The sequence below is a fragment of the Streptomyces sp. NPDC092369 genome (assembly GCF_044755245.1).
GTDB lineage: Bacteria > Actinomycetota > Actinomycetes > Streptomycetales > Streptomycetaceae > Streptomyces.
In genome coordinates this window covers 664240-717620 of record NZ_JBIVQP010000001.1, presented here as the reverse complement: position 1 = coordinate 717620, position 53381 = coordinate 664240, and the positions used below count along the sequence as shown (strand labels likewise).

General features: G+C 71.1%; 58 protein-coding genes (1 of these 58 running past the window's edge). 31 read left to right on the top strand and 27 right to left on the bottom strand.

All coding sequences use genetic code 11. From position 1 onward, the window contains the following. Window positions 1-67: 67 nt before the first annotated feature. Window positions 68-598 (top strand): 2'-5' RNA ligase family protein, encoded by a 531-nt coding sequence (locus tag ACIQI8_RS03205; protein ID WP_402344229.1) that lies wholly within the window; start codon window positions 68-70, stop codon window positions 596-598. A 42-nt stretch (window positions 599-640) separates the two neighbouring features. Here ACIQI8_RS03205 and ACIQI8_RS03200 read toward each other — a convergent pair whose 3' ends face one another. Together ACIQI8_RS03200 and ACIQI8_RS03195 are read right to left on the bottom strand one after the other, a co-directional pair. Next, entirely contained in the window at window positions 641-1642 is a 1002-nt protein-coding gene (locus ACIQI8_RS03200) for a helix-turn-helix domain-containing protein (RefSeq protein ID WP_402344226.1), read from the bottom strand. 112 nt (window positions 1643-1754) lie between these two features. Continuing rightward, the gene (locus tag ACIQI8_RS03195) at window positions 1755-2729 is read right to left on the bottom strand and encodes an alpha/beta hydrolase (protein ID WP_402344224.1); all 975 of its coding nucleotides are present in this window, start codon (window positions 2727-2729) and stop codon (window positions 1755-1757) included. 216 nt (window positions 2730-2945) lie between these two features. On the opposite strand from ACIQI8_RS03195, the gene ACIQI8_RS03190 reads away from it, so the two are divergent. Then, the gene (locus ACIQI8_RS03190; protein WP_402344221.1) at window positions 2946-3902 is read left to right on the top strand and encodes a TerC family protein; all 957 of its coding nucleotides are present in this window, start codon (window positions 2946-2948) and stop codon (window positions 3900-3902) included. A gap of 66 nt (window positions 3903-3968) precedes the next feature. Then, window positions 3969-4850 carry an LLM class F420-dependent oxidoreductase gene (locus tag ACIQI8_RS03185; RefSeq protein WP_402344218.1) on the top strand — a complete coding sequence of 294 codons (882 nt, stop codon included), beginning with the start codon at window positions 3969-3971 and terminating at the stop codon, window positions 4848-4850. Here ACIQI8_RS03185 and ACIQI8_RS03180 read toward each other — a convergent pair. After that, window positions 4826-5044, bottom strand: a complete 219-nt coding sequence (locus tag ACIQI8_RS03180) for a hypothetical protein (RefSeq protein ID WP_402344215.1) — start codon at window positions 5042-5044, stop codon at window positions 4826-4828. The two genes, ACIQI8_RS03185 and ACIQI8_RS03180, sit on opposite strands and share 25 nt — an antisense overlap. 114 nt (window positions 5045-5158) lie before the next feature. Here ACIQI8_RS03180 and ACIQI8_RS03175 point away from each other — a divergent pair, with 114 nt between their 5' ends. Further along, a complete protein-coding gene (locus ACIQI8_RS03175; RefSeq protein ID WP_402344213.1) occupies window positions 5159-6064 on the top strand; it encodes a LysR family transcriptional regulator in 906 nt (301 codons plus the stop codon). Window positions 6065-6197: 133 nt separating this feature from the next. After that, complete coding sequence (locus tag ACIQI8_RS03170; protein ID WP_402344211.1) at window positions 6198-6980, top strand: DUF899 family protein; 783 nt, start codon at window positions 6198-6200, stop codon at window positions 6978-6980. Window positions 6981-7032: 52 nt separating this feature from the next. Here the strand turns inward: ACIQI8_RS03170 and ACIQI8_RS03165 are convergent, their stop codons facing one another. Then, the gene (locus tag ACIQI8_RS03165; RefSeq protein ID WP_280874765.1) at window positions 7033-7596 is read right to left on the bottom strand and encodes an NAD(P)H-dependent oxidoreductase; all 564 of its coding nucleotides are present in this window, start codon (window positions 7594-7596) and stop codon (window positions 7033-7035) included. 102 nt (window positions 7597-7698) lie between these two features. Between ACIQI8_RS03165 and ACIQI8_RS03160 the strand changes: the two genes are divergently transcribed. Beyond that, a complete protein-coding gene (locus ACIQI8_RS03160; protein ID WP_402344208.1) occupies window positions 7699-8379 on the top strand; it encodes a TetR/AcrR family transcriptional regulator in 681 nt (226 codons plus the stop codon). Window positions 8380-8470: 91 nt separating this feature from the next. On the opposite strand, the gene ACIQI8_RS03155 is transcribed toward ACIQI8_RS03160, so the two are convergent. After that, complete coding sequence (locus ACIQI8_RS03155; RefSeq protein WP_402344205.1) at window positions 8471-9613, bottom strand: FAD-dependent oxidoreductase; 1143 nt, start codon at window positions 9611-9613, stop codon at window positions 8471-8473. Window positions 9614-9659: 46 nt separating this feature from the next. Next, window positions 9660-10331, bottom strand: a complete 672-nt coding sequence (locus ACIQI8_RS03150; RefSeq protein WP_402344203.1) for a TetR/AcrR family transcriptional regulator — start codon at window positions 10329-10331, stop codon at window positions 9660-9662. Window positions 10332-10438: 107 nt separating this feature from the next. Here ACIQI8_RS03150 and ACIQI8_RS03145 point away from each other — a divergent pair, with 107 nt between their 5' ends. Further along, entirely contained in the window at window positions 10439-11473 is a 1035-nt protein-coding gene (locus tag ACIQI8_RS03145; protein WP_402344201.1) for a LacI family DNA-binding transcriptional regulator, read from the top strand. A gap of 17 nt (window positions 11474-11490) precedes the next feature. Next, window positions 11491-12669, top strand: a complete 1179-nt coding sequence (locus ACIQI8_RS03140) for a 4-hydroxybenzoate 3-monooxygenase (RefSeq protein ID WP_402344198.1) — start codon at window positions 11491-11493, stop codon at window positions 12667-12669. A 3-nt stretch (window positions 12670-12672) separates the two neighbouring features. Here the strand turns inward: ACIQI8_RS03140 and trxA are convergent, their stop codons facing one another. Continuing rightward, window positions 12673-13059, bottom strand: a complete 387-nt coding sequence (gene trxA / locus ACIQI8_RS03135; RefSeq protein ID WP_402344195.1) for a thioredoxin — start codon at window positions 13057-13059, stop codon at window positions 12673-12675. Window positions 13060-13180: 121 nt separating this feature from the next. On the opposite strand from trxA, the gene ACIQI8_RS03130 reads away from it, so the two are divergent. Next, window positions 13181-14614, top strand: coding sequence for a dihydrolipoyl dehydrogenase family protein (locus ACIQI8_RS03130; protein ID WP_402344193.1), 1434 nt, complete (start codon window positions 13181-13183; stop codon window positions 14612-14614). Window positions 14615-14740: 126 nt separating this feature from the next. On the opposite strand, the gene ACIQI8_RS03125 is transcribed toward ACIQI8_RS03130, so the two are convergent. Then, a complete protein-coding gene (locus tag ACIQI8_RS03125) occupies window positions 14741-15385 on the bottom strand; it encodes a peptide deformylase (protein WP_402344190.1) in 645 nt (214 codons plus the stop codon). A gap of 145 nt (window positions 15386-15530) precedes the next feature. Here ACIQI8_RS03125 and ACIQI8_RS03120 point away from each other — a divergent pair, with 145 nt between their 5' ends. After that, window positions 15531-16925 carry a PepSY-associated TM helix domain-containing protein gene (locus ACIQI8_RS03120; RefSeq protein ID WP_402344187.1) on the top strand — a complete coding sequence of 465 codons (1395 nt, stop codon included), beginning with the start codon at window positions 15531-15533 and terminating at the stop codon, window positions 16923-16925. A 74-nt stretch (window positions 16926-16999) separates the two neighbouring features. Here ACIQI8_RS03120 and ACIQI8_RS03115 read toward each other — a convergent pair whose 3' ends face one another. The 3 genes from ACIQI8_RS03115 to ACIQI8_RS03105 all read right to left on the bottom strand — a co-directional run bounded on the left by ACIQI8_RS03115 (window position 17000) and on the right by ACIQI8_RS03105 (window position 18409). Next, window positions 17000-17347, bottom strand: a complete 348-nt coding sequence (locus ACIQI8_RS03115) for a tetratricopeptide repeat protein (protein WP_402344184.1) — start codon at window positions 17345-17347, stop codon at window positions 17000-17002. Window positions 17348-17420: 73 nt separating this feature from the next. Next, a complete protein-coding gene (locus ACIQI8_RS03110; RefSeq protein WP_402344181.1) occupies window positions 17421-17858 on the bottom strand; it encodes a MarR family transcriptional regulator in 438 nt (145 codons plus the stop codon). Next, a complete protein-coding gene (locus ACIQI8_RS03105; RefSeq protein WP_402344179.1) occupies window positions 17855-18409 on the bottom strand; it encodes a MarR family winged helix-turn-helix transcriptional regulator in 555 nt (184 codons plus the stop codon). Before ACIQI8_RS03105 ends, ACIQI8_RS03110 begins: the two co-directional genes overlap by 4 nt. 88 nt (window positions 18410-18497) lie before the next feature. Between ACIQI8_RS03105 and ACIQI8_RS03100 the strand changes: the two genes are divergently transcribed. Continuing rightward, window positions 18498-19463 carry a pirin family protein gene (locus ACIQI8_RS03100; protein ID WP_402344176.1) on the top strand — a complete coding sequence of 322 codons (966 nt, stop codon included), beginning with the start codon at window positions 18498-18500 and terminating at the stop codon, window positions 19461-19463. Between the two features lie 127 nt (window positions 19464-19590). Here the strand turns inward: ACIQI8_RS03100 and ACIQI8_RS03095 are convergent, their stop codons facing one another. The 3 genes from ACIQI8_RS03095 to ACIQI8_RS03085 all read right to left on the bottom strand — a co-directional run bounded on the left by ACIQI8_RS03095 (window position 19591) and on the right by ACIQI8_RS03085 (window position 22489). Continuing rightward, on the bottom strand, window positions 19591-20061 hold the full coding sequence (locus tag ACIQI8_RS03095) for a DUF3618 domain-containing protein (RefSeq protein ID WP_402344173.1): 471 nt from the start codon (window positions 20059-20061) through the stop codon (window positions 19591-19593). Beyond that, window positions 20058-20477 (bottom strand): phage holin family protein, encoded by a 420-nt coding sequence (locus ACIQI8_RS03090; RefSeq protein ID WP_402344170.1) that lies wholly within the window; start codon window positions 20475-20477, stop codon window positions 20058-20060. The genes ACIQI8_RS03095 and ACIQI8_RS03090 overlap by 4 nt, the downstream gene beginning before the upstream one ends. A gap of 443 nt (window positions 20478-20920) precedes the next feature. After that, complete coding sequence (locus ACIQI8_RS03085) at window positions 20921-22489, bottom strand: FMN-binding glutamate synthase family protein (RefSeq protein WP_402346652.1); 1569 nt, start codon at window positions 22487-22489, stop codon at window positions 20921-20923. Window positions 22490-22758: 269 nt separating this feature from the next. On the opposite strand from ACIQI8_RS03085, the gene ACIQI8_RS03080 reads away from it, so the two are divergent. Continuing rightward, window positions 22759-23109 (top strand): PRC-barrel domain containing protein, encoded by a 351-nt coding sequence (locus ACIQI8_RS03080; RefSeq protein WP_402344167.1) that lies wholly within the window; start codon window positions 22759-22761, stop codon window positions 23107-23109. Window positions 23110-23267: 158 nt separating this feature from the next. Here the strand turns inward: ACIQI8_RS03080 and ACIQI8_RS03075 are convergent, their stop codons facing one another. Beyond that, window positions 23268-23498 carry a DUF5133 domain-containing protein gene (locus tag ACIQI8_RS03075; RefSeq protein ID WP_402344165.1) on the bottom strand — a complete coding sequence of 77 codons (231 nt, stop codon included), beginning with the start codon at window positions 23496-23498 and terminating at the stop codon, window positions 23268-23270. Between the two features lie 156 nt (window positions 23499-23654). Between ACIQI8_RS03075 and ACIQI8_RS03070 the strand changes: the two genes are divergently transcribed. Beyond that, window positions 23655-25106 (top strand): condensation domain-containing protein, encoded by a 1452-nt coding sequence (locus ACIQI8_RS03070; protein ID WP_402344161.1) that lies wholly within the window; start codon window positions 23655-23657, stop codon window positions 25104-25106. A gap of 41 nt (window positions 25107-25147) precedes the next feature. Here ACIQI8_RS03070 and ACIQI8_RS03065 read toward each other — a convergent pair whose 3' ends face one another. After that, window positions 25148-25690 carry a GNAT family N-acetyltransferase gene (locus ACIQI8_RS03065; RefSeq protein WP_402344158.1) on the bottom strand — a complete coding sequence of 181 codons (543 nt, stop codon included), beginning with the start codon at window positions 25688-25690 and terminating at the stop codon, window positions 25148-25150. A 202-nt stretch (window positions 25691-25892) separates the two neighbouring features. Between ACIQI8_RS03065 and ACIQI8_RS03060 the strand changes: the two genes are divergently transcribed. From ACIQI8_RS03060 to ACIQI8_RS03030, 7 genes are all read left to right on the top strand, one after another. Beyond that, on the top strand, window positions 25893-26921 hold the full coding sequence (locus tag ACIQI8_RS03060; RefSeq protein WP_402344155.1) for a LacI family DNA-binding transcriptional regulator: 1029 nt from the start codon (window positions 25893-25895) through the stop codon (window positions 26919-26921). A 106-nt stretch (window positions 26922-27027) separates the two neighbouring features. Next, entirely contained in the window at window positions 27028-28257 is a 1230-nt protein-coding gene (locus ACIQI8_RS03055; RefSeq protein WP_402344152.1) for an extracellular solute-binding protein, read from the top strand. Next, the gene (locus ACIQI8_RS03050; protein ID WP_402344149.1) at window positions 28250-29230 is read left to right on the top strand and encodes a carbohydrate ABC transporter permease; all 981 of its coding nucleotides are present in this window, start codon (window positions 28250-28252) and stop codon (window positions 29228-29230) included. Before ACIQI8_RS03055 ends, ACIQI8_RS03050 begins: the two co-directional genes overlap by 8 nt. Window positions 29231-29237: 7 nt before the next feature. Then, on the top strand, window positions 29238-30104 hold the full coding sequence (locus tag ACIQI8_RS03045) for a carbohydrate ABC transporter permease (protein WP_402344146.1): 867 nt from the start codon (window positions 29238-29240) through the stop codon (window positions 30102-30104). Window positions 30105-30145: 41 nt separating this feature from the next. Next, window positions 30146-30934, top strand: coding sequence for a ThuA domain-containing protein (locus tag ACIQI8_RS03040; protein ID WP_402344144.1), 789 nt, complete (start codon window positions 30146-30148; stop codon window positions 30932-30934). Beyond that, window positions 30931-32073, top strand: coding sequence for a Gfo/Idh/MocA family protein (locus tag ACIQI8_RS03035; protein ID WP_402344141.1), 1143 nt, complete (start codon window positions 30931-30933; stop codon window positions 32071-32073). Before ACIQI8_RS03040 ends, ACIQI8_RS03035 begins: the two co-directional genes overlap by 4 nt. 23 nt (window positions 32074-32096) lie before the next feature. Then, window positions 32097-33296: a Gfo/Idh/MocA family protein gene (locus ACIQI8_RS03030; protein WP_402344138.1), complete on the top strand. Its 1200-nt coding sequence runs from the start codon at window positions 32097-32099 to the stop codon at window positions 33294-33296. A gap of 51 nt (window positions 33297-33347) precedes the next feature. Here ACIQI8_RS03030 and ACIQI8_RS03025 read toward each other — a convergent pair whose 3' ends face one another. Then, the gene (locus ACIQI8_RS03025) at window positions 33348-34352 is read right to left on the bottom strand and encodes an ArsR/SmtB family transcription factor (RefSeq protein WP_402344135.1); all 1005 of its coding nucleotides are present in this window, start codon (window positions 34350-34352) and stop codon (window positions 33348-33350) included. A gap of 124 nt (window positions 34353-34476) precedes the next feature. On the opposite strand from ACIQI8_RS03025, the gene ACIQI8_RS03020 reads away from it, so the two are divergent. From ACIQI8_RS03020 to ACIQI8_RS03005, 4 genes are all read left to right on the top strand, one after another. Beyond that, window positions 34477-35808 carry a hypothetical protein gene (locus ACIQI8_RS03020; protein WP_402344133.1) on the top strand — a complete coding sequence of 444 codons (1332 nt, stop codon included), beginning with the start codon at window positions 34477-34479 and terminating at the stop codon, window positions 35806-35808. A 152-nt stretch (window positions 35809-35960) separates the two neighbouring features. Further along, on the top strand, window positions 35961-36680 hold the full coding sequence (locus ACIQI8_RS03015; protein WP_402344130.1) for a transcriptional regulator: 720 nt from the start codon (window positions 35961-35963) through the stop codon (window positions 36678-36680). Then, a complete protein-coding gene (locus tag ACIQI8_RS03010; RefSeq protein ID WP_402344126.1) occupies window positions 36677-37648 on the top strand; it encodes a pyridoxal-phosphate dependent enzyme in 972 nt (323 codons plus the stop codon). The genes ACIQI8_RS03015 and ACIQI8_RS03010 overlap by 4 nt, the downstream gene beginning before the upstream one ends. 101 nt (window positions 37649-37749) lie before the next feature. After that, entirely contained in the window at window positions 37750-38112 is a 363-nt protein-coding gene (locus ACIQI8_RS03005) for a cupin domain-containing protein (RefSeq protein ID WP_402344124.1), read from the top strand. Between the two features lie 70 nt (window positions 38113-38182). On the opposite strand, the gene ACIQI8_RS03000 is transcribed toward ACIQI8_RS03005, so the two are convergent. Further along, window positions 38183-39157: an NAD(P)-dependent alcohol dehydrogenase gene (locus ACIQI8_RS03000; RefSeq protein WP_402344121.1), complete on the bottom strand. Its 975-nt coding sequence runs from the start codon at window positions 39155-39157 to the stop codon at window positions 38183-38185. Between the two features lie 196 nt (window positions 39158-39353). Here ACIQI8_RS03000 and ACIQI8_RS02995 point away from each other — a divergent pair, with 196 nt between their 5' ends. Next, the gene (locus ACIQI8_RS02995; RefSeq protein WP_402344118.1) at window positions 39354-40055 is read left to right on the top strand and encodes an SDR family oxidoreductase; all 702 of its coding nucleotides are present in this window, start codon (window positions 39354-39356) and stop codon (window positions 40053-40055) included. Between the two features lie 22 nt (window positions 40056-40077). On the opposite strand, the gene ACIQI8_RS02990 is transcribed toward ACIQI8_RS02995, so the two are convergent. Further along, the gene (locus tag ACIQI8_RS02990) at window positions 40078-41370 is read right to left on the bottom strand and encodes a VWA domain-containing protein (protein WP_402346650.1); all 1293 of its coding nucleotides are present in this window, start codon (window positions 41368-41370) and stop codon (window positions 40078-40080) included. Window positions 41371-41429: 59 nt separating this feature from the next. Beyond that, the gene (locus ACIQI8_RS02985; protein ID WP_402346648.1) at window positions 41430-42287 is read right to left on the bottom strand and encodes an AAA family ATPase; all 858 of its coding nucleotides are present in this window, start codon (window positions 42285-42287) and stop codon (window positions 41430-41432) included. A 140-nt stretch (window positions 42288-42427) separates the two neighbouring features. Between ACIQI8_RS02985 and ACIQI8_RS02980 the strand changes: the two genes are divergently transcribed. After that, on the top strand, window positions 42428-42997 hold the full coding sequence (locus tag ACIQI8_RS02980; protein ID WP_402344115.1) for a TetR/AcrR family transcriptional regulator: 570 nt from the start codon (window positions 42428-42430) through the stop codon (window positions 42995-42997). Between the two features lie 87 nt (window positions 42998-43084). On the opposite strand, the gene ACIQI8_RS02975 is transcribed toward ACIQI8_RS02980, so the two are convergent. Both ACIQI8_RS02975 and ACIQI8_RS02970 read right to left on the bottom strand, forming a co-directional pair. Further along, window positions 43085-44395, bottom strand: a complete 1311-nt coding sequence (locus tag ACIQI8_RS02975) for an FtsX-like permease family protein (protein ID WP_402344112.1) — start codon at window positions 44393-44395, stop codon at window positions 43085-43087. Window positions 44396-44398: 3 nt separating this feature from the next. Further along, window positions 44399-45184 carry an ABC transporter ATP-binding protein gene (locus ACIQI8_RS02970; RefSeq protein ID WP_402346646.1) on the bottom strand — a complete coding sequence of 262 codons (786 nt, stop codon included), beginning with the start codon at window positions 45182-45184 and terminating at the stop codon, window positions 44399-44401. 215 nt (window positions 45185-45399) lie between these two features. On the opposite strand from ACIQI8_RS02970, the gene ACIQI8_RS02965 reads away from it, so the two are divergent. The 5 genes from ACIQI8_RS02965 (at window position 45400) to ACIQI8_RS02945 (ending at window position 48685) form a co-directional block, all read left to right on the top strand. Next, on the top strand, window positions 45400-45978 hold the full coding sequence (locus tag ACIQI8_RS02965) for a DUF4232 domain-containing protein (protein ID WP_402344109.1): 579 nt from the start codon (window positions 45400-45402) through the stop codon (window positions 45976-45978). Further along, window positions 45975-46343: a hypothetical protein gene (locus ACIQI8_RS02960; RefSeq protein WP_402344106.1), complete on the top strand. Its 369-nt coding sequence runs from the start codon at window positions 45975-45977 to the stop codon at window positions 46341-46343. The genes ACIQI8_RS02965 and ACIQI8_RS02960 overlap by 4 nt, the downstream gene beginning before the upstream one ends. Before the next feature lie 61 nt (window positions 46344-46404). Further along, window positions 46405-47085 (top strand): ABC transporter permease, encoded by a 681-nt coding sequence (locus ACIQI8_RS02955; protein ID WP_402344102.1) that lies wholly within the window; start codon window positions 46405-46407, stop codon window positions 47083-47085. Continuing rightward, entirely contained in the window at window positions 47082-47753 is a 672-nt protein-coding gene (locus ACIQI8_RS02950; protein WP_402344099.1) for an ABC transporter permease, read from the top strand. The genes ACIQI8_RS02955 and ACIQI8_RS02950 overlap by 4 nt, the downstream gene beginning before the upstream one ends. After that, the gene (locus tag ACIQI8_RS02945) at window positions 47750-48685 is read left to right on the top strand and encodes an ABC transporter substrate-binding protein (RefSeq protein WP_402344096.1); all 936 of its coding nucleotides are present in this window, start codon (window positions 47750-47752) and stop codon (window positions 48683-48685) included. Before ACIQI8_RS02950 ends, ACIQI8_RS02945 begins: the two co-directional genes overlap by 4 nt. Window positions 48686-48760: 75 nt before the next feature. Here ACIQI8_RS02945 and ACIQI8_RS02940 read toward each other — a convergent pair whose 3' ends face one another. The 5 genes from ACIQI8_RS02940 to ACIQI8_RS02920 form a co-directional block, all read right to left on the bottom strand. Continuing rightward, window positions 48761-49915, bottom strand: coding sequence for an ABC transporter ATP-binding protein (locus ACIQI8_RS02940; protein WP_402344093.1), 1155 nt, complete (start codon window positions 49913-49915; stop codon window positions 48761-48763). Between the two features lie 88 nt (window positions 49916-50003). After that, a complete protein-coding gene (locus ACIQI8_RS02935) occupies window positions 50004-50672 on the bottom strand; it encodes a lactate utilization protein C (protein ID WP_402344090.1) in 669 nt (222 codons plus the stop codon). Further along, complete coding sequence (locus ACIQI8_RS02930) at window positions 50669-52147, bottom strand: LutB/LldF family L-lactate oxidation iron-sulfur protein (RefSeq protein ID WP_402344087.1); 1479 nt, start codon at window positions 52145-52147, stop codon at window positions 50669-50671. The genes ACIQI8_RS02935 and ACIQI8_RS02930 overlap by 4 nt, the downstream gene beginning before the upstream one ends. Beyond that, window positions 52144-52899: a (Fe-S)-binding protein gene (locus tag ACIQI8_RS02925; protein WP_402344085.1), complete on the bottom strand. Its 756-nt coding sequence runs from the start codon at window positions 52897-52899 to the stop codon at window positions 52144-52146. The genes ACIQI8_RS02930 and ACIQI8_RS02925 overlap by 4 nt, the downstream gene beginning before the upstream one ends. Before the next feature lie 70 nt (window positions 52900-52969). Continuing rightward, on the bottom strand, window positions 52970-53381 hold the 3' portion of the coding sequence (locus ACIQI8_RS02920; protein WP_402344082.1) for a rhamnulokinase family protein. The gene runs 1058 nt beyond the window's last position; 412 of the gene's 1470 nt are visible here — the last part of the coding sequence; its start codon lies beyond the right edge, outside the window; it ends in the stop codon at window positions 52970-52972.

Genomic DNA, 53381 nt, shown 5'->3' with positions numbered 1-53381 from the left:
GCGCGCATGCAACGAGTGGCTGCCGGTGCGGGTCCGTGCCCGTCGGTGCGGCTGATATACACGTCGGATGGCGGACGACGCGCGTGGATTCCAGGCAGGACAGACAGGCCTCGTGGTGCTGATCCCCGAGGCCGAGCCGGTGGTCGGGACCTGGCGCGAGCGCCTCGATCCCGCCGCCCGCGCGGGCGTCCCGGCCCATGTCACCGTCCTCTTCCCGTTCCTGCACGCGGACGCCGTCGACGACGCAGCCCGCGCCGCCCTCGGCGAACTGGCCGCCCGGCGCCCGGCCTTCGACCTCCGCTTCGAGCGCTGCGGCCGCTTCCCCGGCGTCCTGTACCTCGCGCCGGACCCGGACACCCCGTTCCGCCGGCTCACCGAGGCCGTCGTCGAACGCTGGCCGGAAGCCCCACCGTACGGGGGCAAGTACGAGCCCGTGCCCCATCTGACCGTCGGCCAGGTCAAGGACGAGGCGGCCCTGGACGAGGCGGCGGCGGACATCGGTCCGAAGCTCCCCGTCACGGCGCGGGTGTCGTCGGTCGACCTGGTGGTGTTCAGCGGCACGGAGTGGCGGCTGGAGGAGTCGTTCCCCCTCGGGTGAGCGGGCGGCAGCGGGCGTGTGCGCCGTACCGCTCGCGGACCGTCACGGCCGCGCCAAGTGCCGCATCGCCAGCGCCAGTTGGAGCCTGAGCCGACCCTGCGGTGTGCGTACCGGCCAGCCCAGCAGGTGCTCCGCCTGGGTCAGCCGGTCCTGGAGCGTGGAGTGGTGGACGTTGATCTCGGCGGCCGCCGCCCGCTGACTAGCCGTCGCGGCCACGGCGTTGAGCGTGGCCAGCAGCCCGGGTACGGCAGCGGCGGCCGCCTCGATGGCGTGCACGTCGGCCGGTGGCTCGGCACCCGGTGCGATCAGCCCGGCGAGCAGGGCGATGCCGCCCAGCTCATCGGCGTACACCACGCGCGGGCCGGGGTCCTGCGCGGTGCCGTCGGCCGTGAACCGCAGGGCCGTGCGGGCCTCGGCCCAGGAGCGCGGCAGGTCGAGGACGGGGACCGCGGGGCCGACGCCGACGCGGCCGGCGGGGAGTTCCGCGACGGCGGTCAGCAGACGGGGTCTGCCGTCGGCCGGGGCGAGGGCGCGTACGCGGAGGGTCGGGTCGGCGGGGTCGACGCCGATGAGACGGGCCGCGTGCAGTCGGGCGTCCTGCGGCACCGTCGCGTCCAGCAGCGTCTCCACCAGCGCCGGGTCGTCGGCGAGCGAGGCCGGGGCGCGGCCCCGGGTGCGGTCGAGGACGAGCCGCACGGCACCCGCGGCCCGCTCCACGATCACCGCGTCGACGACACTGGGCTGCCCGGCCGGACGCTCCAGCCACAGCGCCGGAACACCGCCCGGCTCCAGCGCGGCGGACGGCCAGGCGGGGTCCGGCGGCGTGTCGACGTCCTTGCGGGTGCCGTCGGGCTCGACCCGCACCCGTACGCGCCGACCGCCGTCGACGAGCCGCGCCGGGCAGCCGGCCAGTACGGCGGCGCCGCGCACGAGGGTCTCCAGACCGGCCCTGGCCTCGGCCAGGTGATCGAAGTAGGAGATGACCTGCACCGCGGCCCCGGCGTCCGGGTCCAGCGCGGTCAGTCGTCCGGCCAGCTCTTTCATACGTTCATGGTCCTCCATGGCGAGGATGCGGGGGAGGCCGCGGCGGGGCGGGATGTCGGCCCTTCGCCCGCGGTGGGGGCTGCCGGCCCTTCGCCCCGCCCCCCGGACGCCTTTACTCGCCGACGAGCCGCCGCAGCCAGTCCAGCCGTGCCGCCGCCGTCGACCGGGACACCGCCGCCTGCGGGGCGAAGGCGTCGTAGCCGTGGAAGCCGCCCGGCCATACGTGCAGTTCGGCCACCCCGCCGGCCTGCCAGATCCGGGTCGCGTAGGCGACCGCCTCGTCGCGGAAGGTCTCCGCCGAGCCGACGTCGATGAACGTGGGCGGCAGGTCGGTGAGATCGTCGGCGCGCGCGGGGGAGGCGTAGGGGGAGACGTCCGGGCCGCCGCGCCGTTCGCCGAGCAGCGCCGTCCAGCCGGTCTCGTTGGCCGTGTGGTCCCAGACGCCGAGGCCCGCCATCTGATGGGAGGAGACGGTGTCGTTGCGGTCGTCGAGCATCGGGCACATCAGCACCTGGCCGATCGGCCGCGGACCCTTGCGGTCCCGGGTGAGCAGGCCGAGCGCCGCGGTCAGTCCGCCGCCGGCGCTGGCGCCCGCGATCACGATCCGGTCCGCGTCGGCGCCGAGTTCGGCCGCGTGCTCCGCCGTCCAGACCAGCCCGGCGTAGACGTCCTCGATCGGCGCCGGATGAGGATGTTCCGGTGCCAGCCGGTACTCCACGGAGACGACGACCGCGTCCAGTTCCCTCGCCCAGTCGAGGGCCGCGGTCACGCCGATCCGGTTGTCGCCGATCACCATGCCGCCGCCGTGCACGTGGTAGAAGACGGGCCGCGGGCCGACTGTCGTAGGGGCCGCGGGACGGCAGATGAGCAGCGAGATGTCCGGCTCGCCCTCGGGCCCCGGCACTGTCCGGTCCTCGACCGCGAAGTACCCGTCGAGGGTCAGGTCGAGCGCGCCGAGGAAGTCGACCCCCGTTCCCTCGCGCATCGCGGCGATGTCGTCCAGCGTGAGGCTGGGCGAGATCACATCCCTGACCAGTTCGAGCGCGGCGGCGAGCTCGGGGTCGAACGGCGGCGGTACCTGGGTCATGACGTCTCCTCACGCGGGGCGCGGCGGCTCTCGACTGCCATCGTCCGCGCGCCGCTGTCACCGGACCCGCCGCCGTCCGGCGGAAGCTGCCCGCCGAATGGCGGGTGGACGCCGGGAAACCGCCTCATTGCCCGTTGTTCACCTGTACGTGGTGGAAGGGAGCACACGTCACGACAACGCTGACCAGACCCCCCACCGCACCAGGAGTACCCACCCGTGAACGTCTCCCTCACCGTCTGGCTGCTGACCGTACTCGCCCTGTGCGTGCTCGTCGCCGCGGACTTCTTCATCGGCCGCAAACCTCATGACGTGTCGGTCAGGGAAGCCGGTGTGTGGACGGTCGTCTGGGTCGTGCTGGCCTGTCTCTTCGGAGTGGGCCTGCTCGTCTTCGGCGGGGCGGGACCGACCGGGGAGTTCTTCGCCGGGTACGTCACCGAGAAATCGCTGAGCGTCGACAACCTTTTCGTCTTCGTCCTGATCATGGCGAAGTTCGCGGTGCCCTCGCAGTACCAGCAGCGGGTGCTGATGGTCGGCGTACTCGTGGCCCTGGTGCTGCGCGCCGGCTTCATCGCGGCCGGTGCGGCGATCATCTCCACCTTCTCCTGGGTGTTCTACCTCTTCGGCGCCTTCCTGATCTGGACCGCCTGGAAGCTCATCCAGGACGCGCGCAAGGAGGGGCACGAGGAGGACTACGAGGAGAGCAAGCTGCTGAAGGCGGTGGAGAAGCGGTTCGGCGTGGCCGACCGGTACCACGGCACCAGGCTGTGGGTCGAGCAGAACGGCAAGCGGGTCATGACCCCGATGCTGGTCGTGATGCTCGCGATCGGGTCCACGGACGTGCTGTTCGCGCTCGACTCGATCCCGGCCATCTACGGGCTGACCCAGGACCCGTACATCGTCTTCACCGCGAACGCCTTCGCGCTGATGGGTCTGCGCCAGCTGTACTTCCTGATCGGCGGTTTGCTCAAGAAGCTGGTGCACCTCAGCTACGGCCTGTCGATCATCCTGGGATTCATCGGCGTCAAGCTGGTGCTGCACGCCCTGCACGAGTCCGGCGTGCACGTCCCGGAGATCTCCATCCCCTTCTCGCTCGGCTTCATCGTCCTGGTCCTGGCGGTCACGACGTTCACGAGCCTGCGGGCGTCAAAGAAACAGGAGGCGGCGCGTCCTTGACTTCGAGAGCGCTCGAAGATCTAACGTCACCGGGGTCGGCACGGGCCGGGGCGAACGGAGACGGACATGCGTGTGGGTGTGCACATCAACCGGTTCGACCACAGCGGGGGCGGTTCCGCGCTGGGTGCCGAGCTCGCCGCCACCGGTCGGGCGGCCGAGGCGGCCGGGGTCAGCTGGCTGTCGGTCATGGACCACTACTTCCAGATGGAGTTCAACGGCGGGGCCGAGGCGCCGATGCTGGAGGCCTACACGACCCTCGGCTACCTGGCGGGCCAGACCTCCACGGTCCAACTGGGCGCGCTGGTCACGGGTGTGACGTACCGTCACCCCGGTCTGCTCGCCAAGATCGCCACCTCGCTCGACGTGCTGTCCGGCGGCCGGGCCACCCTCGGTATCGGCGCGGCCTGGTACGGCCGTGAGCACGAGGGTCTCGGCGTGCCCTTCCCGCCGCTCGCGGAGCGCTTCGAGCGTCTGGAGGAGGCCCTGCGCGTCTGCCTGCAGATGTGGGACCCGCAGAACGACGGCCCGTTCGAGGGCAAGCACTACCGGCTGGCGGAGACCCTGTGCGTACCCGCCCCGGTCAGCAGCCCCCGTCCCGAGATCATGATCGGCGGTGGCGGCGAGAAGAAGACGCTGCGCCTGGTCGCCCGCTACGGCGACGCGTGCAACCTCTTCACGACCTCGCCGGACGAGGTCCGGCACAAGCTCGACGTGCTGCGCGCCCACTGCGAGACCGAGGGGCGCGACTACGACACGATCCGCAAGACCGTCGCCCACAGCGGAGAGGCGGTCAACGAAGGCGACCTCGACGCCCTCACGCGGGAGATCGAGGGCTACACCGGGCTCGGCATCGACACGGTCATCCTCTCGCCGCGCCTCGGTGAGACCTCCGGCTGGATGGAGAGCTTCGTGGCACCGGCCGTTCAGCGGCTGGCCGGGCTCGACTGAGCGGCGGCGGGGCGGCCCCGCGAGACGATCCGCACACCGCGCTCGTCGACGCTCCTGACCTGGAGCGAACCGCAGCCGCAGCGCGTCCAGAGGGTGAGGCCGGCGGCGGTGGCGTGCCGGGAGAGCACCTGGAAGGGGTCGGCGGCGTCGGGCCATCCGCAGTGCGGGCAGGCGGCGCCGGTCGGGCTGGGCATGGCAACTCCCCGTACCTCGTGGCTGGTTGACCGTCGCGACACATCCAGAGTGCGGCCCGACCTCCGTGCACGTCCAGGTTGACTTTGCGGACCCGACCTTGAAGCGTGGGCTTCATGATTGATCTGCGCCGGCTCCACGTCCTGCGCGCGGTCGCGCACTACGGCACGGTCACCGCGGCCGCCCGCGCCCTGCACTTCACCCCGTCCGCCGCCTCCCAGCAGATCCGCCAGCTCGCCCGCGACCTCGACGTCGACCTGCTGGAGCCGCAGGGCCGCGGGGTACGTCTCACCCCGGCCGCCGAGAGCCTGCTCGCGCACGCCGACGCCATCCAGACCCGATGGGAACAGGCCGAGCTGGAGTTGCGCGCGGATCACGGTTCTCCCGGCGGTCCGTTGCGGCTGAGCGGTTTCCCGACGGCCGTGTCGGTGCTGCTGGCCCCGATGGCGGCCCGGCTGCGGGAGCGGCATCCGCGGCTGGTGGTGCGCATCCGGGAGGCGGGCGTGCCGGACAGCTTCGACCAGCTCTTCGAGGGCGAGGCCGATCTGGCGGTGGTGGAGGCAACCCCGTACAACCCGCCGCTGAGCGACGCTCGTTTCGACCAACAGCCTTTGCTGGAGGACCCGTTCGACCTCGTCGTGCCCGCGGACCACCCGCTGGCGGGGCGCGAGCGCGTCGACCTCTCCGAGGCGGCGCACGAGGACTGGATCGCCCCGATGCCGGACAGCCCCTGCAGCCCGCACGTGCTGTCGGCGTGCGGTGAGGCCGGGTTCAGCCCCGGCGTCGTCCATCACACGGTGGAGTGGAACGTCACCGCCCACCTGGTCGCCCACCGGCTCGGCGTGGCGCTGATCCCGAGGCTCTCCCAGCTCACCCCGCACCTGCCGATCACCCGGATCCGCTGCACGGGCAACCCGCACCGCACGCTCCTCACCTGCACCCGCACGGGCGCCCGGGAGCGCCCCGCGGTCGCCGCCGCGCTGCGCGAACTGCGGGAGCTGGCCCCGACGGCGGTGGCCTGAGGACGCAGAGTCGGGCTGATCCCAACCGCGTCCCGTGGCCGCGATGAGTTCCGGCCGCTGCGCGAGTCTGTTCCGATGAGCGTCGTAGCGCGTGATGCGACGCTGCCCGGCATCGGACTCCACGGAGGACACCATGACGACCACGCCCGGCAACGCGAGCGGCGACCTTCCCGGCAGGCCGCCGGTCGTCGACCTGGCCACCTGGCAGGCGGCGCGCGAAGAGCTGCTGGTCCGGGAGAAGGCGCACACCCATGAGGGCGACGCGATCGCCGCGGCCCGGCGGCGGCTGCCGATGGTCGAGTTCGACGGCAAGGTCGAGGTCACCGGCGCCGACGGACCGGTGCCGTTCCTGGACCTGTTCCAGGGCCGCGACGAGCTCGTGGTCTACAAGCACATGTGGTACGACGGCGCGCCCCACCAGGGACAGTGCGAGGGCTGCACCACCACGGCCTGGCACCTTCAGGACACCGTCTATCTCCACGCCCGCGGCGTCTCGTTCGCCGTGCTGGCCACGGGTCCGTGGGACGAGATCGCCTCGTACGTCGAGTTCATGGGCTACACCCAGCCCTGGTACTCGGTGCGCGGTGTGGAGGGTCCGGCCGGCGGCCCCATGGGGTATCTCACCAGCTACCTGCGCGACGGCGACCGCGTGTTCCTCACCTACTCCACGACGGGTCGCGGCAACGAGCGGGTCAACGGATCGCTCGGCCTGCTCGACATGACCCCCTACGGCCGCGGTGAGGCGTGGGAGGACAACCCCGAGGGCTGGCCGGAGGGCGCGCACGCGTGCTGGTCCTGGCGTACGGACGCGGAGGGCAACTCCACCTGGGGCGGCACCAGCCGGCCGGTGCCGCAGTGGACCCGCCCCGGTGCGGGCCCTGTGGAGACCCTGGGCCGGAAGGGCCACCACCACTGAAAAGGGGCCGGAGCTCAGAGCTCCGGCCCTCTTCGGGATGCGCGTGCGCGGATCAGGCGGCGACCGTCTCGCCCGCGTGGCCGTGCAGACGGGCGATCACCTCGGTCACCTGCGCGGCGACCTCGGCGTCGTCGGCCGGGTGGGTCTCGGCGAAGCGGACCACGGAACCGGGGATGGAGAGCTTGAGGTCCTCGATCACCTTGCCGCCGGCGATGCCGACGGCCTTGCGGGCCTCGTCCTGCGCCCACACGCCGCCGAACTGGCCGTAGGCGGTACCGACCACCGCGACGGGCTTGCCGCCGAAGCCGCTGGCACCGTACGGGCGGGACAGCCAGTCGATGGCGTTCTTCAGGACGGCCGGGATGGTGCCGTTGTACTCGGGGGAGAAGAGCAGGAAGGCGTCGGCGGCCTGGGCGGCGGCGCGCAGCTTGGCGGCGGCGGGCGGCACGTCGCCCTCGACGTCGATGTCCTCGTTGTAGAAGGGGATCTCGGCCAGGCCCTCGAACAGCTCGACGTCCGCGCCCTCCGGGGCCAGCTTCACAGCGGCCTCGGCGAGCTGGCGGTTGTGCGAACCGGCGCGAAGGCTGCCGACGAGCGCGAGGATGCGAACAGACATGGGGGACTCCAGAGGGGGTGCTGAAACATTGCCGTTACGATCCGGACCGAGGTCCGTTTAATTTCTAGCATCCTAAGCGGACTGCGGTCCAGTTTTGTTCCCATGCTTTACGCTGTCTTCATGTCCGCCACCCTGCCGCCCATACCGGCGCCTCAGGAGCCTGTCGGCGAGCCGGAGTTGTTGCAGCTCAGCGCCGCCGAGGACGAGCCCTGTCTGCGGGCGGACGCCGCGCGCAACCGGGCCGCGCTGCTGGAGGCGGCCACCCGGCTGATCGCCGAGCACGGCGCGGCCGGGGTCACGATGGAGGCGGTGGCCGCCGCGGCCAAGGTGGGCAAGGGGACCGTCTTCCGTCGCTTCGGCGACCGGACCGGACTGCTGATGGCCCTGCTGGACCACTCGGCGAAGAAGCTGCAGGCCGACTTCATCGGCGGCCCGCCCCCGCTGGGTCCCGGCGCCTCGCCGCTGGAGCGACTGCGGGCGTTCGGGGTGGCGGTGCTGTACCGCACGCAGGAGCAGCTGGATCTGCAACTGGCGGCCCAGCCGGAGCCGACCCGCAGGTTCGACCTGCCGCCGGCCCGGGCGCTCACGATGCACGTCACCGTCCTGCTCCGGCAGCTCGTGCCGGACGCCGACTGCGAACTGCTCGCGCGGACCCTGATGGGCTACCTCGACCCCGCCCTGATCCACCACCTCACCAAGCAGTGCGGAATGCCCATGGACCGCCTGGAGGCCGGCTGGATCGACCTGGTGACGCGGGTGACGGACACGCGGCCGCCGCGCTGACCTGTGATGGTCCCGGGTCGCTGCGGACGGCCACGGGGTCACGTCCGGGGTGACGGGCGCGCGTAGCTGCTCCCCGGAGGCCCGACGCCGCTCAGCTGTGGCCGGCGAACATGTCCAGCAGTCCCTGCGGCGCGTCCTCGCGGAACAGCAGCAGGCCGTTGTGCGCCGACTCGGCGGCGGAGAGCTCGCTGCGCGGGAACAGCTTCTCCTCGTACGCGGCCAGTGCGGCCTCCGTGTCGCCGGGGTGGGCGACGAGCGCGAGGGCGAGCTCGGCGCCGTCGAGCAGTGCGAGGTTCGCGCCCTCGCCGGCGAACGGGGACATCAGGTGCGCGGCGTCGCCCAGCAGCGTGACGCCGGGCTCGCGCTCCCAGCGGTGGCCCACCGGCAGGGCGTGGATGCGCCGCGGCACCAGGGTGCCGGCCGCCTCCGCGAGCAGGGAGCGCAGGCTCTTGTCCCAGTCCTCGAAGTGCGCCAGCACATACGCCTTCGCGGCTTCGGTGTCGGTGAAGTCGACGCCGTCGAGCCACTCCTCGGGGGCCACCACGGCGACGTAGACGTGCAGGCTGCCGTCGCTCTCGCGGTGCGCGAGGAACCCCTTGCCGGCGCCGAGCGCGAAGAGGGCACCGCCGCCGACCACCTCGGCGCCCACCGGGTGGCGCACGTCCGCGTCCGGCAGATCCGCCTCCACGAACGACACGCCCGTGTAGACGGGCCGGGCGTCCGAGAGGAGCGGCCGGACGCGTGACCAGGCGCCGTCCGCGCCCACCAGCAGGTCGGTGGTGAAGGAGGTGTCCTTGGCGAGGGTCACCTCGTGCCGACCCGCACCCAGCGGGCGCGCGCCGTCCACCTTCGCGCCCCAGCGGACGGTGCCTTCGGGCAGTGAGTCGAGCAGCAGGTCGCGCAGGTCGCCGCGGTCGATCTCGGGGCGGTCGCCGTCGCCCTCGTCGGGCTGCTCCAGGCGGACCGTCGCGTCCTTGTCGAGGACCCGCGTGGCCTGCCCGCCCTGGTGGACGAGGGTCAGGAACGTCTCGTAGAGCCCGGCGGCGCGCAGCGCCACCTGGCCCGAGTCGCCGTGGATGTCGAGCATGCCGCCCTGCGTACGGGCGGCGGGGGAGGCGTCCAGGTCGAAGACGGCCGCCTCGATGCCGTGCACATGCAGCACACGGGCGAGGGCGAGGCCGCCGACACCGGCGCCGACGATCGCGATGGGGTGGTGGGGGGTGTGGGTGGTCATGGCGTGCTCCTTGAAGTGAGTCGAAAGGGCTGGGCGGGTACGGGGATCAGTCCGGTACGGCGGTCCGCTCGATGCCGGTGATCACCGCCCGCAGCGCCCACGCCTGGCGGGCCTCGGGCGGCCCGGACAGCAGCTCGCCCGCGAGGGCGGCGACGCGTGGATGCGTGCGGTCCGAGGCGTCGCGCACGGCACGGCGCACGGCGTCCCACTCCTCGTCGGAGGTGTCCTCCACGTGCTCGGCGGCCTGTGCGGTGGCGTGCTGCAGCAGCAGGTCCACGCCCCACGCGGCCTGCGCCGGCGGGACACCGCCCTCGTCGAGCAGGGTCAGCAGGGTCTCGATCAGGGTCAGGTAGTGCGGGCCGCTCGGCCGGGCGGTGAGCGCGGAGCGGGCCAGGCTCGGGTGCTCGAAGAGCATCGCGGTGTAGGAGGTCAGCACCTGCTCCAGCCGCTCGCGCCACGAGCCGTCGGTGGGGACGGGACCGAGGGTGCCCAGCAGCTCGTCCAGTACCAGCGCGTGCAGCTCCGCCGTGTTGCGCACGTAGACGTACAGCGAGGCCGGGCCGGTGTCGAGCTCCTGCGCCAGGCGCCGCATGGTCACCTTCGGCAGACCCTCGGCACGCAGCACGGCCACGGCGGCGGCCACGATGCCCTCCCGGGACAGGGCGGGCTTGGCCGGACGCTCACGGCGGCTGCGGGGGATGTCGGGTCGGTCTGTCATGCCTCCACGGTAACGAACATGTTCGTTGAGAACAAGTTCGTGACGAACATGTTCGTCGTAGACCGGGTGTGGCCTCCGCCACAGGTTCTGCAAAGATGCCTCACGTCATGGTGCAGATACCGAACACGCCCGCGCTCGCGTCCCCCGCCGCGCGCCCCGTGCCCACGAGCGCCGATGTGGCCCGCCTGGCCGGCGTCTCGCGCGCGACCGTCTCCTACGTCCTCAACAACACCAGCGCCGTACGCATCAGCGAGCCCACGCGCCGCCGTGTCCACGAAGCCGCGAAGGAACTCGGGTACGTGCCCCACGCGGCCGCCCGCAGCCTGCGCGCCGGACACAGCCGTCTGGTCCTGATGCCCGCCCCGACCATCCCGATCGGCCCGCTGTACAGCCAGTTCATCAACGAACTCCAGTGGGCGCTCAGCCGCCTCGACTACACGGTGGTCCAGTACGGCACCGTCGGTCTGCACGGCGACGAGGCCGCCCGCGCGTGGGCCGAACTGCGGCCCGTCGCCGTCCTGGTGCCCGGCGCGGGCCTGGGCCCGCAGGGCGTGACGGTGCTCAAGCGCTCCGGCGCCCGGGCCGTCGTCACCCTCGGTCCCGAATCCGTCGAGGGCGCCCACGCCCTGCTCATGGACCACGAGGCCGTCGGCTTCTGCGCGGGCCGCCACCTCTACGACCGCGGCCGGCGCCGCATCGGCGTCCTCGTCCCCGAGGAGGACGGCCTGGAGCCCTTCTCGCTGCCCCGCCTCAAGGGTGTGCGCCGGGCTCTGGACGGCACCGACGCGGCGGTCACCGACCTGCCTCTCGCCTACGAGGAGCAGGCCGCCGCGCGCCTCGCCGCCCGCTGGCACGACCTCGACCTCGACGCCGTGTTCGCGTACAACGACGAGTACGCGATGCTGCTGATGCGCGCCCTGCAGGACGCGGGCGTGCGCATCCCTCAGGAGACGGCCGTGATCGGCGCCGACGACCTCGTGCTCGGCCGGCTGCTGCGGCCACGGCTGAGCACGGTGCACATCGAGCTCCCGTCCGGCCGTGACCTCGCCGAACTGGTGGACCGCGCGGTGCGCGACCCGGGTGCCGTGCCCGAGACGCACGAGGTACTGGGCGCCACGGTGGTCCACCGGGACTCCAGCTGAACCCTCAGGAGGCGCCCATGCGCACGACGGTCGGCATCATCGGCGGCGGCCCCGCCGGGCTGCTCCTCGCCCGGCTGCTGCACCGCGCGGGCCTGGACTGTGTCGTCCTGGAGGCCAGGACGCGGGAGTACGTCGAGCAGCGTCAGCGCGCTGGCATGCTGGAGCAGGGCACGGTGGACGCCCTGCGCGAGGCCGGCGCCGCCGACCGCCTCGGCGCCGAAGGCCTGGTGCACCAGGGCATCGAGCTGCGCTTCGACCGCGAACGCCACCACATCGACTTCCCGGCCCTCACCGGTGGCCGCACGGTCACCATCTACGCCCAGACCGAGATCGTGAAGGACCTCGTCGCCCTCCAACTCGCGGAGGGGCCACCGCTGTTGTTCGAGGCGGAGGCTCTCACGATCGAGAAGCCGGAGAGCGAGGCGCCGGTCGTCCGGTTCGTGCACGAGGGCCGCGAGCAGACGCTGAGCTGCGACTGGGTGGTCGGCTGCGACGGCTTCCACGGCATCTCGCGCGGCACCTTCCCGGCCGAGGTCGGGCGCTCGTACGCGCACGACTACCCGTACTCCTGGCTCGGTGTCCTGGCCGATGTGGCGCCGTCCTGCGACGAGTTGATCTACGCGCGCGGGGAGGGCGGCTTCGCCCTGCACAGCATGCGCTCCCCGCACGTCTCACGCCTGTATCTGCAAGTGCCCAACGACACCGACCCCGACGACTGGCCGGAGGAGCGGATCTGGGACGAACTCGCCGCGCGGTTCGCCGTCGACGCCGACTGGACCCTCAAGCGCGGCCCGATCACCGCCAAGTCCGTGACGCCCATGCGGAGTTACGTCCATGAACCGATGCGCCTGGGCCGGCTGCTGCTGGCCGGCGACGCCGCGCACATCGTGCCGCCGACCGGCGCCAAGGGACTCAACCTCGCCGTCTCCGACGTCCGCGTGCTGGCCCGCGCCTTCGCCGAACTGCACCGCACGGGCTCAGAACGGCTCCTGGACACCTACTCGGACGCATGCCTCGCACGCGTCTGGCAGGCCACGCGTTTCTCGTACGACATGACCCGGATGCTGCACGCTCAGCCGGACGGGGACGCTTTCGAGAACCGGATGCAGCTCGCGCGTCTTGGCCGGATCACCTCGTCCCGGCACGCGGCCGCCGAACTGGCCGCGAACTACACGGGACTGCCGCTCCCGGGCTGAGACCTACTCGCCGTTCTGCTCGGCCTGCGCCTGCTGCTCGGCGACGGCCTTGCGGACCTCGTCCATGTCGAGCTTGCGGGCCTGACCGATGACGTCCGTCAGAGCGGCCTCCGGCAGGGCGCCCGCCTGGGCGTACACCGCGACCTGGTCACGCACGATCATCAGCGTCGGGATCGACTGGATCCCGAAGGCGGCTGCCAGCTCCGGCTGCGCCTCGGTGTCGATCTTGCCGAACACCAGGTCCGGGTTCTCCTCGGCGGCCTTGTCGTAGATCGGGGCGAACATACGGCACGGCCCGCACCAGGCTGCCCAGAAGTCGATCAGGACGAATTCGTTGTCCGTGACCGTCTGGTCGAAGTTCTCCTTGGTGAGCTCCACGGTGCGGCTCATGGCGTGTATCCCTACTTCCTCGTGTCGGGGCGAAGCCGTCGGCACAACGCGGCCGGCCGGTCACGTATTCCGCGCCCCTACCCGTGTGGCCTCCGGCCACACCACCCACCAGACTGGCCCTATGACGGAAACGGAATCCATCGCGTACGACGTAGTGGTGCTCGGGGCCGGGCCCGTGGGGGAGAACGTCGCGGACCGCACGCGTGCGGCCGGTCTCTCCACCGCGATCGTGGAGAGCGAGCTCGTCGGAGGCGAATGCTCGTACTGGGCGTGCATGCCCAGCAAGGCCCTGCTGCGCCCGGTGATCGCCCAGGCGGACGCCCGCCGGCTGCCGGGCCTGAGTCAGGACGTGCAGGGCCCGCTCGACACGGCCGCGGTCCTCGCCCGCCGGGACTACTTCACCTCCCACTGGAAGGACGACGGTCAGGTCGGCTGGCTGGACGGCATCGGCGCCGATCTCTACCGCGGCCACGGCCGCCTCGCCGGACCCCGCACGGTCACGGTGACCGGCCCCGACGGCACGGTGAAGACGCTGACCGCCCGGCACGCGGTCGCCGTCGCCACGGGCACCGGCGCCGCACTGCCCGACCTGCCCGGACTCGCCGAGGTCCGCCCCTGGACCAGCCGCGAGGCCACCAGCGCCGAGGCGGCACCGGGCCGTCTCGTCGTGGTCGGCGGTGGTGTGGTCGCCACCGAGATGGCCACCGCCTGGCAGGCCCTCGGCTCGCGCGTCACCCTCCTGGTCCGCGGCAAGGGCCTGCTCAACCGCATGGAGCCCTTCGCGGGCGAACTGATCGCCGAGGCGCTCACCGCGGCGGGCGTCGACGTGCGCACCGGCACCTCGGTCGAGTCCGTGACCCGGGAGAACGGCACGGTCGTGGTCGTCACCGGCCAGGGTGACCGCATCGAGGCCGACGAGATCCTCTTCGCCACCGGCCGCGTCCCGCGCACCGAGGACATCGGCCTGGACACGGTCGGCCTGGCCCCCGGCTCCTGGCTCACCGTCGACGACAGCCTCCGCGTCACCGGCAGCGAGTGGCTCTACGCGGTCGGCGACGTCAACCACCGCGCGCTGTTGACCCACCAGGGCAAGTACCAGGCCCGGATCGCGGGCGCCGCCATCGCCGCCCGCGCCGCCGGCGTACCGCTCCTGGAGACGGACCCCTGGGGCGCGCACGCGGCCACCGCCGACCACAGTGCCGTCCCGCAGGTCGTCTTCACCGACCCGGAGGCCGCGTCCGTCGGCCTCTCGCTCGCGGAGGCCGAACAGGCCGGGCGCCGGGTGCGTGCCGTGGACGTCGAGTTGTCCTCGGTGGCCGGTGCGGGACTCTACGCGGACGACTACCGCGGCAAGGCCCGCCTGGTCGTCGACCTCGAACGCGAGATCCTGCTCGGCGTCACCTTCGTCGGCCCCGGTGTCGGCGAGCTCATCCACTCGGCGACCGTGGCGGTCGCCGGCGAGGTGCCCATCAGCCGGCTCTGGCACGCGGTGCCGTCCTACCCGACGCTCAGCGAGGTGTGGCTGCGCCTGCTGGAGGCGTACCGGGACAACTGACCTGCGGGACAGCGGAGTTCACGCGGGGGTCACCGGGTCTCGGTGATCCCCGCGCCGCGGTGGGCAACAGCGCCGAGCCGGTCCACGGGTGACTCGCAGCGGGTCCACGGGCCAGTCGGTTTCGGGCTACGGCAGTTCGAAGCCGAGTTCCCGCGCGGCCTCCGCCGGCGTCGGTGCGGTCCACCGCTGCGCCATCGCCTCGTTCGAGGACAGCGAGCGCAACTCGGCGCGGTCCAGGTACAACAGGCCGTCGAGATGGTCCGTCTCGTGCTGCACGATCCGCGCCGGCCAGCCGGTGAACACCTCGTCCACCGCGCGCCCTTGCCCGTCCTCGCCGGTCAGCCGCACCTCGGCGTGCCGGGCCACCACCGCCTGCCACCCCGGCACGCTCAGACAGCCCTCGAAGAACGCGGCCCGCTCGCCGCCGACGGGCTCGTAGGACGGATTGACCAGCACCCGGAACGGCTGCGGCACCCGGCCCCGGGCGACGCGCACCTCGTCCGGCACCGGCGCCGGGTCCTCGATCACCGCGATCCGCAGCGGGACGCCGACCTGCGGCGCCGCCAGGCCCACGCCCGGCGCCGCGTGCATGGTGACCCGCAGGGCCTCGACGAAACGGGCCAGCAGCGCTGGGTCGAGCTGACCGTCGAAGCGCTCGGTGCCCTTGCGCAGTACCGGGTCGCCGGCGGCCACGATCGGCAACGGGCCGTCGGTCGCGAGGAGTTCCTCGACCAGGTCGACAAGGGATGCGGGGTCACGGGGAGTTGCCATCGGGCCAGGATGCCATGACGTTCCGCCACCGCCGTCGCGCCCTGTGACGTACGCCACTTGGGTCGCCGGGAACTCGACGCCCTCCGCGCCCGACTACTGGACCGCCACAGTCACACACCGTCCCCGTCCCCCGGAGATCCCGCCGATGTCCACCGCGCCCCCGACCACCACGGACGAGGCACCGCAACCCGCCGCCGTCCCCGCGCCGACCCCCTCCGGATGGGCCCCGCTGCGCCCCCTGGTGCTGCGCCTGCACTTCTACGCCGGAGTGTTCGTCGCACCGTTCCTGCTCGTCGCCGCCGTCACCGGCTTCCTCTACGCCGGCGCGTTCCAGGCCGAGAAGCTCGTGTACGCCCACGAGATGACCGTCGCGAAGGTCGGCGACACCGAGCTGCCCCTCTCCGAGCAGGTGGCCGCCGCCCGCAAGGCCCACCCCGAGGGCACCGTGTCCGCCGTACGCCCCTCCCCGGACCCCGACGCCACCACCAGGGTGATGCTGTCGGGCGTCGCGGGCGTCGACCCGGACCACACCCTCGCGGTCTTCGTCGACCCGTACACCGGCAAGGTGCGCGGCGCCCTCGAACAGTACGGCTCGACCGGCGCGCTGCCCCTGCGCACCTGGATCGACGAGTTCCACCGCGATCTGCACCTCGGCGACACCGGCCGGCTCTACAGCGAGTTCGCCGCGAGCTGGCTGTGGGTCATCGCGGGCGGTGGTCTGGTGTTGTGGTTCTCCCGCCGCCGGGCCCTGCGCAAGCTGCGCGGCACCAGCGGCCGGCGCCGCACGCTCGGTCTGCACGGCACGGTCGGCGTCTGGGCGGCGGCCGGGTTCATCTTCCTCTCGGCGACCGGCCTGACCTGGTCCACGTACGCCGGTGCGAATATCGACGAACTGCGCACCTCGCTCGGCCAGTCCACCCCGTCCGTCTCCGCGGCGGCCGGCGGCGAGCACGCCGGGCACGGGGCGGCCACCACCACCGGCGACGTCGAACACGGCGCAGGCCTCGACACGGTTCTCGACGCGGCCCGCGCGAAGGGGCTCACCGACCCCGTCGAGATCGTCCCGCCCGCCGACGCGAACTCCGCGTACGTCGTCCGCCAGGTCCAGCGCAGCTGGCCCGAGAAGCAGGACGCCGTCGCCGTCGACCCGGCCACCGGCAAGGTCACCGACGAACTCCGGTTCGCCGACTACCCGTTGCTCGCCAAGCTGACCCGCTGGGGCATCGACCTGCACACCGGCGTCCTGTTCGGTCTGGTCAACCAGATCGCCCTGATGCTGCTCGCGGGCTCCCTGGTCCTGCTGATCGTCTGGGGCTACCGCATGTGGTGGCAGCGCGGCCGGGGCTCCTCCTTCGGCCGGCCGATCCCGCGCGGCGCCTGGCAGAACGTGCCCCCGCAGATCCTCGTCCCGTGCGTCGCCGTCATCGCGGTCCTCGGCTACTTCGTACCGCTGCTCGGCATCCCCCTGGCCGCCTTCATCGCGGCCGACATCCTGCTGGGCGAGATAGCCCACCGGCGGGGGACAGCGGCGGCCGCATGACGGACGACCCCCGGGTCACCTCGATACGGAGGTGACCCGGGGGTCGGTCGTGCGTGTCGCTCGTGCGGTACGGCTCAGACCTGCTCGAAGTCGCCCGCGAGCGCCGAGGCGATCCGCAGGTGCGAGTCGGCCTCGTCGTCCCGGCTCTGCCGCTGCAGCGTGCGGCCGAGCAGCAGCCGGGCGTAGTGGTCCACCGGGTCGCGCTCGACGATGACACGCAACTCGCTCTCCGCGCGCTTCAGTTGGGCCGAGTGGTAGTAGGCCCGCGCCAGCAGCAGCCGGGGTCCGCTCTGCTCCGGCACCTCCTCGACCAGCCCGTCCAACACCCGTGCGGCGGCCGTGAAGTCCTTGGCGTCGAAGAACATCTGCGCGCGCTCCCAGCGCTCCGCCGGTGTTCCGTGGTCGTAGTACGTGGTGTCCACTCGTTGCCTCCTTCGGCCTGCACAACCGGAGGAGTTGATTGAATATTCCACTACCTCTGGGGTGGCGGGTGCGTCAGGAGCGGCGCGCGGCCAGCTCCGCGTTGGCCCGCTCGGTCACCTGGGCCAGCACGCGTCCGGCCGCCGCCAGGTCCTCGGCCGGGATGCCGGCGTAGATCCGGGCGGATATCGCCCCGGTCTCGGCCGACACCTCGGCGCAGTACGCCCGCCCGGCGTCCGTGAGCCCGACCCGCGAGGCCTCGGGCGCCAGCAGCCCCTTGCCGATCAGCTCGTCGACGACGCCCTGGACCTCGGCCGTGCCGGTCTTGAGCGCGCCGGAGACCTCCTCGGCGAGCGCGTCGCGCTCGACGGGGCCGCCGACGACGCGGGTCAGGGTGATCTGCTGGGAGAAGGTGGTGCCGCGGAGGGCCAGAACGCTCTCCAGGACCGCGCGGCCCGCGTAGTGGGCCAGGCCGATGACCTGGCCGTTGACGGTGGGTGCGATGGTGGTCATGACTGCTCCGTCTCGTTGTCTTGGTCTTCGCCTTCGTCTTCGTGCTCGTTGTCGTCGTGCACGGTGGGCGCGAAGGGGTCCAGGGGTGCGTCGAGCAGGGTCGCCAGATCGCGCGAGAACTCCTTGGCGCGCGGGCTGTCCAGCCCGCCGAGCGGCGCCAGCAGCTGCCGCAGCAGCCCCTGTACGACCTTGATCGCGCGCCCGGTGACCTCGCGGCCCTGCTCGGTGAGCGCCAGTTGCACGGCGCGGGGATCCCTGGGGTCCCGGTCCCGCTCGACCAGGCCGGCCGCCTCCAGGGCGCGCGCCAGCTTGGACACGTAGAGCGGTTCAAGACCCGTGACGTCGGCCAGGCGCCGCTGGCTGGGACGCTCTCCGGCCCGCCGCAGGCCGTACAGCGAGGCCACCAGGACGTACTGCGCGTGGGTCAGCCCCAGCGGGGCCACCGCCCGGTCGACCGCGACCCGCCACTTCATCGACAGCCGCCACACCAGGGCGCCGGGCGTCGCCTTCTCGGAACCTGTGCCGGAACCCGCGCCTGAATCCTTGCTCATGACGAATACAGTACATGGCGACTATGTCCATGGCTACTAATTTCACCCGGACTGACGGAACGGCCCTCACGGGGCTAGGTTGTGGGACATGAGCAATCTTGATCGCGAGGCGGTTCCCGCCCTGTGCGGTGGTCGTGGCTTCGTGGTGGCGGAGCCCGTGCGTGAACTCCTCAGCCCTCGCCGGGTCCAGCTCGGCGCGTCGACCGAGGTCCGTCGTCTGCTGCCCAACCTGGGTCGCCGGATGGTCGGCGCCTGGTGCTTCGTCGATCACTACGGCCCCGACGACATCGCCGACGAGCCCGGGATGCAGGTCCCGCCGCACCCGCACATGGGCCTGCAGACGGTGAGCTGGCTGCACGAGGGCGAGGTGCTGCACCGCGACTCGACGGGCAGCCTGCAGACGATCCGCCCGCGCGAGCTCGGCCTGATGACCTCCGGCCGCGCGATCAGTCACTCGGAGGAGAGCCCCCGTCCGCACGCGCGGCTCCTGCACGGCGCGCAGCTGTGGGTCGCTCTCCCCGACGGCCACCGCCACACCGACCCGCGCTTCGAGCACCACGCCGAGCTCCCGGTCGTCACGGCACCGGGACTCAAGGCCACCCTGATCCTGGGCGACCTCGACGGGGCGAGCTCGCCCGGCACGACGTACACCCCGCTCGTCGGCGCCGACCTGACGCTCGCTGCCGGGGCGGACGTACGCATCCCGCTGGAGCGGGACTTCGAGTACGCCGTCCTCGCGATGTCCGGCGAGACCCGCGTCGACGGCGTGCCCCTGCTGCCGGGCTCGATGCTCTACCTCGGCTGCGGCCGCGACGAACTGCCGGTGCGGGCCGAGTCGGACGCCGGTCTGATGCTTCTGGGCGGTGAGCCGTTCGAGGAGGAGCTGATCATGTTCTGGAACTGGATCGGCCGCACCCAGGAGGAGATCGAGCAGGCCCGCACGGACTGGATGACGGGGACCCGCTTCGGCGAGGTGAAGGGCTACGACGGTGACCCGGTGCCGGCGCCCGAACTGCCCCCGGTGGCGTTGAAGCCGCGAGGCAGGGTGCGCTGACCTCTGCGGTTCAGGAGGTCGTCCCGAAAGCCGCCGGCCCGTCGACGTCCCCCGCGTTCTGGTCGCGGGGGACGTCGACGGAGCCCAAGGCCACTCCGAGTGGCTTACGCGCCCTCGGGAGCCTCGATCATCGGTGCTTCCTGGAACGGCGGATGAGCAGCAGGGCGATGAACGCGCCGGCCGCGGCGAGCAGCGGGACGCGGTTGGCGCGTGCCGCCCGCATGCCCTGATCGGCCTTCTCGAGCACCGGATCCGGGGTCTTCTCCCGGGCGAGCTGCCCGGCCTGGACCGCCTTGTCGCGGACCTGTTCCGTGGCCGCGCCGGCCTTGACCCGTACGGTCTCCGGGGTTTTGTCGTGCACCACCTGGGCCACGTGCGACGCCTTGTCCCGCAGTTGCGCCTTGGCCTGGGTCGTCTTCTCCTCGACCTGCTGCTTGACGGCGTCCGTCTTCTCCTGGGCACGGGCTTTGACGTCGGCCTTGGCCGCGAGCGCCTCGACGGTCTCGCCGAGTTCCTCGCGCGTCGCCTCGACCCGCTCACGCAGTTCCTCCGTGGAGGGTGCTGCCTCATCGCCCGTGTGCGGCTTGTCCTGAGTCATCGGTGTGCCTTCTCCTTGATTTCGGCTACGTCTGCCTTGACGCTGTCGATGGTCTGTTCCGGCGTCGGCGGGGACGCCTTGCTGATCTGCTGCTTGCCGAGAGCCGCCATCAGTCCGGTGACGGCGGCCAGGGCCGCGGTGGTGATCAGCGCCGCCGCCCACACGTCCATGACGAGCGAGAGCGCGGCGATCACGGTGACCACCAGTGCCTGGAGGGTGAGGACACCCAGCAGCCCGGCGCCGCCGAACAGTCCGCCACCCTTGCCGAAGCGCCTGCCCTTCTGAACCATCTCCGCCTGCGCCAGGCGCATTTCGTCGCGGACCAACTGCGACAACTGCTGCGAGGCGCGTTGGACCAGATCGCCGACCGGTTCCTGCGCTCCACTGCCGGTGCGGGGGGTGCCTTCTGTTGTCATGTGTGCTCACCTGTCCTCGTCGACGATCGACTGGCCTTCTGCTGCCACCACCTGATCGGGTGTCCGGGTACCCCGGCAACGACACCTCATCGCCGCACCGGAAATGGCATCAGGAAATACGAGGGCTGAAACGCGTCAACGGGGGCACTCGGTTGTCTGCGGCACCGATGGGCGCTGCTTCCCGAAGGAAAGAGAAACTCGTGTACATAGGTCTGGGTACCGTCGTCCTCATCATTGTCATTGTCCTCATCGTCATGATGCTGCGCCGCCGCTGACCCGTGCCTTTTTGACCGCACGATCAGCCATGACCACAGCCCGCCCCGGATTCCTGGGAATCCCTGGGCGGGCGTGGTCGCGTTCAGTGGTGGGTCTGGCGGGGACGGCGATCTCGTGCCACGGGTTCCTCCAGGTCGGAAACAGGACAGAGGCGGGTCGGAGCCAGGTCAGATCGTGAAGCGGTCGGGGTCGGCGGCCTTCCAGTCGGCCGCCCAGTCGGCGGGCGGCTCGACCAGCAACTGGCCGGGGGAGAGCCAGTCGTACAGCACGTCGTAGGAGCGCACCGTCTGCGGGTCGACGCGCCGCCGCAGCATGTGCGGGTGGAGCTGTGCGGGGTCGGTGACTCCCATGGAGGCCATGATCTGCAGGGCGCTGCCGACAGTGGCCTCCTGGAGGCGTCGCACCCGCGCGGCCTTGTCACTGACGTCCAGCGCGCGGGCCCGGCGCGGATCCTGGGTGGTGACGCCGACGGGGCAGGTGTTGGTGTGGCAGCGCTGGGCCTGGATGCAGCCGACCGCGAACATCATGGCGCGGGCCGCGTTGCCGTAGTCGGCGCCCTGGATCATGCGTTTGACGAGGTCCGTCCCGGTGGCGATCTTGCCGCTCGCGCCGATCCGGATCCGGTCCCGCAGGCCGGCGCCGACCAGCGCGTTGTGCACGGTCATCAGGCCCTCGGTGAGCGGTGTGCCGATGTGGTCGGCGAATTCGAGCGGTGCGGCGCCCGTACCGCCCTCCGCGCCGTCGACGATGATGAAGTCGGGCGCGGTGCCCTCCTCGATCATCGCCTTGCACACGGCGAGGAACTGGCGCCGGGACCCGACGCACAGCTTGAAACCGGCCGGCTTGCCGCCGGACAGCTCCCGCATCCGCGCGATGAAACGGACGAGTTCACGAGGCGTGGAGAACACCCGGTGGTACGGCGGTGACACGACCGTCTCCCCCTGGGGCACGTCCCGCACCCGGGCGATCTCCGCGTTGACCTTGGCTCCGGGCAGCACACCCCCGATCCCGGGCTTGGCCCCCTGCGAGAGCTTCAGCGACACGCACTTCACGCTCTCGCCCGACGCCTTCTCGGCGAACTCCCCGGCATCGAAGTCCCCGTCCCGGGTCCGGCAGCCGAAGTAGCCGGTACCGATCTCCCAGACCAGGTCACCGCCCGGGCGCAGGTGGTACTCCGACAGGCCGCCCTCACCGGTGTCGTGCGCGAAACCGCCCGCCGCGGCGCCCTCGTTGAGCGCCAGGACGGCATTGGCGGACAGCGAGCCGAAGCTCATCGCGGAGACGTTCAGCAGGGCCATGTCGTAGGGCCGGGTGCAGTCCGGGCCTCCGATCCGTACGCGCGGCGGGTGTTCGGGCACCGGGCGGGGCGCCATCGACGGCACCAGGTACTCGTATCCCGCCTGGTACACGTCGCGTTCGGTACCGAACGGCTCCTCGGCGGCGGTGCCCTTGGCGCGCTCGTAGACGATGCTGCGGATGTCCCGGTCGAAGGGCCGCCCGTCGAAGTTCCGCTCCACGAAGTACTGCTGCAGCTCGGGGCGGATGCGCTCCAGCAGGAAGCGGGCGTGCCCGATCACCGGATAGTTGCGCAGCACCGAGTGCCGTCGCTGGGTCAGGTCCCACACCCCGATCGCGCCGAGCGCGGCCAGTGGCACAGCGGCCACCCACCACCACGGCGACGTCATCACGGCCGCACCGACCACTGCGAGGGCGGCGCACACGACCACCGCGACCATTCCTGTTCTCAGCACGGTCCACGAGTAACCCGCCTGGCCCGTCTCATGCGGGCCGCCGCGGCGTCCGGACGCGCTCGGAGGCCAAAAAACGGTTGTGTTGATTTCCGTACTTTGTCGCGCCGTTGATATTCGGCGGTGCGGGGTCCGCCATTAATAAATGGATGAAGGTGTGGGACCGAAAACGATAGGCACCCGACCTGCCGAGGGCCGCCCACCGTAATACCGGACGGGCTTCCTCGATATTCACGCATTGCAAGGGGAGGTTTTGTATGACTGACAACATGTGGGGCTACCAGGCCGAGACGGGTCACCAGGCGGGGATGGACCTGACCGGATTCAAGGTCGAGGCGAGCGATGGATCGATCGGCAAGGTCGACAAGCACTCCGAGGACGTCGGGGCCGCGTACATCGTCGTCGACACCGGAGTGTGGATCTTCGGCAAGCAGGTTCTGCTCCCCGCCGGTGTCATCTCGTCCATCGACGTCGCGGAGCGGACGGTCCACGTCGGCCGCACCAAGGAAGAGATCAAGAACTCCCCCGAGTTCGACAAGGACAAGCACGTCGGGGACGCCGGCTACCACGAGCAGGTCGGCGGCTACTACGGAGACCGACAGGTCTGACCGTCACTCCGCAGCACAGCACATGAGGGCGGGCACCGGCACTCTGCCGGTGCCCGCCTTTGTGGGCCACCTCGGTGAACCCCGCCTCGATATAAGGGCGTACGGCTTCCACGACCGAACTGTGAGAGGGCGTGACCGAAGGCCGGGGTGGTGTGGGGTCAGCCGGCGGTGAGCACGGAGTCGTCCTGGGGGCGGGCGCCGGGGAGTCGGTGGCGGGCGGCGACGAGGGCCGACTCGACGTCCCGGGTACCGGTGGACACACACAGCGTGTAGGCGACGTCGTCCATCCGGCGTCGTGCGGCGGGGCTGCCGTTCTCGGCATGCAGCGCGCACAGGGTCTCGTACTGCTCGACGAGGTCCTTCAACACCGCGGGGTGGGCCATCAGCACCAGAGGTCTCCATTCGCGTGAACCTGACGGTCGCGATCCGAATACCCCCGACCCGCCTGCCCATGCGCGCAGGTCCGCGCGGCCGACGTCGCCACCTGATCAGCGCACGGTCGTTACCCGTCCAGAGAGTTGTTCTTACGTGGCGGGAGAGCCAGCATGAGGCAGTTTCCCTTGGAGGCACTCGACTTGGCGCCCGGGCGCCTGGTGGAGTGGCGGCTCGGGCGGACGGGGGAGCAGGCCGGCGGCGGCGCTGACGGGCCGGTCAGAAGGGCCTCGTTCAACCAGGACAAGCACTTCAGCGTGGCCGAGGAGGGCCGCAAGGCGGACGATCTGTTCTCCTCCTGGCTCGCCGTCGCGTTCGAGGTGTCGGGGACCCTCGACCGGAGCGCACTGGAATCCGCCCTGCTGCACTTCGCGCAGCGGCACGAGGTGCTGCGGTGCGAGTTCCGGCGGCTGGCGGGCGAGTTGGCGTGCGAGCCGCTCGGCCCGCAGGACATCGGCCTGACGCCGGTCGAGGTAGGGGAGTTCGACTCCACGGACGAACTGCGGACCTTCCTGTCCGACAGCTTCAAGGAGCGGATCGACACGCTCTCCTGGCCGCTGTTCCTGATGGGAGCGGTGGTCCGGGACGACTCCTCGACGGTGTACCTCGCCTTCGACCACATCGTGTGCGACGGCATGTCGATGCCGAACGTCGTCAGCGACATCCAGACCGCGTACACCGCGTACGCGGCCGGCTGTGACGTCGTACTCCCCACGGTCGGCAGCTACTTGGACTTCGCGCAGGAACAGCGCCACCGCTATCTGGCGATCAGCGAGTGCGACAGCCGGCTGGACTACTGGAAGTCCTTCATCGCGCGCAACGGTGAGTTCTTCCCGCGGTTCCCGCTCGATCTCGGGATCGACCCGGAGCGTACGTACCCCACCGTCAACGAGGCGTTCCCGCTCCTCGACGCCCGGCAGACCGCCGAGTTGGAGAACCGTTGCCGCGCGGTCGGCGGGAAGGCGTTCATGGGGGTGCTGGCCGCGGTCGCGATCTCCCTGCGACAGACGGGCGGTCCAGGCGTCTACCGCGGGGTGATGCCGGTCAGCGAACGCGGCAAAGGCGGCTGGCTGGGCTCGATGGGATGGTTCGTCAACACCCTGCCCATCGAGTTCTCCGCGGCGCAGGAGGAGAGCTTCGCCGAGGTGGTAGCCAATGTGCGGGCCGGCTTCGCGGACATGCTGCGCAGCATCGACGTGCCGTTCGTCAGGGTGTGGGAGCTGCTGGCGCCGGACGACTTCGCCAAGCGCACCTGGCCCTTCCCGGTGAACTTCTTCTCCTACGCCGACATGAGGAAGTGCCCGGGAGCGGAGAACCACGACAACTGGCGGCCCACGACCCACGTATGGGCGTCACGCTCCAACGGAACCTCCTCCTGGTTCCAGCGGGACACCTCCGGCCTCCACATGAACTCGATCTACGCCGACACGCCCCAGTCCCGGCGAACCATGACGGAACTGCGCCGCACACTCCAGCAAGTCCTGCTGGAGAACTCGGACTTCGGCACGATCCCGGCGCCGCGTAGGCAGACGGCGGGACCGCGCGTGGCGGTGCCGACGAGGTGACGCGGGCGTCGGCAGGCACCAGAGCCGGCTCTTCGCCCGCCCTAGCCTGCCGCGTCCGGCTTCCACTCCTGGACGAGGAGGCCGAGCAGGACCTCGTCCAGGAACTCGCCCATGACCCAGGCCGAGGAGCGCAGCACGCCTTCGCGGACGAAGCCGTTGCGCTCGGCGGCGCGCAGCATCGCCTCGTTGTCCGCGAGCGTCTCGATCTGCAGCCGCCGCAAACCGCGTACGACGAAGCCGTAGTGGCACAGCACCGCGACGACGTCGGTGCCGTAGCCCTTGCCGCGGGCGGAAGGCCGCAGCCCGAGCCCGATGTGCGCGTACCGGTTGTGGTTGTCGATGCCCCACAACGTCGCGCCGCCGAGCAGCGTGCCGCCGTCCAACTCCACCACGGAGAACCGGACCTGGCCGTCGTCCTTGTCATCGGTCGCGATCCGCGCGTCCTTCGCCTTGGGCGTGATCGGCCGCCACGGCCGGTCGTCGGACCGCGAGTAGTTGGCCACGTCGTCGTGGAGTTCGGCCTGGAGGATCGCAGTGTCCTCCTCGTGCCGGGCCCTGAGCCCGACCTTGCTGCCCGTTAGCATGCGAGCTTCCTATCCGAGCGGCCCGACCTGCGGCAAACGAATAAGCCGGCGCTCGTCGCAGGGCAAGGCCGCGGTGGCCCGGCGGAATCTTTTCCTGCACGGCCCTTGCCGTCGTTCGCGGCCCCTCCCTACAGTCTCGTCCCAGTCAGTCGATACGTATCGACAGCGCATCGACACCGAGGGGACCGAGGGAGGTGCTCGCATGGTGACAAGCCGGGATGTGGCCCGGTTGGCGGGCGTCTCCCAGAGCACCGTCTCCTACGTCATGAGCGGGCGCCGCTCGATATCCCCCGAGACCCGGCGTCGGGTCGAGGAGGCGATCGAGACCCTGGGGTTCCAGCCCAACGCCGGTGCGCGGGCGTTGGCGAGCCAGCGCAGCCAAGTCATCGGCCTGGTCGTGCCGTTCGCGCCGGGGGCCGACATGACGGGCGTGCTGCCCTTCATCGAGACGATCACCAAGTGCGCCCGGGAAGAGGACCACAACGTCATCCTGGCCACCGAGGACGAGGGCGCCGAGGGCCTCACCCGGCTCAGCGACCAGTCCCTGTGCGACGCGATCGTGCTGATGGAGGTCGGGTCCAAGGACCCGCGCATCCCCGTGGCGGCCGGGCTGAGCGTGCCCGTCATCCTGATCGGCGTACCGGACGACCCCGCGGGCCTTTACTGCGTCGACCTGGACTACACCCTGGCCGGACGCATGGCGGTGGACCAACTGGCCGCCTCCGCGCACGACCGCGTCGTCCTGCTCGGCTACCCGCGTGACGTGCTGGAGCGCGACGTCAACTTCGTCCGGCGCTTCCTGCGGGGAGCCGAGGACGCGGCCGCCGCGCACGGCATCGCGTACGCCGAGGTGAGCCCGCCGGACACCAGCCGGGCCGGAGCCGAGGCCGCCCTGGACGAGGCGCTCGCGGAACGGGGGCCCGGCGGGGGAGAGCGGCTCGGACTCGTCGTCCCCGACCCCCAGTTGATCCAGCCGACCCTGCAGAGCCTGCTGGACCGCGGTCTGGTCCCGGGCCGCGACCTGTCCGTCATCGGACTGTGCACGGACCGGACGGCCGAGACCTCCACACCTCCCGTCACCAACCTCTCGCTGGAACCCAGGGACGTCTCGCGCCGCGCGATGCGGATCCTGTTCCGGCTGCTGAACCGCGAGAGCGTGCCCGCCCCTTCGACCGTCGAACTGGTAACCCCACGTCTGACCCTGCGTCGGACGAGCCTGCCCAACCGCTGATCCCCACTGTTTCGTGTCAAGGGGGATGACGCGTCATTGCTGTCGATACGCATCGACACCCCCGCGCGGTCCGCCCGAGACAGCGCCGACCGAGGAGAGAACGAACATGGCTCAACGACGAGCGATCCTCAGCAGAACGACACTGACCGTGACCCTCGCGCTCATGGCGCCGCTCTCGCTGAGCGCCTGTGGCTCGAACAGCGGATCCTCCGGCGGCGCCGACACACTGCGGGTGATGGACTACTACGCGGATCAGCCCGACAAGGGCATCTACGCGAAGGTCCTGGACGCGTGCGGGCGGCAGAACGGCGTGACGATCAAGCGGGAGGCCGTGGCCGGCCCGTCCCTGATACCCAAGGTGCTGCAACAGGCCTCGTCGCGGACCCTGCCCGACGTCCTGATGCTCGACAACCCCGACCTGCAGCAGATCGCCGCCAGCGGCGCCCTCGCCCCGCTCAGTGACTTCGGCCTGAAGGCGGACGGCTACGCCAAGGGCGTGGTGGACGCCTCGACCTACCAGGGCAAGCTCTACGGCCTGCAACCGGTGACCAACACGATCGGCCTCTTCTACAACAAGGACATGCTCGACAAGGCGGGGGTGAAGCCGCCCACCACCTGGGCCGAGCTCAAGTCGGCCGCCAAGAAGCTCACTTCGGGCAAGCGGTACGGCGTCGCCTTCGCCGCACCGGCCACCTACGAGGGGACCTGGCAGTTCCTGCCGTTCATGTGGTCCAACGGCGGCGACGAGAAGGACATAGCAACTTCCCGGACCGCGCAGGCACTTCAGCTCTGGGTGGACCTGGTCAAGAGCGGCTCGGCCTCCAAGTCCGTGGTCAGCTGGGGCCAGGCCGACGTCAACGACCAGTTCGCGGCGGGCAACGCGGCCATGATGATCAACGGCCCCTGGCAGTTCCCGATCCTGGACAAGAAGACCAGCCTGCACTACGACGTGGTCCAGATCCCCGTGCCCAAGGCCGGCGGAACTCCCGTCGTCCCGCTGGGCGGTGAGACCTGGACCGTCCCGCAGACCGGCAACGCGCAGCGCCAGGACAAGGCGGCCAAGGTCGTCGCCTGCCTCAACTCCGACAAGAACCAGCTGGCGCTCGCCCAGCAGCGCCAGACCGTGCCGACGAAGACCGCGCTGATGGACCGGTTCGCCGCTCAGCAGCCCAGGATGAAGGCGTTCACCGACCAGGTGCGCAACGCCCGTGCCCGCACCGGTGAGTTGGGCAAGGACTGGCCGAAGGCCGCCACCAGGATCTACACCGCGATGCAGACCGCGCTCACCCAGGGGGCGACCCCGGCGAAGGCACTGAAGCAGGCCCAGGATGGCTGACGTACTGCGTCGCGCGGTGCGGGCCAAGGAGCCTGCGGTACCGGCCACGGAGAGCGCCCCGGCGGGCCGGAGGCTCGGGAAGCTGGGCGGACGCGGCCGGCGGGGCCAGTCGCACCTGCTGTTCCTGCTGCCCGCCGTGGCCTACCTGGTGGCCTTCCTCGGCTACCCGGTCGTGAAGAACGTCGTCATGGGGTTCCAGCACTACACGACGAGCACCTTCTACACCGGCGAGGCGCCCTGGGCCGGACTCGCCAACTACCGGGCCGTCATATCGTCCTCGGTCTTCGACAAGGCACTGCTCAACACGCTGCTGTTCACCGTGGGTTCGATCGCGGGGCAGTTCCTCATCGGCCTGGCGATCGCCCTGTTCTTCCGCCGCAGGTTCCCGCTGAGCGGCGTACTGCGCTCCCTGCTGCTGTTGCCGTGGCTGGTGCCGCTGATCGTCTCCAGCGCGGTGTGGCGCTGGATCCTCGACCAGGACAACGGCGTCCTCAACCGCTTCCTGGGTGCCCTGCACCTCGTACAGGACCGTCCCGGCTGGCTGACCAGCACCTCGCTCGCGCTGTTCGCGGTGATCGTGGTCAACATCTGGATAGGGATCCCGTTCAACGTCGCGATCCTCTACGGCGGACTCCAGGACATCCCCGAGGAGTTGTACGAGGCGGCGGCCCTGGACGGCGCGACGGGCTGGCGGGCCTTCCGGCACGTGACCTGGCCCCTGCTGCGTCCCGTGGTCAGCGTGGTGCTCGTCCTCGGCGTCGTCTACACGGTCAAGGTGCTCGACGTCATCCTCGGGCTCACCAACGGCGGACCGGCGAACGCGACGCAGACCATCGCCAGCCAGTCCTACCAACTCTCCTTCCAGCAGTTCGACTTCGGACAGGGTGCCGCACTCGGCAACGTCCTCATCGTCATCTCGCTGGTCTTCGCCGTCCTCTACCTGCGCGCGAACCGCCGCGCCGTCGAGCAGTGAGGCCGTCATGGCAACCGTCACGCACACACCGGTCCGACCGGTCAGGCACCCACCCGTCCACCGGCGCCGCTCCCGGCGGCCCTGGGGATACACCGCCATCGGCGCGCTGATCCTGGCCGTGATGCTGTTCCCGGTCTACTGGATGGTCAACGTCTCCCTCCAGCCGGCCAACACCGCGGTGAGCACGCCCTGGTTCCCGACCCATCTGAACTTCGACGGCTACGCCACCGCGTTGAGCCAGCAGGGGGCCAACCTCCTGACCAGCCTGGTGGTGGCGGTGGGCAGCGTGGTGTTCAGCCTGATCATCGCGAGCCCGGCCGCGTACGCGCTCGCCCATGTCAACGCGCGCTGGGTCGGGCCGGTGCTGTTCGGGATCCTGATCAGCCAGATGGTCCCCGGCATCGTCGTGGCCAACGCCCTCTACAGCGCGTACAACGACCTCGGGCTGCTCAACTCGATCCCCGGCCTGGTCCTGGCCGACTCCACCGCGGGCATTCCGTTCGCGATCCTGATCCTGCGGGCCTTCATGGGCAACATCCCGTCCTCGGTGATCGAGGCGGCCCGGGTGGACGGGGCGGGCAGGGTCCGGGCGTTCGTGTCGATCGTCCTGCCGATGAGCAGGAACGCCCTCATCACGGCAGGGCTGTTCACGTTCCTGTTCACCTGGAGCGACTTCCTCTTCGCGCTGACCCTGACCACGACCGAGGACGTCCGACCCGTCACCCTCGGCCTCTATCAGTACCTCGGCGCCCACGTCAGCGACTGGAACGCGGTGATGGCCACCGCGACCCTCGCCTCGGTCCCGGCTCTCGTGCTGCTCCTGGTGGCGCAGCGCTACATCGCCACCGGCGTGACCGGCGGAGCCGTCAAATGACCCGCCCCCAGGGCGACTTCACAGAAAGGGAGCACACCCCTGTGACCACGTCTTCCGCACCGCCCCCGGCCCCGATCCGCGTGACCGTGTGGGGGGAGAACCGCCACGAGAAGATCGAGGAGCACGTGGCCAAGATCTACCCGCAGGGCATGCACACCACGATCGCCGAGGGCATCAAGGAGAACCTCCTCGACGCCTGCACCGTACGCACCGCCACGCTGGACGATCCCGAACACGGCCTGACCGAGGAGGTGCTGGCCTCGACCGACGTCCTCACCTGGTGGGGGCACGCCGCCCACGCCGAGGTGTCCGACGAGGTCGTGGAACGGGTGCACCGGCACGTCCTGTCCGGTATGGGCCTCGTGGTCCTGCACTCCGGCCACTGGTCGAAGATCTTCGTCAAGCTCATGGGTACCAGCTGCACCCTGCGCTGGCGCAACGAGCACGACCGCGAACTGGTGTGGACGGTGAACCCGACTCACCCCATCGCCAAGGGAGTTCCGCATCCGCTCATCGTCGACGAGGACGAGATGTACGGCGAGTTCTTCGACATCCCCGTCCCGGACGAACTGGTCTTCGTCAGCTCGTTCACGGGCGGCGAGGTGATCCGCAGCGGCTGCACGTTCCGTCGCGGCCACGGCAGGATCTTCTACTTCAGCCCCGGCGACCAGGACTACCCCGTCTACCACAACAAGGACATCCGTCGGGTGATCGCCAACGGCGTCCGGTGGGCGCGCACGGACCGGCCCGAGCGCAGCCACCCGGTGCTGCTGCGCTACGACACCGACGACTTCTTCAACGGCGTGGACTACTCGGGGCCGCTTCGATGACCCACCGGACGATTCCCTGCGGGCCCGACAACCCCCTGCGCGTGATCGTGGTCGGCGCCGGCTCCATGGGACAGCAGTGGCTGACCACCGTCTCCGCCGCGCCCGAGACCGAGCTCGTGGGCATCGTCGACCTCGACCTGGACGCGGCTCATCGTTCGGCCGCCGGGCTGGGTCTGCCGGACCTGCCGGTCGGCTCCGACGCGGTCGCGCTCGCGGCCGGCACGGGCGCTCAGGCACTCGTCAACGTGACGGTCCCGGTGGCCCATCACCCGGTCACCACCGCCGCGTTGTTCGCCGGGCTGCCTGTCCTCGGTGAGAAGCCGATCGCCGACACCCTGGCCCGCGCCCTGTCCCTCGCCGCCGCGTCCGAGGTGAGCGGCGAGCTGTTCATGGTGAGCCAGTCACGGCGCTGGAATCCCCAACTCTTCGCCCTCCGAGGGATGTTGGGGGAACTCGGTGCGATCGGCACACTGACGACCGAGTTCTTCAAGGCTCCGCACATGGGCGGTTTCCGCGAGGAGATGGCGTACCCGCTGCTGATCGACATGGCGATCCACGCCTTCGACTCGGCCCGCTTCCTGCTCGGCGCGGACCCGGTCTCCGCCTACTGCCAGGCGTACAACCCGCCCTGGAGCTGGTACGACGGCGACGCCGCCGCGAGTGCCGTCTTCGAGATGGAGGGGGGTGCGCGCTATGCGTACAACGGCAGTTGGTGCAGTCCGGGCGCCGAGACCTCGTGGAACGGAGTGTGGCGGGCGAGCGGCGAGAAGGGATCGGCGCAGTGGGACGGGGACACCGAGCCCGTGCTCGTCGCCGACGTACAACCCGCCGAGCGGCCCCGCTCCCCGTACACCGACATCGCCGGAGCACTCCAGGTCTTCGTCGAGGCGCTGCGGACCGGCAGCGTGCCCATGGGCGAGGTGCACGAGAACACCATGAGCCTGGCGATGGTCGAGGCCGCGGTGGAGTCGGCCAGGACCGGCCGGCGCGTACTCGTCGACGACGTGCTCGACCAGGCGTACGCGGTGGCCCTGCGCGAGGAGAGCCGCCCCGACGTCCGCGCCGCTCTTGCCGGTTGGCCCTCCGTGCGCGACGCCCTCGCCCCGCACCCGGCACCGCCCGCCGCCGCGTCCGCCTGACGCCCCACCGACAGGGAGATCCCATGCCCCGCCCTTCGCCCGACCCCGTGTCCGGCCGCCCCCGCCTCGGGGTGGCGATGATCGGCCACTCGTTCATGGGAGCCGTGCACTCCCAGGCCTGGCGCACCGCCCCCCGCGTGTTCGAGCTGCCCTTCGACGTCGACATGACCGTCGTCTGCGGCCGTGACCCGAAGACCACGGCGCGGGCCGCCGAGCGGCTGGGGTGGGGCGACTGGGCGACCGACTGGCGGCAGGTGGTGCGCCGCGACGACGTGGACGTCGTCGACATCTGCACACCCGGCGACTCCCACGCCGACATCGCGATCGCCGCCCTGGCCGCCGGCAAACACGTGCTGTGCGAGAAGCCTCTCGCCAACACGGTGGAGGAGGCCGAGCGCATGGCCGCGGCAGCCCAGGCGGCCGCGGAGGCCGACGTCCGGTCGATGGTCGGCTTCAACAACCGGCGGGTGCCCGCGCTGGCCCACGCCGCGTGGCTGATCGCCGAGGGCGTGATCGGCGAGGTGCGGCACGTCAGGGCCCAGTACCTCCAGGACTGGATCGTCGACCCCGAGTTCCCGCTGGTGTGGCGGCTGCGCAAGGAACGGGCCGGGTCCGGCGCGCTGGGCGACCTCGGTTCGCACGTCATCGACCTGCTCCAGCACCTGACGGGCGAGCGGCTCACCGGGGTGTCGGCGGTACAGGCCACGTTCGTCACCGAGCGCCCGCTGCCGACGGAGTCCAGCGGGCTCTCGGCGAGCGCGGGGGAGGAGCGCGGACAAGTGACCGTCGACGACGCGACCGCGTTCACCGGCCGCCTGGAAGGGGGCGCACTCGTCGTGGTCGAAGCGACGCGCTTCGCCACGGGACGCAAGAACGCGATGCGGATAGAGGTGAACGGATCACGGGGGTCGCTCGCCTTCGACTTCGAGGCGATGAACGAGCTCCAGCTGTACGACGCCACCGATCCGGAGACGGAGGCGGGATTCCGCCGGATCCTGGAGACGGATCCCGAACACCCCTACCTGAGCGCCTGGTGGCCGCCCGGTCATGGACTGGGCTACGAGCACGCGTTCGTCCACCAGGTCCACGACTTCCTGACGGCGCTGGCGGAGGACGGGAGCCGGCCGAGTCCGTCGTTCGCCGACGGCCTCCAGGTCCAGTACGTGATGCGGGCCGTCGAACGCAGCGCCGCGGACTCCTCCCGCTGGACGAGCGTCGACTGAGCGGCCGGGCGTGACGTGAGCGCGTTCATCACGCGCGCGTGCGGGGCGCGTTCACCCCGCGTCGAGCAGCCGCAGCCCCAGCGGAGTCGCCGAGTGCAGGACATATTTGCCGGCGCGTCGGCTGTCGACCAGGCCGCCCTCGCGCAGCACCCCGAGCTGGTGGCTGACGCTCGGCAGGGAGAGGCCCACCGCCTCGGCGACCTCGGACGTGGTCCGGCCCTCCCGCTCGGCCACGTCCGCCAGGACCGCGGCACGCGTGCGTCCCAGCAGCCGTACGAGCGACTCCCCGGTCCTGCGGGAGACGTCCAGCGGGGTCTTCGACACCGGGTAGACCAGTACGGGGGTCAGCTCCGGGTCGGCCAGCGCGGTCGGCCGGCCCCAGCAGAAGTACGAGGGGACCAGCAGCAGTCCGCGCCCTTCGAGACGCAGGTCGCGGTCCACGGGGTAGTCCACTTCGAGGACCGGGGACCGCCACCGGGCATACGGATGCAGCCCGTTCAGGAGGGCGGAGGTCCCACCGTCCAGGAGCGTCTGGGTGCGCCGGTCGAGGTCGTCGCCGACCATGGCGCGCACCTGGGACCAGTGCGGCTCGACCAGGGTGCGGAAGTAGACCCCCAACGCACGCGTGAGAGCGGCCAGTCCACCGTCGCCGGGGCGGCCGAGCCCCGTGGTCCAGGCGGGCAGCGAACGGGTCCCGCCCAGTCGCGTCAGGTCGCGCACCACCCGTCGGCGCGGAGTGGCGCGCACCTCGTCGAGGCCCGCAGTCAACTCCGTGCCGGAGACCGGGGGAGTGAGGAAATCGGGGATGTAGCCCACGCTGGGGATCAGTGACCGCAGCGGCTGCAGGGCCTCTCTCAAGGCCGGTTCGCCGGAGATTCTCGAACGGGCCGAACGACGCCACTGACCGAATTCCAGCGGTCCCTGTCCGGTCTTCAGCCGACACATACTGCAGACCAGCTCCCACAGCGGGTCCGGGCGCCGCAGGATCCGGATGCTCTGCAGGTCGTGGGGGGTGAAATGAATACGGAGCATTACGTCCTCGCTCGCCTGGGACATGCCGGTCGCGAACCGCCCTGTTCCCGCCCGGCGATTCCCGTTATATCAACGAACGCAATTCCGTGGCCCCTTCCCGACCGGTCGCCCGAACCCCGTTGTCAGTGGCGCGTCCTACGCTCGAAGCATGACCTACAGCGTCTGGCACAGGGGCCTCGGAATCACGCTCGACCTCACCGAGGCCGATCTCGGGCACCCGGAATACCCGGGGCTGCTCGACGAGATCTACGGCAATTACCAGCCGGATCTTCTGTACTGCCTGGAAGCCCATGAGGACGAGGGCTTCATCTGCCCCGGCTTCATGGCCATCCGCAAGGTCGACGGCCGTCCGCACGGGATGCATGTCGCCAAGGGAGAGCGCCCCGAGACGAAGGCGGAAAGCGATCTCCACAAGGCACTTGGGGAATACACCGCCCAGGTCGCCGGGGGAGAGGGTTTCCGGGTCACCCGCCCGGACGCCGGCCGGCGCGGGAAACGACGTACGGACGTGACCGTCGAGGGCACCGACAGCAGGCGGTTCGGATACGAGATCCAACTCTCGGCGATAGCGGGCGGTTCCGTCGACGACCGCACCCGCGGCGCACGCGAGGCGGGCCTCATTCCGCTGTGGCTCGTCAACAACGAGAACGCGATCCCGATCGACCGCGCCCCCTGGGCCCGGCTGAACGTACAGAGCTGGCGTGACGTGACCGACCGCGCGGCCCTGCCGGTGCGCGGTGGCATCAAGCAGCTGCACATGTCCCGCTGCGACTGGACCAACCCGGTCCCGTGCCCACGCCAGGGCACCAGCAGGTGCGGCGGCCGGCACGGGCTGTGGGAACCCGTGCGCGGTCTCTACTACGACGACGTCATCCGGCGCACGGCCACCGGCGAACTCGTCTCGCTCTACCTGCCCCACCCGGCGGGCCGCCGCGGCTGGCACATGTGGGTCACCCCTTCGGACAAGGAGGAGTTCCTCGAAGGCCGCCCGGAGCCCCTGCCGGGAGTGCCGGCGCAGCGCCGGGGAGGGGCGGCGGATCCCGTAGGCCGACCGCTCGACCCGGGGACCGGGGACGGCGCGGAGGCGGACGTCCGGGCGGAGCTCGCGCGGGCGCGTGACGACGAGCGGCCCCTCGACGCCTCGCTGTGGCACACGGAACCCCCGTCCTGGGAGTTCTCCCGGCCGTTCACCGTGGGCGAGTTCGTCATACCCGGCGACCTGGTCGCCGCCCGGCGCACCTTCACCAGGGCGCTGGCCCACTGCCAGGACATCGCCTCGCACCTGCCCAGCGGCGCCGATGTGGCGGCGGGGCGGGCCGAGATCACCGGCGAGCAGCGGGAGCGGCTGTCGGACGCACGCGAGCGGTGCCGTCGGCTGGCCGAGGAGATGCACACCCACACCTGGTGGGAGACGGTCGGCGACCGGCGCGCGGCAAGGGAGGCGCTCCTTCACGCGGCGACGCACGACTCGGTGTCCTAGGCGGAGTTGCCCCGAGGGCGGAGGCGCCGTGGAGAGGTGCTGGACTATTAGTCCAGTACTTGGACGTGTAGTCTAGAACCTCGATGCGGTGCGTAATCACCGGAACCGCCGAATCACTGGGCCGCGGAAGAGCGCGAGAACGGGGGCACGTCATGGTCGCCGACAAGGCGTCCGCACTCGCAGCCACACCCACGCTCACCGCCGAGCGCGACGCGATCATCGCCGCCCTCGGACCGCTCGTCGACGGCCTCGTGGCCACGTTCGGGCCGATGTGCGAGGTGGTCCTGCACGACTACCGGCAGCCGGAGAAGTCCGTCGTCGCCCTCGCGGGCTCGGTCACCGGGCGGGCAGTCGGTGGCGCGATGAGCGAGATCGGCCTGCGGATCGTCGCCCGTGGCGACGCGGCGGCCGACGACCTGAACTACGTCACCCGCACCCCGGCCGGCCGGCTCGTCAAGTCGTCCACGATGGTGCTGCGGGACTCCACGGGCGCGGTCTTCGGCGCGCTGTGCGTCAACGTGGACGTCACCGCCGTAGGAGAGGCCCATGCTCTGCTGGGCGCGTTGGCCGGCCTGGGACAGGGCCCCACCGAGGCACCCGTCACCACCTTCGGCAACGACGTCGACTCCGTCGTGGACGCCATCCTCGACACCCACCTCGCCGGACAGCACCGGACCTGGGCCGGACTGGACCGCGCCGGACGGCTCGATTTGTTCCGAGGTCTCGACGAGCACGGCGTGTTCGCGGTGCGGCGGGCCGTCGAGCAGGTCGGTGCCCGCCTCGGCATCTCCCGTGCCTCCGCCTACAGCTACCTCTCCCAGGCCCGCGCCGCCGCGGTCCCGACGCCCGACCCCGATGGAGGACCCGCGTGACGACCACCACCCCGCCGATCACCCTCGACGCCGTCCGTGACGCCGCCGCGCAGATCAAGGGCATCGCCCACCGCACCCCCGTGCTGCGCTCCCGCACCCTCGACGCGCTGGTCGGCGCCGAGGTCCACATCAAGTGCGAGAACTTTCAGCGGATCGGCGCCTTCAAGTTCCGCGGCGCCTACAACGCGGCCTCCCGGCTCACTCCGGACGAACTGGCCCGTGGCATCGCCGCCTACTCCTCCGGCAACCACGCCCAGGCGGTCGCCCTGGCGGCCCGGGAACTCGGCAGCACCGCCGTCATCGTCATGCCCGAGGACACCCCCCGCTCCAAGCGGGACGCCACCGCCGGATACGGCGCCGAGATCGTCACGTACGACCGCTACACAGAGGACCGTGTCGCCGTCGGCGAGGCCCTGGCCGCCGAGCGCGGGCTCGCCCTCATCCCGCCGTACGAACATCCGCACGTGATGGCGGGGCAGGGCACCGCGGCGCTCGAACTCCTTGAGGAGACGGGGGAGTTGGACGCGCTGGTCGTGCCGGTCGGTGGTGGCGGCCTGATCGCCGGAAGCGCCACCGCGGCCAAGGGGCTGTACGCGGGGATCCGGGTGGTCGGCGTCGAGCCGGAGGCCGGGGACGACACCAAGCGGTCTCTGGAGGCGGGCCGGCGCGTCAGCATCCCGGTGCCCCGCACCATCGCCGACGGCCAGGCCGCGGACATCCCCGGCGAGCTGACGTTCTCGGTCAACCAACGGCTCGTCGACGAGATCGCCCTGGTGTCCGACGACGAGATCCGGGACGCGATGCGGTTCGTGTTCGAGCGGCTGAAGATCGTCGTGGAGCCGAGCGGGGCGACTCCGCTGGCCGCGCTGCTGAGCGGGCGCGTGGGTGCGCTGCCGCGCCGGATCGGCGTGATCGTCTCCGGCGGGAACATCGCCGCCGACCGCTTCGCGGAGCTGTGCGGCCACTGACCGGCGGTCGGGGGGCCTCTGCTGTCGTCCCTCGAATGGCGCCATCCGTTTGACAGGCCGACGATGGAGTGGTGGGGCGGTTCGAACGGAAGGGAGCCGTCATGATCGAGGTCAAGTCGGTGGACAAGCCCGATGAACGGCGCGATTTCCCGCGCGGGCACCTCGAAGCGGTCCATCTCACCGGGCTCGACTTCGCGGTGGGCACCTTCGAACCCGGCTGGCGCTGGTCCGAGTCCGTGGCGCCCATCGCCGGTACGGAGAGCTGCCAGGTCCATCACAACGGGTACGTCGTCCAAGGGCGTATGGGCATACGCATGGACGGCGGTGGTGAGAGCGAGGTCGGACCGGGCGATGTCTTCGTGGTTCCGCCCGGACACGACGCCTGGGTGATCGGCGACGAACAGGTCGTCGTGTACGACTTCGCGGGCGGAATGGCCCAGGAGTACGCGAAGGCGAAGGACTAGACGCCGCGTTCATGTTGTTCCGCCTGGAAGGTCGGAGGACAGGTCTGCCTACGGCCTTCCCGCGGCCTGCTCACACCGTGATGACGATCTTCGAGCGCGCGTGCTCCACCTCCATGTGCCGCATCGCCTCCGGCACCTCGCTCAACGGGTACGTGCGCTCGACGACCGGCGAGAGCTTCCCGGCCTCGGCGAGCCTGCGCAGCTCCGCCAGGTTCGCCTTGCTCTGTTTCGCCGGGAGTTCGCGCAGCCGCTGACGGACGAAGGGTGCGGTGAGGCGCCCCTTGATGAAGAGCACCATCGGTCCGAACAGGCTGCCGCCCTCGTAGAAGCCACCGCCGGACAGGACGAGCATTCCGGTGGGCGTCAGGGCGCGCCGGAACTCCGTCAGCGAGCGGTTGCCCACCAGGTCCAGGACGACGTCGTAGCGGCGCCCGGCCCGGGTGAAGTCCTCCTGCGTGTAGTCGATGACGTGGTCCGCGCCGAGCGAGCGCACCAGGTCCACGTTCCGGGTGCTGCACACGCCGGTCACCTCGGCGCCGTACGACTTGGCGATCTGCACGGCGAACGTGCCCACTCCGCCCGACGCGCCGTTCACCAGCACCGACTGCCCCGCCTCGACATTGGCGGTGTCCCGCAGTCCGATCAGCGCGGTGTTCGCCGCGAGCGGCATCGCGGCCGCCTGCTCGAAGGTGAGCCCGGCCGGCTTCACGTCCACCGAGCCGTCGGCGGCGCAGACGAACTCCGCGAACGCGCCGTCGGCCTCCCCGTACACCTCGTCCCCGGGCCGCAGCCCCTTGACCGCGGCGCCGACCGCCTCCACGCGCCCGGCGAAGTCGCGACCCCGGATACGCGCCTTCGGCCGGCCGATGCCCATGCTCAGCCGGGCGATCCTCGGATCGCCGCGCATGAAGTGCCAGTCGTACGCGTTGACCGAAGCCGCGAGCACCCGCACGAGCACCTCGCCCTCGTCGGGCACGGGCTGGTCGACCTCCTTGACCTCCAACGTGTCCGCCGAGCCGTACCGGTCCTGAACGACTGCCTTCATGGGATCCCCCTCCATCACCCGGGAGCGTAGGGAATTTCCGCTGTCCCGGATATCCGGGACGCGCCCTACGTCTGCGGGATGAGGTCCGCTCGCTTGCGCTGGGAAACCGATCGGTTTACTCTGGTCGAGACAGGGAAACCGATCGGTTTCCAGTCCCACCGTACATCGCTTGTTTCGCACAGTCGGGAGAACCCCCATGACCACCATCGAAGGTTCCGTCGCCCTGGTCACCGGCGGCAGTCGCGGTATCGGCAAGGCGCTGGTCGAGGCGCTCTACGAGCGGGGCGCCAAGAAGGTGTACGCCACCGCTCGCGACCCGCGGACCGTCACGCACCCGGACGCCGTGCCGCTGGCCCTTGAGGTGAGCGACCCCGCCTCCGTGGCGGCCGCCGCCGCGCAGGCCCAGGATGTGACCCTGCTCATCAACAACGCGGGCGCGTCCGTGAACGCCAACTTCCTCGACTCGCCCGTCGAGGACGTCCGCCGCGAGTTCGAGACCAACTTCTACGGACCGCTGCTCGTCACCCGCGCCTTCGTCCCCATCATCGAGCGCAACGGCGGCGGCCACATCCTGAACTTCCACTCCGTGCTGTCCTGGGTCGGCCTCCTCGGCTCCTACAGCGCCTCCAAGGCGGCTCTGTGGTCCCAGACCAACTCCCTGCGCCTGGACCTGAAGCCGCGCGGCATCGAGGTCACCGGTCTGCACGTCGGATACGTCGACACGGACATGGCCGCCCACGTCGACGCGCCCAAGTCCACGCCCGAGAGTGTCGCCTCCCAGGCACTCGACGGCATCGAGGCCGGCGCCTACGAAGTGCTCGCCGACGACCTCACCCGCCAGGTCAAGGCGGGCCTGGCCGCCGACCCCTCGGTGCTCTACCCGCAGCTCGCCGCTTAGGCGCGGTCGCTCGCGGGGTCGCTCACACCGGCAGCAGACGTGCCACCAGTGCGCCCAGCTGCCGGGCGTTGCGGCACTCGAACATCTCCACCAGACCGGCGTAGTCGAGTGCCGCGGAGTCGCCCGTACCCCACTGGGCGCGCGGCTCGGGGTTCAACCAGTAGACGCGGCGGGCCCGTTCATTCACCTGCCGGACGGCCGCCAGGTTCGGGTCGCTCATGTTCGTCCGGGCGTCGCCGAGCACGAAGACCGTCGTGCGCGGGCCGACCGCGTCGCCGTAGCGCTCGGCGAACTCGCCCAGGGCGACGCCGTAGTCGCTGCTCTCGTGCCAGCGGGTGAGCGTGGCCCGGGTCCTGATGTGGGCGCCGAGGCCCTCGGGGTCGGCCGTGCCGTGCACCAGGAGGCCGGTCACCTCGTCGATCCGGTTGACGAAGGCGAACGTCCGCACCTTGCTGAACTGGTCGTGCAACGCCTGCACCAGCAGCATCGTGAAGTCGGAGAAGCCGGACACCGACCCCGACACATCGCACAGCAGCACGAGTTCGGGCCGCGCCGGACGGCGTCTGCGCAGCACCGGTCTCATCGGCACCCCGCCCGTCGACAGCGAGCCGCGCAGGGTGCGCCGCAGATCGATGGTGCCCCGCGCCGCCCGGCGCCGCCGCGCCGCGAGCCGGGTGGCGAGCTTGCGGGCCAACGGCTGGACCGTCCGGCGCAGTTCGGCGAGCCGGTCCTTGCCGGCGTACAGGAAGTCGACCCGGTCCGCCGTCGGCGCCACCGCGCGCCGCGCCAGCTCGTCCCGGTCCCGGCGCTCGGCCACCCGCCGCCGCGCCTCCGCCGCCACCAGCCGCCGGAACGTCTCGATGCGCCGCCGGATCTCGTCGTCCAGCAGCCGGTCCGAGAACCCCGAACTGCCGTCCCGGGCCCGGACGGTGTCCCGCACCCGGGCGAACAGCGTCTGCGGCCGAATCCGTTCGAGCGTCTGGTACGAGGACCAGCCCTCCGACTCCGGTGACGTGCCGTATCCGCCGAAGCCGTCGACCGCCTCCGCCGCCAACTGCCCCATCAGGGCGAGGTCTTGGGTGGCCAGCGCGGTCGCGAGCCGGTTCCGCAGGTCCTCCCGGCCTGCGGACTCCGTCTCCGGCGCGCCGACGCCCCTCGGGAAGTACAGGTCGAAGACGGGGTCGAACACCTGGCGCTGAGCGGGGCCGTGCAGCAGCGTCGCGGCCAGCCCCTCGCGCAGCAACTCGCGGTCGGCGAGGCCCAGTTCGGTCATCGCCTGGGCCGCGTCCACCGTCTCGCCGGTGCCGATGCGCATGCCGTGCGCGCGCAGCGCCCCGACCAGCGAGGTCAGCCGCTCGGCGACCCCGGGGGCGGTCACACGGCGTCCAGGTCGAGTTTGGCGGCGGCTTTGAGGACGTCGTCCTGGTGCTTGAGGAGAACGCCGAGCGTGTCCCGTACGACGGCCTCGTCGAGGCTGTCGGCGCCGAGGGCGAGCAGGGTGCGGGCCCAGTCGATGGTCTCGGCGACCGAGGGGACCTTGCGCAGGTCCATGGCGCGCAGCGCACCGACCACGCGGACCACGGAGGCGGCCAGCGTCTCGGCCAGGGCGGGCACCTTCAGCCGTACGATCCGCCGCTCCAACTCCTCCTCGGGGAAGCCGATGTGGAGGAAGAGGCAGCGGCGGCGCAGTGCCTCGGACAGCTCACGGCTCGCGTTCGAGGTGAGGACGACGAAGGGGCGGCGGGTCGCGGTGACCGTGCCGAGTTCGGGGACCGTGATCTGGAAGTCGCTGAGCACCTCAAGGAGCAGGCCCTCGACCTCGACGTCCGCCTTGTCGGTCTCGTCGATCAGCAGCACCTTGGGGTCGTCCCCGCGGATGGCCGTCAGCAGCGGGCGGGGGAGCAGGAACTCCTCGCTGAAGATGTCCGTGCGCGTCTCGTCCCAGGACTCGTCCCGGCCCGCGCTGATGCGCAGGAGCTGTTTGGCGTGGTTCCACTCGTACAGCGCCCGGGACTCGTCCACGCCCTCGTAGCACTGCAGCCGGACCAGCCGCGCCTCCGCCACCTCGGCCACGGCCTTCGCCAGCTCGGTCTTGCCGACCCCGGCGGGCCCCTCCACCAGCAGCGGCTTGCCGAGACGATCGGCGAGGAAGACGGTCGTGGCCACCGCGGGCGAGGCGAGATAGCCGGTCTCGGCCAGACGCGCGGAGACGTCGTCGACGGATGTGAACAGCAACGGGGCCTCCAGGTCGGCGCGGCGCGGACTCACTATCTAAGCGCTTGTTCACCCAGTCTGTCACGAGGCCCCTGGCCCGCCCCAGGGGTATACCGATCGGTTTCCATACCGGCTTCCGCGGAGGTAATCTCAGTTGTATGACCACGACAGACAAGGCGTCGACGAGGGACAGGCTGCTCGACGCGGCGGGGGAGCTTTTCTACCGCGACGGCGTCTCCATCGGCGTCGAGGCGCTGTGCCGGTCGGCCGGTGTGTCGAAGCGGTCCATGTACCAGCTCTTCACCAGCAAGGACGAGGTCCTCGCCGCGAGCCTGGAGCGGCGCGCGCCCGAGGTCGCGGCACAGCTCACCGAGGGGCTGCGGGAGACCGCCACGCCGCGGGAACGCATCCTGCACATCTTCGAGCGGACCGAGCGCATGTCGACCGACCCCGACTACCTCGGCTGCCCCTTCCTTGCCGCGCTGGTCGAGCTGAAGGACCCCGAGCACCCCGCGAGCAAGGTCGCGGGCATCGCCAAGCAACAGCTTCAGGACGGGTTCCGGGCCGAGGCGGAGCGCGGTGGCGCACCGGACCCGGAGTACCTGGCCCGGCAGCTGATGCTGGTCTACGACGGCGCGAGCGCCCGGGCCGGCGCCCGGATCGAGACGCTGGACGGGCTGAGCACCGCCACCGCGGCGGCGCTGCTGGACGCGGCGGGCGTTAAGTAGGCACAGGGAACGAGAAGCGGTGAAGTGCCGTGCGGGCACAGGCGAAGGGGCGGCCGCCGAAGCAGCCGCCCCCGGGAGGCGCAGCCGTCACGCGGCCACCGCCACCGCCCCCACCGCCGGGGCGCGCAGCACACGCCGTGCCGTCGTGAGGCTCGTGCCCAGCGTCGCCGCCGCCGCGACCGCCACGACCGCGAACCAGATGCCGAGCCACTGGTCCGGCAGTACCCCGTCGGTCCTGACCACCGTGAACGGGACGGTCCCCGCCAGCGCGGCCACCGTGCCGAAGACGACACCGACCACGGTCAGCAGCAGACCCTCGGCACCCACAACCGCCAGCACCTGCCCCGGAGTCGCGCCCGCCAGGCGCTGCTGGCCGAACTCCCGGCTGCGGTAAGTCGTCGCCGCGTACAGGGAGTTGACCAGCATCACGCAGACGAAGACCACGATGATGCCGACGACCGTGAGGTTGAGCGTCTCCAGGTTCTTGTCGGCGACGGACTTCCTCAGCCCCGAGGCCGCCACCGCGTCGCTCTCCACCGCCTGCATCGTGAGGGTCGCCGAGGCCACCGCCGTGAACAGCACCAACGACATGAGGATCCCGGCGAGTTGACCCGCCCGCTCACGCAGATTCCGCACGGCCAGCCAGCCCGCCGCACCGGACAGCGGCAGCCGGTCGAGGACCGCCTTCAGCAGCCGCGGCGACAGCAGCGCGAACCCCACCGACAGCAGGATCGCCCCGTACGCCGGAGCCGCCATCAGCGCCGGATCCGTCGCCGAGAACGCGAACGTGGACAGCACCGACACCGCACCGACGGCCAGCGCCGCCCAGGCGAGGAACGTCCGTGCCCGCCCCCGCGGTTCGGTTCGCCGCGTCGCTCGCCGTACGGCCAGGAACGCGGCGCCCGCCGCAGCGAGCAGCGTGATGTCGACGCCCGACATCAGCGCGACCGTGCCGAAGGAGTAGTCGACCGACCCGGAGACCTGACCGCTGTCCTGGAACATGTCCAGCAGCCACCGCCCGCCGAGCATCGCCGGACCGATCGCCAGCACCGCGCCCACCAAGGCCACGACCGCCGCCTCACCCACGACCATCCGCTTGAGCTGCGCCGGAGTCGCCCCCGAACTGCGCAGCAGCTCCAACTCGGCAGACCGCTGACGCACGTTGACCGTGAGCGTCGAGGCGACCGCGAAGAACACCAGCAGCGTGCCGTAACCGCCGACGACGCTCGCGGTGGTGGTCAGCGTCTCGCGGCTCACCGAGTCGACACCGGTCCCCGCGGCCGTGTCGTGCAGAGAGTTGAACGTCATGATGATCGTCGCGCCCAGGAACGCCGACAGCAACGTGGCGAGGAACCGCCCGGGCCGCTGCCGTATCGACCGCATCGCCAGTACGAACATCGCTCACACCCCCACCGTCACGTCGTCGCCCAGGTGCGCGAGGCGCTCGGCCACCGCGTCGGCGGTCGGCGCGTTCAGCTGCCCGACCAGCCGGCCGTCCGCGAGGAACAGCACGGAGTCGGCGTAGGAGGCGGCGACCGGGTCGTGCGTCACCATCACGACCGTCCGGCCGTGCACCTGGACCGCCTCCCGCAGCAGCCGCAGCACATCCCGCGCGCTGCGGGTGTCCAGCGCACCGGTCGGCTCGTCCGCGAAGATCACCCGCGGCTCGGTCACCAACGCCCGTGCGATCGCCACCCGTTGGCGCTGACCGCCGGAGAGCTGGGCGGGCCGGTGCCCGAGCCGGTCTCCGAGACCCACCTGTTCGAGAACCTCCTTGGCCCGCCGCCGGTCGACGCGTCGGCCCGCGAGCTTGAGCGGCAGCACGGTGTTCTGCGCGACCGTCAGCGTCTCCAGCAGGTTGTACTGCTGGAACACGAACCCGATCCGGCCGCGCCGGAACTTCGTCAACTCCGCCTCGCCGCCGCCCGTCAGCTCCGTACCGTCCACCTGCACGATCCCGCTGTCCGGCCGGTCCAGGCCCGCCGCACACTGCAGCAGCGTCGACTTGCCCGAGCCCGACGGTCCCATCACCGCGGTGAAGGTCCCCCGGGCCAGCCCCAGCGTGACGCCGTCGAGCGCGGCCACGGCACCCTCGTCACTGCCGTAGGTCCTGCTCACCTTCACCAGCCGCAGTGCCTCGGCGGCGGGTCCCTTGTCGTGACCGCGCCGCGATCCCGTACGAAACATCGTCATCACTCCCCGTCCGGCACGCCCTGTGCCCTGCTGAAGAACCTACGGAGAGCGAGGTCGGAGCACATGGGGCGCAGAACCCGTATCGAGGGGTGTACTCAGCGACACCCCTCAGGCGGTCCCGCGGTCGCCGGGAAGGCTGTGACAGGCCTGTGACCGGAGGTATGGCTTCCGTCACAGCCTTCCGGTCTCTGCCTTGATCGACTCTGCGGATGCGGAGAAGCGTGCTCGACGCGATGCTGACGCCGGCGGTGGGGCTGGTCGTCGGTGCCCTCATCTGGACGGTGGCGGACGTGGTGTACGACAAGCCCGCCGCCGCGGCGCAGGAACCGGGCCCGGTCTGTCCGCGCGACGGCGTCCGCGTCACGGCCGGACGAGTGGAGGCCGCACTGGGCCTGCGGGCCATGGACCTTCGGTTGGAGAACTGCGGTTCCCACGTCTACCGGGCCAAGGGCTATCCAGGACTCCGGCTCCTCGACCGGGACCAGCAGACGATCACCGGCATCTCCGTGATCCACGGCAGCGGCGGCATCGCCACGGTGGCCGCGTTCGACGAGCCGCCGAAAGCCGTGACACTGGCACCCGGCGAGACCGCCTCCGCCGGCCTGCTGTGGCGCAACACGACGACCGGCTTCGACGGCGCGACCGACGTGCCGTACCTGACGGTCGAGGCACGTCCCGGCGCGCTCCCGCTCCTCGTGGCGCCGGACGGCGGCCTCGACCTCGGGACCACGGGCAGGCTCGGCGTCAGCCCCTGGCACACCACGACCGGCGACGGAGGCACCCGATGACCGACCAGGACACCGCCGCCGCCCGGTTCAGCCGGCGCGTCCTGCGCCGCTCGCCCGAACACCGCCGGACCGACGGCATCACCTGCGCACTGCTGGTCGCCGTCGACCTCCTTCTCGTCTCGGCGATCCTTCTGTTGGGCACGGAAGGCGTCTTCACCGAGGACTGGATGCCTTACCCCGGGATGATGGATTCCCGGGCGTTCTCCTACCAGTACGACTCCGTCATGTTCCTGTGCCGGGCCGAGGCCGTGACCGTCGGCCTGGCGATCGCCTGCCGCCTCTGGATCACCGCGGGCGCGCAACTCGTCGTCCTCACCTCCGCGGCGGCCTTCGTCGCCTCGCTCTCGACCTACTGGAACCCCTGACCGCCGCCCGTACGGGTCACCACAACGCGCCGACACCCGCCCCGCCGGATCCAATGGACCCGTGACCGCGCCCCCGGACGACTGCCTCGCGCGCAACGAGTGGATCTGCGGTGAGTATCTGAGCACCCGCCGCCACATCCTCCTCGACGCCGTCCTCCAGCATCTCCAGCTGACCGCGATCTCGGTGCTCATCGGGCTCGCCCTCGCCCTCCCGCTCGCCGTCGTCGCACGCCGCTGGGGGTGGGCGGCAGGGCCGGTCCTCGCCGTCACCACGATCCTCTACACGATCCCGTCCCTGGCGATGTTCTCCCTGCTCCTGCCGGTCTACGGCCTCTCGAAGAGCCTCGTCGTCGCCGGACTCGTGCTCTACTCCCTGACCCTGCTCGTGCGGAACATCCTGGCGGGCCTGCGCGCGGTCCCGGCCGAGACCCGACAGGCCGCGCGCGGCATGGGCTACGGCCCGATCCGCCTCCTGCTCACCGTCGAGCTGCCCCTGGCCCTGCCCGCCGCGATGGCCGGACTGCGCATCGCCACGGTCTCGGCGGTCTCCCTGGTCACGGTCGGCGCGATCGTCGGCTTCGGGGGCCTGGGCAACCTCATCTACGCCGGAATGAACACCTACTTCAAGGCGCAGGTGCTCACCGCGTCCGTGCTGTGCGTGGTCATCGCGATCGTGGCCGACCTGCTCCTGCTCGGCGTGCAACGCCTGCTCACTCCCTGGACCAGGGCGGCCCGCGGATGAAGACACTCACCGATGCCTGGGACTGGCTCACCGACTCCGCGCACTGGTCGGGCGACGACGGCATCTGGCACCGGCTCGCCCAGCATCTCGTCCTCACCGTCGTCTGCCTGGTCATCAGCTGCCTGATCGCCCTGCCGGTCGCGCTCGTCCTGGGCCACCTCGGAAAGGGCGGCGCGCTCGCGGTGAACATCTCCAACATCGGCCGTGCCGTCCCGACCTTCGCGGTCCTCGTCCTCCTCCTGCTGACCCCGATCGGGAAGTGGGGCGAGGGCCCCACGGTCGTCGCCCTGGTGCTGTTCGCCGTACCCCCGCTGCTCACCAACGCCTACGTCGGGATGCGCGAGGTCGACCGCAGTGTCGTCCAGGCCGCGCGCGGCATGGGGATGACCGGGCGGCAGATGCTGTTCCGCGTCGAACTGCCGCTCTCCCTGCCGATGGTGATGAACGGCGTACGCGTCGCCGCCGTCCAGCTGGTCGCCACCGCGACGATCGCCGCGCTGGCCGGCGGGGGAGGGCTCGGGCGGATCATCACGGCAGGGTTCAACCTGGCCAGTACCGCGCAGGTCGTGGCCGGGGCCGTACTGGTCGCCGTGTTCGCGCTGGTCGTCGAGGGGATCTTCGAGACGGCGGAACGGTTGTCGCCGCGCTGGGCCAGGGGCGAGCGGTGAGGCGGGCCCTGGCCCTGGCGGCCGTCCTGCTGCTGACGGGGTGCTCCACGGGCCCGTCCCTGGAGAACCAGAACGCGGTCACCGCACCGCCCGGCGACAGCCACCACCTCACCATCGGCTCGGCCGGATTCACCGAGAGCGACCTGCTCGCCCAGATGTACTCCCTGCTCCTGAAGCAGGCCGGCTACAAGACGTCCCTGCTGACCGTCGCCAACCGCGAACTGTACGAACCGGCCCTGGAATCAGGGCAGATCGACGTCGTCCCCGAGTACGCGGCCACCTTCGCCGACTGGCTCAACGCCAAGGCCAACGGCGCCGACGCGCCGCCGGTCGGCTCGCCCGACCTCGACGCCACGATGAAGGCCCTGCGCAGACTGGCCACACCCCGCGGCCTCACGGTCCTGCCCGCCGGCCGGGCGGTCGACCAGAACGCCTTCGCCGTGAGCGCGTCGTACGCCGAGCGGCATGACCTGAAGACCCTCAGCGACCTGGGCGCGTCCGGGTTGAAGGTGCGGCTCGCCGCGGGTGACGAGTGCGTCCAACGACCGTACTGCGAACCGGGGTTGAAGAAGACCTACGGCATCGACATCACCGCCGTCGACCCCAAGGGCGTCGGCACCACCCAGGCCAAGCGGGCCGTGCAGAGCGGCCAGGACCAGATGGTCCTCACCACCACGACCGACGCCACCCTCTCGGCGTTCGGCCTCGTCCTGCTCGCCGACGACAAGCACCTCCAGAACGCCGACTACGTCGTCCCGGTCGTCAACCGCTCCCGCGCGGGCGGCGAAGGGGTCACCGAGGCCCTGGGCAAGCTGAACGACGTCCTCACGACGGCCGACCTCGCCGCCATGAACCAACAGGTCGACAGCTGGCGGCGGTTGGCGCAGGACGTGGCGCGGACCTATCTCAAGGACAAGGGTCTGCTGGACTGAGCGCCTGCCGGACCGTCGACCGGTCCTCGGCACGCCGAACCGCCCCGACACCCGGGGCGACCGGACCCGCAGGCGTCAGGCGTCCGCCACCGAGTCGAACGTCACCTGATCCCGCGGCACGCCCAGCGCGTCCGCGTCCACCGACCGGCGCAGCGCCTCGTGCAGCTTCGCCGGCGTCAGGACGCCCAGGAAGCGGGCCTCGTCCAGCACGGCGACCCAGCCGGCGTCGTGCTGGAGCATCACGCCGAACGCCTGCTTCAGGGGCGCGCCGACGGGCACCCAGGCCTTCATGCGCCGCGCGTGGTCGCCGACCGTGCCGTCCGTGTCGAGGTCCTCGATGCCGACCCAACCGTGCAGGTCGCCGTGGGTGTCCAGGACCACCGCCCAGCGCGCGCCGTCCGCCCGCAGCCGCGCCGCCGCCTGCGCGGCCGGCCCGTCGAGGCGTGCCACCGGCGGCTGCTCCAGGTCCTCGGCCTCGATCGCGGTGACCGACAGCCGCTTCAGCCCGCGGTCGGCGCCCACGAACTCGGCGACGTACGGCGTCGCGGGCGTGCCCAGCACCGCCCCTGGCGTGTCGAACTGCTCGATGCGCCCCTGTCCGTACACGGCGATACGGTCGCCGAGCCGCACCGCCTCCTCGATGTCGTGCGTGACCAGCAGCACCGTCTTGCGCACCGCGGCCTGCATCCGCAGGAACTCGTCCTGCAACTGCTCCCGCACCACCGGGTCGACGGCCCCGAACGGCTCGTCCATCAGCAGCACCGGCGGATCGGCGGCCAGTGCCCGCGCCACGCCGACCCGCTGGCGCTGACCGCCGGAGAGCTGGTCGGGATAGCGCGGCCCGTACAGCTTCGGGTCCAGGCCCACCAGGTCGAGCAACTCGGCCGCCCGCGCCCGGGCCTTCGCCCGCTTCCAGCCGATCAGCGCCGGCACGGTCGCCGTGTTGTCGAGGATCGTCCGGTGCGGGAAGAGCCCCACCTGCTGGATGACGTACCCGATGCGCCGTCGCAGCCGCACCGGATCGACGGCCGCGATGTCCTCGCCGTCCATCAGGATCCGGCCCGAGGTCGGCTCGATGAGCCGGTTGACCATCATCATGGTCGTCGTCTTGCCGCAGCCGGACGGGCCCACGAGCGTGACGAGCTCGCCGTCGGACACCTCGAAACTCAGGCCGTCCACCGCCGTCGTACCGTCCGGATACCGCTTGGTGACCTGTTCGAACCGGATCATGCCCTCACGCTAGCCGCGCCGCTCCCACCCCGCGCCCCGGCAAGCCCCGGGGCCCGGCGAATGGCTGAAGCCGCTGGTGGCGGGATCGCTAGGCGTCGCCGTCGGCACTCGGCGGACCGCTCACCAGCACCACCTCCAGGGTGCGGGGACCGTGCACCCCCTCGACCCGGTCCAGCTCGATGTCACTGGTCGCCGACGGACCGGAGATCCACGTCAACGGGCGGGTCGGGTCGAGGCGTTCGAGTGCCTGGGGCACGGAGGAGACGACCTGGTCCGGGACCCGTACGACACAGATGTGATGATCGGGGACGAGCGTGATGCGGCGGCGGCCCTGGTCGGGGGAGCCGTCGAGCACGATGGTGCCGGTCTCGGCGATCGCGATCGCGCAGCCCGTGACCACGCTCTCGACCTTGTCCAGCTCGTACGGGGTGCTCACGGCGCGGTCGTGGACGCGGGTCGGATCGGCGGCCGACATCCACTCCGGCGGCAGCCCCGGGGGCACCAGCACGTACTGGGGTCCCCGTTCGGCGAGCAGCCGCATGATCAGGTACGGCAGCTCCTCCGCGTCCGTGCGGTGCACGATCGCCCGGTAGTCGGCCAGGTTCTCGGCCAGCAGATCCACCGTCGCCTCGACACTCAGGCCGCCGTGCTCCCGCAGATAGTCACGCGGAACCGCCCGCTCGTAGGCCGTGTCGTCCCGCGGCACGTCGGCCAGCGCGCGCCGCACCCGGCCCAGCACCCTTTCTCTGCTGCTCACTTGGCGCCGTCCTTTCCACCGTTCGTCCGCTGCCACCAGTCACGGAACGGCTCGGCCGGCAGCGTCGGCAGATCCCGGCTGTCGCTCCACGCCCTGCCCGGGCCCGGCAGCGTCCGCGGATGGAAGCGACGGGTGCGGGACGCGAGCCGCTGCCCGGTGCGCAGCGCGCCGGGGCGCCCGAACGCCCAGCGGGCCGCCCGCATGGCAGCGCGCTCGGCGGCATGGCCCTTGGCGGGCTTGAGCACGACCTTGTTGCCCTCACGGGTCACCTGCCCGCCCTCCACGATCCGTTCGCGCAGATGCACCAGCACCTCGGGGATGTCGATGGCGACCGGGCAGACCTCGTAGCAGGCACCGCACAAGGAGGAGGCGTACGGCAGCGAGGCATCGATCTCGCTTGCCGTGCCCCGGAGTTGGGGGCTGAGGATGGCACCGATCGGACCCGGGTACACCGAGCCGTAGGCGTGACCGCCCGCCCGCTCGTACACCGGGCAGACGTTGAGACAGGCCGAGCAGCGGATGCAACGCAGGGCCTGACGGCCGACCTCGTCGGCGAGGGTGTCGGTGCGGCCGTTGTCGAGCAGGACGAGGTGGAAGGTCTGCGGCCCGTCCTCGGCCGTGGTACCGGTCCACATCGACGTGTACGGGTTCATGCGCTCGGCCGTCGAGGAGCGGGGGAGGGTCTGCAGGAACACCTCCAGGTCCCGAAAGGTCGGCAGGATCTTCTCGATGCCGACGACCGAGATCAGCGTCTCGGGCAGGGTCAGGCACATCCGGCCGTTGCCCTCGGACTCGACGACCACGAGCGTGCCGGTCTCGGCGATCATGAAGTTGGCGCCGGAGACGCCGACTTTGGCCCGCAGGAACTTCTCGCGCAGGTGCAGGCGCGCGGCCTCGGCGAGTTCGGCGGGCGTGTCGGTGAGGCCTTCGGGGGCAGGGCGGCCCCACTCGCTCATCTCGCGGGCGAAGATCTCCCGGATCTCGCCGCGGTTGCGGTGGATCGCCGGGACCAGGATGTGCGAGGGCCGGTCCTTGCCCAACTGCACGATCAGCTCCGCGAGATCGGTCTCGTAGGCGTGGATCCCCTCCGCCTCCAGCGCCTCGTTGAGCCCGATCTCCTGCGTGGCCATCGACTTGACCTTGACGACCTCCGACTCACCGGTCTCCTGGACCAGTCGGACCACGATCCGGTTCGCCTCGTCGGCGTCCGCCGCCCAGTGGACGGTGCCACCGGCCGCGGTGACCGCTTCCTCCAACTGCACGAGATAGCGGTCGAGATGACGAAGGGTGTGGTCCTTGATCCGCTTGCCCGCCTCGCGCAGATCCGCCCAGTCGGAGACCTCGGCGACGGCCTTCGCGCGCTTCGCGCGGATCGTGTGCGTGGCATGGCGCAGATTGCCGCGCAGGGTCTCGTTGCGCACCGCGTCGTGCGCGGCCACCGGGAAGGCCGGCATGCCTACGAATGTGCCGCTCATGCCGCCGGCTCCTCTTCCGTGCTCGCCAGGATCTCCGCGATGTGCACCGGCCGCATACCGGTGCCGAGCCGCGTCATCGTGCCGCCGATGTGCATCAGGCAGGAGTTGTCGGCCGCGCACAGCACCTCCGCCCCCGTCGACTCGGCGTTGCGCACCTTGTCCGCGCCCATCGCCGCCGAGACATCGGAGTTCTTCAGGGCGAAGGTCCCGCCGAAGCCGCAGCACTCGTCGGCACCCGGCAGCTCGACCAGCTCAAGCCCCTTGACGGACTGGAGCAGTCTGCGCGGCCGGTCACCGAGGCCCAGGCTGCGCAAACCATGACAGGTCGGGTGGTAGGTGACCGAGTGCGGGTAGTACGCACCGACGTCCGTCACCCCGAGGACGTCCACGAGGAACTCCGTCAGCTCGTACGTCTTCGGCACCACCGGCGCCAGCGTGGCCGCGAGGGCGTCCCCGCGCCCCTCGGCCCGCGCCCTCTCGCCCATCCTCGGATACAGCTCCCGCACCATCGCCCCGCACGACCCGGACGGCGTCACGATCGCCTCGTACTGGCCGAATACATCGGAGAAATGCCGAGCCAGCGGCTCCGCCTCATGCCGATACCCGGTGTTGTAGTGCGCCTGCCCGCAGCACGTCTGAGCCATCGGGAAGTCGACCTCGACGCCCAGCCTGGTCAGCAGTTTCACCACGGCACGCCCGGTGTCCGGATAGAGCGTGTCGTTGACACAGGTCAGGAACAGGGCGACACGCATCGCGGCTCCTTGCGATCGATCATCGGATGAGTGCAGCGTAATGCGGTGATGCGGTCTGGGGGAGCCCCCCTCACCTTCCGGTGAGCCGGACCTGCGCCTCGTGCCACCGAGCCGTGTCGCCCCGCGGCTCGTAGCGGGTGAGCTTCTGGGTACGGGTGAGCAGGCGCCGCATGGCCGGGAGATCGCCGACAAGGCCGTGCGCCCGGGCCTGCACGAGGACGTTCCCGAGGGCCGCCGCCTCCGTCGGCCCCGCCACCACCGGCAGCCCGCAGGCGTCGGCGGTGAGCTGGCACAGCAGCGCGTTGCGGGTGCCGCCGCCGACGATGTGCACGACCTCGACGGGATGATCGGCCAGCCGCTGGGCGTCCTCCACGGCCCTGCGGTGGGCCAGGGCGAGCGAGTCGAGGATGCAGCGCGTGATCTCCGCGGGCGAACCGGGCACCGGCTGCCCCGAGGCACGGCACGCCTCGGCGATCCGCTCC

Coding starts and splice junctions, on each gene's coding strand:
- ACIQI8_RS03205 (WP_402344229.1), top strand. CDS start 68: ATGGCGGACGACGCGCGTGGATTCCAGGCAGGACAGACAGGCCTCGTG.
- ACIQI8_RS03200 (WP_402344226.1), bottom strand. CDS start 1,642: ATGAAAGAGCTGGCCGGACGACTGACCGCGCTGGACCCGGACGCCGGG.
- ACIQI8_RS03195 (WP_402344224.1), bottom strand. CDS start 2,729: ATGACCCAGGTACCGCCGCCGTTCGACCCCGAGCTCGCCGCCGCGCTC.
- ACIQI8_RS03185 (WP_402344218.1), top strand. CDS start 3,969: ATGCGTGTGGGTGTGCACATCAACCGGTTCGACCACAGCGGGGGCGGT.
- ACIQI8_RS03180 (WP_402344215.1), bottom strand. CDS start 5,044: ATGCCCAGCCCGACCGGCGCCGCCTGCCCGCACTGCGGATGGCCCGAC.
- ACIQI8_RS03175 (WP_402344213.1), top strand. CDS start 5,159: ATGATTGATCTGCGCCGGCTCCACGTCCTGCGCGCGGTCGCGCACTAC.
- ACIQI8_RS03170 (WP_402344211.1), top strand. CDS start 6,198: ATGACGACCACGCCCGGCAACGCGAGCGGCGACCTTCCCGGCAGGCCG.
- ACIQI8_RS03165 (WP_280874765.1), bottom strand. CDS start 7,596: ATGTCTGTTCGCATCCTCGCGCTCGTCGGCAGCCTTCGCGCCGGTTCG.
- ACIQI8_RS03160 (WP_402344208.1), top strand. CDS start 7,699: ATGCTTTACGCTGTCTTCATGTCCGCCACCCTGCCGCCCATACCGGCG.
- ACIQI8_RS03155 (WP_402344205.1), bottom strand. CDS start 9,613: ATGACCACCCACACCCCCCACCACCCCATCGCGATCGTCGGCGCCGGT.
- ACIQI8_RS03150 (WP_402344203.1), bottom strand. CDS start 10,331: ATGACAGACCGACCCGACATCCCCCGCAGCCGCCGTGAGCGTCCGGCC.
- ACIQI8_RS03145 (WP_402344201.1), top strand. CDS start 10,439: ATGGTGCAGATACCGAACACGCCCGCGCTCGCGTCCCCCGCCGCGCGC.
- ACIQI8_RS03140 (WP_402344198.1), top strand. CDS start 11,491: ATGCGCACGACGGTCGGCATCATCGGCGGCGGCCCCGCCGGGCTGCTC.
- trxA (WP_402344195.1), bottom strand. CDS start 13,059: ATGAGCCGCACCGTGGAGCTCACCAAGGAGAACTTCGACCAGACGGTC.
- ACIQI8_RS03130 (WP_402344193.1), top strand. CDS start 13,181: ATGACGGAAACGGAATCCATCGCGTACGACGTAGTGGTGCTCGGGGCC.
- ACIQI8_RS03125 (WP_402344190.1), bottom strand. CDS start 15,385: ATGGCAACTCCCCGTGACCCCGCATCCCTTGTCGACCTGGTCGAGGAA.
- ACIQI8_RS03120 (WP_402344187.1), top strand. CDS start 15,531: ATGTCCACCGCGCCCCCGACCACCACGGACGAGGCACCGCAACCCGCC.
- ACIQI8_RS03110 (WP_402344181.1), bottom strand. CDS start 17,858: ATGACCACCATCGCACCCACCGTCAACGGCCAGGTCATCGGCCTGGCC.
- ACIQI8_RS03105 (WP_402344179.1), bottom strand. CDS start 18,409: ATGAGCAAGGATTCAGGCGCGGGTTCCGGCACAGGTTCCGAGAAGGCG.
- ACIQI8_RS03100 (WP_402344176.1), top strand. CDS start 18,498: ATGAGCAATCTTGATCGCGAGGCGGTTCCCGCCCTGTGCGGTGGTCGT.
- ACIQI8_RS03095 (WP_402344173.1), bottom strand. CDS start 20,061: ATGACTCAGGACAAGCCGCACACGGGCGATGAGGCAGCACCCTCCACG.
- ACIQI8_RS03090 (WP_402344170.1), bottom strand. CDS start 20,477: ATGACAACAGAAGGCACCCCCCGCACCGGCAGTGGAGCGCAGGAACCG.
- ACIQI8_RS03085 (WP_402346652.1), bottom strand. CDS start 22,489: ATGGTCGCGGTGGTCGTGTGCGCCGCCCTCGCAGTGGTCGGTGCGGCC.
- ACIQI8_RS03080 (WP_402344167.1), top strand. CDS start 22,759: ATGACTGACAACATGTGGGGCTACCAGGCCGAGACGGGTCACCAGGCG.
- ACIQI8_RS03070 (WP_402344161.1), top strand. CDS start 23,655: ATGAGGCAGTTTCCCTTGGAGGCACTCGACTTGGCGCCCGGGCGCCTG.
- ACIQI8_RS03065 (WP_402344158.1), bottom strand. CDS start 25,690: ATGCTAACGGGCAGCAAGGTCGGGCTCAGGGCCCGGCACGAGGAGGAC.
- ACIQI8_RS03060 (WP_402344155.1), top strand. CDS start 25,893: ATGGTGACAAGCCGGGATGTGGCCCGGTTGGCGGGCGTCTCCCAGAGC.
- ACIQI8_RS03055 (WP_402344152.1), top strand. CDS start 27,028: ATGGCTCAACGACGAGCGATCCTCAGCAGAACGACACTGACCGTGACC.
- ACIQI8_RS03050 (WP_402344149.1), top strand. CDS start 28,250: ATGGCTGACGTACTGCGTCGCGCGGTGCGGGCCAAGGAGCCTGCGGTA.
- ACIQI8_RS03045 (WP_402344146.1), top strand. CDS start 29,238: ATGGCAACCGTCACGCACACACCGGTCCGACCGGTCAGGCACCCACCC.
- ACIQI8_RS03035 (WP_402344141.1), top strand. CDS start 30,931: ATGACCCACCGGACGATTCCCTGCGGGCCCGACAACCCCCTGCGCGTG.
- ACIQI8_RS03030 (WP_402344138.1), top strand. CDS start 32,097: ATGCCCCGCCCTTCGCCCGACCCCGTGTCCGGCCGCCCCCGCCTCGGG.
- ACIQI8_RS03025 (WP_402344135.1), bottom strand. CDS start 34,352: ATGTCCCAGGCGAGCGAGGACGTAATGCTCCGTATTCATTTCACCCCC.
- ACIQI8_RS03020 (WP_402344133.1), top strand. CDS start 34,477: ATGACCTACAGCGTCTGGCACAGGGGCCTCGGAATCACGCTCGACCTC.
- ACIQI8_RS03015 (WP_402344130.1), top strand. CDS start 35,961: ATGGTCGCCGACAAGGCGTCCGCACTCGCAGCCACACCCACGCTCACC.
- ACIQI8_RS03005 (WP_402344124.1), top strand. CDS start 37,750: ATGATCGAGGTCAAGTCGGTGGACAAGCCCGATGAACGGCGCGATTTC.
- ACIQI8_RS03000 (WP_402344121.1), bottom strand. CDS start 39,157: ATGAAGGCAGTCGTTCAGGACCGGTACGGCTCGGCGGACACGTTGGAG.
- ACIQI8_RS02995 (WP_402344118.1), top strand. CDS start 39,354: ATGACCACCATCGAAGGTTCCGTCGCCCTGGTCACCGGCGGCAGTCGC.
- ACIQI8_RS02990 (WP_402346650.1), bottom strand. CDS start 41,370: ATGCGCATCGGCACCGGCGAGACGGTGGACGCGGCCCAGGCGATGACC.
- ACIQI8_RS02980 (WP_402344115.1), top strand. CDS start 42,428: ATGACCACGACAGACAAGGCGTCGACGAGGGACAGGCTGCTCGACGCG.
- ACIQI8_RS02975 (WP_402344112.1), bottom strand. CDS start 44,395: ATGTTCGTACTGGCGATGCGGTCGATACGGCAGCGGCCCGGGCGGTTC.
- ACIQI8_RS02970 (WP_402346646.1), bottom strand. CDS start 45,184: ATGTTTCGTACGGGATCGCGGCGCGGTCACGACAAGGGACCCGCCGCC.
- ACIQI8_RS02965 (WP_402344109.1), top strand. CDS start 45,400: ATGCGGAGAAGCGTGCTCGACGCGATGCTGACGCCGGCGGTGGGGCTG.
- ACIQI8_RS02960 (WP_402344106.1), top strand. CDS start 45,975: ATGACCGACCAGGACACCGCCGCCGCCCGGTTCAGCCGGCGCGTCCTG.
- ACIQI8_RS02950 (WP_402344099.1), top strand. CDS start 47,082: ATGAAGACACTCACCGATGCCTGGGACTGGCTCACCGACTCCGCGCAC.
- ACIQI8_RS02940 (WP_402344093.1), bottom strand. CDS start 49,915: ATGATCCGGTTCGAACAGGTCACCAAGCGGTATCCGGACGGTACGACG.
- ACIQI8_RS02930 (WP_402344087.1), bottom strand. CDS start 52,147: ATGAGCGGCACATTCGTAGGCATGCCGGCCTTCCCGGTGGCCGCGCAC.
- ACIQI8_RS02925 (WP_402344085.1), bottom strand. CDS start 52,899: ATGCGTGTCGCCCTGTTCCTGACCTGTGTCAACGACACGCTCTATCCG.